Annotated in this window: 45 protein-coding genes (1 of these 45 running past the window's edge); 32 read left to right on the top strand and 13 right to left on the bottom strand. The window is 72.5% G+C overall.

Annotated features, from left to right (window positions below):
- Positions 1-327, bottom strand: the beginning of a protein-coding gene (coaA, locus tag AB0J04_RS24520) for a type I pantothenate kinase (RefSeq protein WP_363170686.1). Its footprint begins 663 nt before the window's first position; 327 of the gene's 990 nt are visible here — the first part of the coding sequence; its start codon is at positions 325-327; its stop codon lies off the left edge, out of view.
- Between the two features lie 131 nt (positions 328-458).
- On the opposite strand from coaA, the gene glmS reads away from it, so the two are divergent.
- Positions 459-2,306: a glutamine--fructose-6-phosphate transaminase (isomerizing) gene (gene glmS, locus AB0J04_RS24515; RefSeq protein ID WP_363170685.1), complete on the top strand. Its 1,848-nt coding sequence runs from the start codon at positions 459-461 to the stop codon at positions 2,304-2,306.
- A gap of 95 nt (positions 2,307-2,401) precedes the next feature.
- Here the strand turns inward: glmS and AB0J04_RS24510 are convergent, their stop codons facing one another.
- Positions 2,402-4,183 carry an insulinase family protein gene (locus AB0J04_RS24510; RefSeq protein ID WP_363170684.1) on the bottom strand — a complete coding sequence of 594 codons (1,782 nt, stop codon included), beginning with the start codon at positions 4,181-4,183 and terminating at the stop codon, positions 2,402-2,404.
- Positions 4,180-5,136: a hypothetical protein gene (locus AB0J04_RS24505; RefSeq protein ID WP_363170683.1), complete on the bottom strand. Its 957-nt coding sequence runs from the start codon at positions 5,134-5,136 to the stop codon at positions 4,180-4,182. The genes AB0J04_RS24510 and AB0J04_RS24505 overlap by 4 nt, the downstream gene beginning before the upstream one ends.
- A 132-nt stretch (positions 5,137-5,268) precedes the next feature.
- Between AB0J04_RS24505 and AB0J04_RS24500 the strand changes: the two genes are divergently transcribed.
- From AB0J04_RS24500 to tsaE, 5 genes are all read left to right on the top strand, one after another.
- On the top strand, positions 5,269-5,640 hold the full coding sequence (locus AB0J04_RS24500; protein ID WP_363170682.1) for a holo-ACP synthase: 372 nt from the start codon (positions 5,269-5,271) through the stop codon (positions 5,638-5,640).
- Between the two features lie 315 nt (positions 5,641-5,955).
- Positions 5,956-7,401 carry an NAD(P)H-hydrate dehydratase gene (locus tag AB0J04_RS24495; protein WP_363170681.1) on the top strand — a complete coding sequence of 482 codons (1,446 nt, stop codon included), beginning with the start codon at positions 5,956-5,958 and terminating at the stop codon, positions 7,399-7,401.
- A gap of 121 nt (positions 7,402-7,522) precedes the next feature.
- Positions 7,523-8,692, top strand: coding sequence for an alanine racemase (gene alr, locus AB0J04_RS24490; RefSeq protein ID WP_363170680.1), 1,170 nt, complete (start codon positions 7,523-7,525; stop codon positions 8,690-8,692).
- 80 nt (positions 8,693-8,772) lie between these two features.
- Entirely contained in the window at positions 8,773-10,026 is a 1,254-nt protein-coding gene (locus AB0J04_RS24485) for an alpha/beta hydrolase (protein WP_363170679.1), read from the top strand.
- Positions 9,992-10,504: a tRNA (adenosine(37)-N6)-threonylcarbamoyltransferase complex ATPase subunit type 1 TsaE gene (gene tsaE / locus AB0J04_RS24480; RefSeq protein ID WP_363170678.1), complete on the top strand. Its 513-nt coding sequence runs from the start codon at positions 9,992-9,994 to the stop codon at positions 10,502-10,504. Before AB0J04_RS24485 ends, tsaE begins: the two co-directional genes overlap by 35 nt.
- A 400-nt stretch (positions 10,505-10,904) precedes the next feature.
- On the opposite strand, the gene AB0J04_RS24475 is transcribed toward tsaE, so the two are convergent.
- A complete protein-coding gene (locus AB0J04_RS24475; RefSeq protein WP_363170677.1) occupies positions 10,905-11,450 on the bottom strand; it encodes a hypothetical protein in 546 nt (181 codons plus the stop codon).
- 112 nt (positions 11,451-11,562) lie between these two features.
- Here AB0J04_RS24475 and tsaB point away from each other — a divergent pair, with 112 nt between their 5' ends.
- Genes tsaB through AB0J04_RS24455 form a run of 4 tightly spaced genes read left to right on the top strand, consistent with a single transcriptional unit; the run spans position 11,563 to position 14,135 of the window.
- Entirely contained in the window at positions 11,563-12,216 is a 654-nt protein-coding gene (gene tsaB / locus AB0J04_RS24470) for a tRNA (adenosine(37)-N6)-threonylcarbamoyltransferase complex dimerization subunit type 1 TsaB (protein WP_363170676.1), read from the top strand.
- Positions 12,213-12,749, top strand: coding sequence for a ribosomal protein S18-alanine N-acetyltransferase (gene rimI, locus AB0J04_RS24465; RefSeq protein ID WP_363170675.1), 537 nt, complete (start codon positions 12,213-12,215; stop codon positions 12,747-12,749). The genes tsaB and rimI overlap by 4 nt, the downstream gene beginning before the upstream one ends.
- Positions 12,742-13,845 carry a tRNA (adenosine(37)-N6)-threonylcarbamoyltransferase complex transferase subunit TsaD gene (gene tsaD, locus AB0J04_RS24460; RefSeq protein ID WP_363170674.1) on the top strand — a complete coding sequence of 368 codons (1,104 nt, stop codon included), beginning with the start codon at positions 12,742-12,744 and terminating at the stop codon, positions 13,843-13,845. Before rimI ends, tsaD begins: the two co-directional genes overlap by 8 nt.
- On the top strand, positions 13,842-14,135 hold the full coding sequence (locus AB0J04_RS24455) for a hypothetical protein (RefSeq protein WP_363170673.1): 294 nt from the start codon (positions 13,842-13,844) through the stop codon (positions 14,133-14,135). Before tsaD ends, AB0J04_RS24455 begins: the two co-directional genes overlap by 4 nt.
- Here the strand turns inward: AB0J04_RS24455 and AB0J04_RS24450 are convergent.
- The 3 genes from AB0J04_RS24450 to AB0J04_RS24440 all read right to left on the bottom strand — a co-directional run bounded on the left by AB0J04_RS24450 (position 14,098) and on the right by AB0J04_RS24440 (position 18,922).
- Positions 14,098-15,048 carry a hypothetical protein gene (locus AB0J04_RS24450; protein ID WP_363170672.1) on the bottom strand — a complete coding sequence of 317 codons (951 nt, stop codon included), beginning with the start codon at positions 15,046-15,048 and terminating at the stop codon, positions 14,098-14,100. The genes AB0J04_RS24455 and AB0J04_RS24450 overlap by 38 nt on opposite strands.
- On the bottom strand, positions 15,045-16,523 hold the full coding sequence (locus tag AB0J04_RS24445; RefSeq protein WP_363170671.1) for a hypothetical protein: 1,479 nt from the start codon (positions 16,521-16,523) through the stop codon (positions 15,045-15,047). Before AB0J04_RS24445 ends, AB0J04_RS24450 begins: the two co-directional genes overlap by 4 nt.
- 65 nt (positions 16,524-16,588) lie before the next feature.
- Positions 16,589-18,922 (bottom strand): glycoside hydrolase family 3 N-terminal domain-containing protein, encoded by a 2,334-nt coding sequence (locus AB0J04_RS24440; protein ID WP_363170670.1) that lies wholly within the window; start codon positions 18,920-18,922, stop codon positions 16,589-16,591.
- Positions 18,923-19,064: 142 nt separating this feature from the next.
- Between AB0J04_RS24440 and AB0J04_RS24435 the strand changes: the two genes are divergently transcribed.
- The 5 genes from AB0J04_RS24435 (at position 19,065) to AB0J04_RS24415 (ending at position 24,665) form a co-directional block, all read left to right on the top strand.
- Positions 19,065-20,129, top strand: coding sequence for a LacI family DNA-binding transcriptional regulator (locus tag AB0J04_RS24435; RefSeq protein WP_363170669.1), 1,065 nt, complete (start codon positions 19,065-19,067; stop codon positions 20,127-20,129).
- Between the two features lie 82 nt (positions 20,130-20,211).
- Positions 20,212-21,567 (top strand): endo-1,4-beta-xylanase, encoded by a 1,356-nt coding sequence (locus AB0J04_RS24430; RefSeq protein ID WP_363170668.1) that lies wholly within the window; start codon positions 20,212-20,214, stop codon positions 21,565-21,567.
- Positions 21,568-21,680: 113 nt separating this feature from the next.
- Positions 21,681-22,736, top strand: coding sequence for an LCP family protein (locus AB0J04_RS24425; RefSeq protein WP_363170667.1), 1,056 nt, complete (start codon positions 21,681-21,683; stop codon positions 22,734-22,736).
- A gap of 111 nt (positions 22,737-22,847) precedes the next feature.
- A complete protein-coding gene (locus AB0J04_RS24420) occupies positions 22,848-23,204 on the top strand; it encodes a YciI family protein (RefSeq protein WP_363170666.1) in 357 nt (118 codons plus the stop codon).
- A 57-nt stretch (positions 23,205-23,261) separates the two neighbouring features.
- On the top strand, positions 23,262-24,665 hold the full coding sequence (locus AB0J04_RS24415; RefSeq protein ID WP_363170665.1) for a sigma-70 family RNA polymerase sigma factor: 1,404 nt from the start codon (positions 23,262-23,264) through the stop codon (positions 24,663-24,665).
- Positions 24,666-24,753: 88 nt separating this feature from the next.
- Here AB0J04_RS24415 and AB0J04_RS24410 read toward each other — a convergent pair whose 3' ends face one another.
- Complete coding sequence (locus AB0J04_RS24410; protein WP_363170664.1) at positions 24,754-25,935, bottom strand: methyltransferase domain-containing protein; 1,182 nt, start codon at positions 25,933-25,935, stop codon at positions 24,754-24,756.
- 290 nt (positions 25,936-26,225) lie between these two features.
- Between AB0J04_RS24410 and AB0J04_RS24405 the strand changes: the two genes are divergently transcribed.
- The 4 genes from AB0J04_RS24405 (at position 26,226) to groL (ending at position 30,226) form a co-directional block, all read left to right on the top strand.
- Positions 26,226-27,071, top strand: coding sequence for a polysaccharide deacetylase family protein (locus AB0J04_RS24405; protein ID WP_363170663.1), 846 nt, complete (start codon positions 26,226-26,228; stop codon positions 27,069-27,071).
- Entirely contained in the window at positions 27,068-27,907 is an 840-nt protein-coding gene (locus AB0J04_RS24400; protein WP_363170662.1) for a polysaccharide deacetylase family protein, read from the top strand. The genes AB0J04_RS24405 and AB0J04_RS24400 overlap by 4 nt, the downstream gene beginning before the upstream one ends.
- 272 nt (positions 27,908-28,179) lie before the next feature.
- A complete protein-coding gene (gene groES, locus AB0J04_RS24395) occupies positions 28,180-28,488 on the top strand; it encodes a co-chaperone GroES (RefSeq protein ID WP_020132158.1) in 309 nt (102 codons plus the stop codon).
- Between the two features lie 112 nt (positions 28,489-28,600).
- Entirely contained in the window at positions 28,601-30,226 is a 1,626-nt protein-coding gene (gene groL / locus AB0J04_RS24390; RefSeq protein WP_363170661.1) for a chaperonin GroEL, read from the top strand.
- 219 nt (positions 30,227-30,445) lie between these two features.
- Here the strand turns inward: groL and AB0J04_RS24385 are convergent, their stop codons facing one another.
- The 3 genes from AB0J04_RS24385 to AB0J04_RS24375 all read right to left on the bottom strand — a co-directional run bounded on the left by AB0J04_RS24385 (position 30,446) and on the right by AB0J04_RS24375 (position 32,797).
- Positions 30,446-31,153: an ester cyclase gene (locus AB0J04_RS24385; RefSeq protein ID WP_363170660.1), complete on the bottom strand. Its 708-nt coding sequence runs from the start codon at positions 31,151-31,153 to the stop codon at positions 30,446-30,448.
- Positions 31,154-31,244: 91 nt separating this feature from the next.
- Positions 31,245-32,018 (bottom strand): SDR family oxidoreductase, encoded by a 774-nt coding sequence (locus AB0J04_RS24380; protein WP_363170659.1) that lies wholly within the window; start codon positions 32,016-32,018, stop codon positions 31,245-31,247.
- 110 nt (positions 32,019-32,128) lie between these two features.
- On the bottom strand, positions 32,129-32,797 hold the full coding sequence (locus AB0J04_RS24375) for an MOSC domain-containing protein (RefSeq protein ID WP_363170658.1): 669 nt from the start codon (positions 32,795-32,797) through the stop codon (positions 32,129-32,131).
- A gap of 90 nt (positions 32,798-32,887) precedes the next feature.
- On the opposite strand from AB0J04_RS24375, the gene AB0J04_RS24370 reads away from it, so the two are divergent.
- Positions 32,888-33,835 (top strand): LysR family transcriptional regulator, encoded by a 948-nt coding sequence (locus tag AB0J04_RS24370; RefSeq protein ID WP_363170657.1) that lies wholly within the window; start codon positions 32,888-32,890, stop codon positions 33,833-33,835.
- A gap of 129 nt (positions 33,836-33,964) precedes the next feature.
- Here AB0J04_RS24370 and AB0J04_RS24365 read toward each other — a convergent pair whose 3' ends face one another.
- The gene (locus tag AB0J04_RS24365) at positions 33,965-34,294 is read right to left on the bottom strand and encodes a WhiB family transcriptional regulator (protein ID WP_109003076.1); all 330 of its coding nucleotides are present in this window, start codon (positions 34,292-34,294) and stop codon (positions 33,965-33,967) included.
- Between the two features lie 379 nt (positions 34,295-34,673).
- On the opposite strand from AB0J04_RS24365, the gene AB0J04_RS24360 reads away from it, so the two are divergent.
- The 4 genes from AB0J04_RS24360 (at position 34,674) to AB0J04_RS24345 (ending at position 39,223) form a co-directional block, all read left to right on the top strand.
- On the top strand, positions 34,674-35,285 hold the full coding sequence (locus AB0J04_RS24360) for a response regulator transcription factor (protein ID WP_003948568.1): 612 nt from the start codon (positions 34,674-34,676) through the stop codon (positions 35,283-35,285).
- A gap of 439 nt (positions 35,286-35,724) precedes the next feature.
- Positions 35,725-36,312, top strand: coding sequence for a sigma-70 family RNA polymerase sigma factor (locus tag AB0J04_RS24355; RefSeq protein ID WP_057584634.1), 588 nt, complete (start codon positions 35,725-35,727; stop codon positions 36,310-36,312).
- A 140-nt stretch (positions 36,313-36,452) separates the two neighbouring features.
- The gene (gene guaB, locus AB0J04_RS24350; RefSeq protein WP_363170656.1) at positions 36,453-37,955 is read left to right on the top strand and encodes an IMP dehydrogenase; all 1,503 of its coding nucleotides are present in this window, start codon (positions 36,453-36,455) and stop codon (positions 37,953-37,955) included.
- Between the two features lie 143 nt (positions 37,956-38,098).
- Positions 38,099-39,223: a GuaB3 family IMP dehydrogenase-related protein gene (locus AB0J04_RS24345; protein ID WP_329220292.1), complete on the top strand. Its 1,125-nt coding sequence runs from the start codon at positions 38,099-38,101 to the stop codon at positions 39,221-39,223.
- Positions 39,224-39,830: 607 nt separating this feature from the next.
- On the opposite strand, the gene AB0J04_RS24340 is transcribed toward AB0J04_RS24345, so the two are convergent.
- On the bottom strand, positions 39,831-41,039 hold the full coding sequence (locus AB0J04_RS24340; protein ID WP_363170655.1) for a nucleotide sugar dehydrogenase: 1,209 nt from the start codon (positions 41,037-41,039) through the stop codon (positions 39,831-39,833).
- Between the two features lie 267 nt (positions 41,040-41,306).
- Here AB0J04_RS24340 and AB0J04_RS24335 point away from each other — a divergent pair, with 267 nt between their 5' ends.
- From AB0J04_RS24335 to AB0J04_RS24300, 8 genes are all read left to right on the top strand, one after another.
- The gene (locus tag AB0J04_RS24335; protein ID WP_363170654.1) at positions 41,307-43,013 is read left to right on the top strand and encodes a glycerol-3-phosphate dehydrogenase/oxidase; all 1,707 of its coding nucleotides are present in this window, start codon (positions 41,307-41,309) and stop codon (positions 43,011-43,013) included.
- Between the two features lie 373 nt (positions 43,014-43,386).
- Complete coding sequence (locus AB0J04_RS24330) at positions 43,387-45,600, top strand: serine/threonine-protein kinase (protein WP_363170653.1); 2,214 nt, start codon at positions 43,387-43,389, stop codon at positions 45,598-45,600.
- A 199-nt stretch (positions 45,601-45,799) separates the two neighbouring features.
- Positions 45,800-48,316 (top strand): protein kinase, encoded by a 2,517-nt coding sequence (locus AB0J04_RS24325; protein ID WP_363170652.1) that lies wholly within the window; start codon positions 45,800-45,802, stop codon positions 48,314-48,316.
- 159 nt (positions 48,317-48,475) lie between these two features.
- A complete protein-coding gene (locus tag AB0J04_RS24320; protein WP_363170651.1) occupies positions 48,476-50,233 on the top strand; it encodes a serine/threonine-protein kinase in 1,758 nt (585 codons plus the stop codon).
- Between the two features lie 83 nt (positions 50,234-50,316).
- Positions 50,317-51,984, top strand: a complete 1,668-nt coding sequence (locus AB0J04_RS24315; protein WP_363170650.1) for a serine/threonine-protein kinase — start codon at positions 50,317-50,319, stop codon at positions 51,982-51,984.
- Positions 51,985-52,041: 57 nt separating this feature from the next.
- Positions 52,042-53,679, top strand: a complete 1,638-nt coding sequence (locus AB0J04_RS24310) for a serine/threonine-protein kinase (RefSeq protein WP_363170649.1) — start codon at positions 52,042-52,044, stop codon at positions 53,677-53,679.
- 471 nt (positions 53,680-54,150) lie between these two features.
- Positions 54,151-55,839, top strand: coding sequence for a serine/threonine-protein kinase (locus AB0J04_RS24305; protein ID WP_363170648.1), 1,689 nt, complete (start codon positions 54,151-54,153; stop codon positions 55,837-55,839).
- Between the two features lie 137 nt (positions 55,840-55,976).
- Positions 55,977-57,626: a succinic semialdehyde dehydrogenase gene (locus AB0J04_RS24300; protein ID WP_363170647.1), complete on the top strand. Its 1,650-nt coding sequence runs from the start codon at positions 55,977-55,979 to the stop codon at positions 57,624-57,626.
- Positions 57,627-57,671 lie beyond the last annotated feature (45 nt).

The following is a 57,671-nucleotide window of genomic DNA, read 5'->3' as shown; positions in this document are numbered from 1 at the left end:
GACGGAGCCGGCGACTCCTATGACGAACGGGGTGCCGGACTGGGAGCCCTGTTCGCCGAGGAAGGTGTTCAGAGCGCCGCGCAGGCCGTCGGTGGCGCCGATGTAGAGGTTGAGGAGACGGGACAGCGGGAGGTAGATGTCGCGCACCTCGTCGAGGTCGATGACGTCGCCCAGGCCGCGCAGCTTCTCGACCTCCTCGGCGCTCAGCGGCAGCGGCGTCTTCTCACGCAGCGCGCTCCACTCGGGGCGGGTGAGGTCGACGTAGGGAGTCGCCTCCGGCCTGTGCCGGTGGGCGCTCCGGGGCATCGAGGAGACCGGAGAGATCACAGTCCATTGTTAACGGAGTTTGAACTGGATGGCGGGTGGGGTCCGTCACGTCCGGGGAACTCCCGCAGAATTTCCGAAATCGGGCACGCGGAGGCTCTTTCGGGACGGGGTTCGGTCGTAGGCTGCCGCGCATGTGCGGAATCGTGGGATACGTGGGGTCTCAGTCGGCGCTAGAGGTCGTCATGGCCGGGCTGAAACGGCTGGAGTACCGGGGGTACGACTCGGCGGGTGTCGCCGTGCTGGCGGACGGCGGGCTCGCCGCCGCCAGGAAGGCGGGCAAGCTCGTCAATCTGGAGAAGGAGCTCGGGGCGCGGCCGCTGCCGACCGGGCCGACGGGCATCGGGCACACGCGGTGGGCCACGCACGGCGGGCCGACCGATGCGAACGCCCATCCGCATCTCGACAACGCCGGGCGGGTCGCCGTCGTGCACAACGGGATCATCGAGAACTTCGCCGCGCTGCGGGCCGAACTGGCCGAGCGGGGGCATGAGCTGGGCTCGGAGACCGACACCGAGGTCGTCGCGCATCTGCTCGCCGAGGAGTTCTCCGTGACCTCCGATCTGGCGGAGTCGATGCGTCTGGTGTGCCGGCGGCTGGAGGGGGCGTTCACGCTGGTCGCGGTGCATGCCGACGAGCCCGGTGTGGTGGTCGGCGCGCGGCGGAACTCGCCGCTGGTGGTGGGCGTTGGAGAGGACGAGGCCTTTCTCGCCTCGGACGTCGCCGCGTTCATCGCCCACACGCGGTCGGCGATCGAGCTGGGACAGGACCAGGTCGTCGAGCTGCGGCGGGACGGGGTGACGGTCACCGGGTTCGACGGACTGCCGGCACAGATCCGCGAGTACCACGTCGACTGGGACGCGTCGGCCGCGGAAAAGGGGGGTTATGACTACTTCATGCTCAAGGAGATCGCCGAGCAGCCCAAGGCGGTCGCCGACACCCTGCTGGGCCGGATCGACGGCTCGGGTGCGCTGACCCTCGACGAGGTGCGGATCCCGGCCTCCGAGCTGCGGGAGGTCGACAAGGTCGTCATCGTGGCCTGCGGTACGGCCTTCCACGCCGGGCTGATCGCCAAGTACGCCATCGAGCACTGGACGCGGATCCCGTGCGAGGTGGAGCTGGCCAGTGAGTTCCGATATCGGGATCCGATCCTGGGCCCCCGGTCGCTCGTCATCGCCATCTCGCAGTCCGGCGAGACCATGGACACCCTGATGGCGCTGCGGCACGCCCGCGAGCAGGGCTCCAAGGTGCTGGCGATCTGCAACACCAACGGCTCGACGATCCCTCGTGAGTCGGACGCGGTGCTGTACACGCACGCCGGGCCGGAGGTGGCCGTCGCGTCCACCAAGGCGTTCCTGACCCAGTTGGTCGCCTGCTATCTGGTCGCGCTGTATCTCGGTCAGGTGCGCGGCACCAAGTGGGCGGACGAGATCCGGACCGTCGTCCGGGACCTCGCGCGGATCTCCTGTGAGGTCGAGCGGGTGCTGGAGACGATGGAGCCGGTGCGGGAGCTGGCGCGGTCGCTCGCCGGGAAGGACACGGTGCTGTTCCTGGGGCGGCACGTGGGGTATCCGGTCGCGCTGGAGGGTGCGCTCAAGCTGAAGGAGCTCGCCTACATGCACGCGGAGGGGTTCGCCGCCGGTGAGCTGAAGCACGGGCCGATCGCGCTCATCGAGGAGGATCTGCCGGTCGTCGTGGTGGTGCCGTCGCCTCGGGGGCGGTCCGTCCTGCACGACAAGATCGTGTCCAACATCCAGGAGATCCGGGCGCGGGGTGCGCGCACGATCGTCATCGCGGAGGAGGGGGACGAGGCGGTGGTGCCGTACGCCGATCATCTGATCCGGATTCCGGCGACTCCTACGCTGCTCCAGCCGCTGGTGGCGACGGTGCCGTTGCAGGTGTTCGCGTGCGAGCTCGCCACCGCGCGGGGCAACGAGGTGGATCAGCCCCGGAACCTGGCGAAGTCGGTGACGGTGGAGTAGTCGGGTCCCTGGCAGTCGGGTCTCCGGCAGTCGGGTCTCCGGCAGTCGGGTCTCCGGCAGGCGGGGCGCTCTTTGAGAGGCGCCCCGCCCGTTCGTCAGGAGCGGCGGCGTTGCCTGCGGGCCGTGTACAGCTTCCAGGTGGCGAAGGCCAGCGGGATCTCCATGATCCAGACGCCCACGATCACGTCCCACTCCGGGTTCGCGGCCGAGGCCTCCTCGGAGGTGATCACCGCGCAGAGCAGTCCCCAGGCCACCGCGAGCAGGCCCACGAGCCAGAGGGCGGTGGTCCAGGCCCAGGTGGAGCGGGCGCCGCCGGTCCGGCCGGAGGCGGGCGTCCGCTTGCGGGGCTGGGGGATCTGCTCCGGGGGCCGGGCCGGCATCCGCACGACCGCCGGCGCGGGGACGGCCGCGTCGAGGGCCGCGATGCGCTCCGGGGTCACCCCTTGGTACAGGGTCGGCTCCACCGTGATGGAGAAGGCGTCGTGGCCGGTGAGGCCGCGGGCGCCGTCGGGGCGGACGGTCATCGCCGAGCAGGCGTCGTAGCGGACGGTGATCGGGCCCCTCGGGGTCAGCAGGCTCACCCCCTCCGTGCCGATGACCAGGGTGACGTCCTCGTCCTCCAGGGACGGGTGGCGGGTGCCGGTGACGGAGTCCGTCGAGATCTGCGGGGCGACGGTGCAGCCCGCCCAGTCGACGCCCCGGCCCGGCACCTGGAGCAGGGCGTCGGCCCATGCCTCCCGGGCGACGTCGCGCAGGTCGTCCACCGTCACCGCCTCCAGCTCGGCCCGGTGCTGCTCGGGGGTCAGGACGCGGTGCCCGAGCAGCAGGCTCAGCGCGTACGAGGGGAGCGCGGCCGCGGCGAGGTCGGGAGTGTCGTACATCTTGAGGATCTTGCCGCGGGCGGAGTCCAGCTCGGCCTGCTCGATGCGGCCCGCGCGCAGCCGGGCGAGGGTGTCGACGAACCCGCCGACGACCGCGTCCTGCTTCTGCGGGAGGGCGTCGGCGTACGCGGTGAGGGTGGCGAAGTCGGCGTCGCGCGGGGAGTAGTCGGCCTCCGCGGAGTAGGAGTAGCCGCCTTCCTGGCGCAGGTCCTGGAAGAGGGCCCGGCCGAGGACGTCCGCGAAGACGCTGGCCGCGGTGGAGCGGCGGAGCACCGAGGTGAGGACCACGTGGCCGTCGTCGCCGCAGATGAAGGCGGGGGTGACCGGCAGGGCGCTGGTCGCGGCCGGCGCGGGGCGGCGGGAGCCCCGTGGGAGGGTGAGGTCCAGGCCCTCGGGGACGTGGTCGCTGGTGATCCGCAGGACCGCGTTGTCCCTGGTGAAGCGGGTTTGGGCCCAGTCGCGCACCTGGTCCGGGGTCAGGCTCCAGGTGCCGAGCTCGTTGTAGCTGGTCAGGCCGTAGCCCTGGGCGCCGTACCGCCACAGCGGCAGCTGCTGTTGCGGGCCGCCGCCGCGGCCGGCCGCCTCGGTGCGCAGGATCTCCTTCTCGGTCTCCAGCCGCTCCATCGGCAGGTCCCGCAGCCCGGCGCACACGCTGTTGAGGTACTCGACGACCTCCGCCTCGCTGCCGTGGACGTGGAAGAGGGTGTACGCGTTCGCCGTCGCGCCGTTGTAGTGCAGGTCGGACAGGCCGAGGCGGTGCAGGGCGAGGTGTTCGACGAGGTGGGTGAGGCCGGCGGTGGCCAGGGTCTCGTCGGCGCGGCCCACCCGGAAGAAGAGGCCGGCGGTGATCTCGTTGCCGCCGGACGCGGTGGCCGGGGCGTAGAGGGTGGGGATGCCGTCGGTGGTGGTGTGCGAGACCAGGCCGGTGAGGGCGGCGAGGGCGTCCGCGGTGCCGAGGGCGTCCGCGACGGTGTCGTCGTGCGGGTCGGTGGTCACGGCTGTCTGCCTTCCTGGCTCGCCAGCGCGAACGTGCGGAACTTGAGGAACGCCGACTTCTGGTCGGGCAGGTACTGCCACGGGAACTCGGACGCCCGGTCGCCGAGGAAGGCGAAGTGCGGGGCCGCGTCCGCGAAGTGGCCGCCGAGCGAGAAGGCGAACGCGAACGCGCTGTGCGCGCCGATCGAGTTCCAGTCGGGCCGGTGATCCGGGTGCAGCACGGAGACCTGGGCGGCGAAGCGCAGGTCGTCGCGGACCGGCACACCGCGCAGGTAGGCGGTGCGCTCGGTGCTCTTCAGGTCCACCCAGTGCTCGATGTGGGCGAGGGCGACCAGCGCGCCGGAGGCGGAGCCGTCGGGGGCCCCGGTGGCGCACTCGCGGGCGAAACCGTGCGCCGCCTCCCAGGAGCCGCCCCACTTCGGGCACAGCTGCTGGAGCAGCTGCGACTGGGCGCGGTAGTGGTGCGGGTGGTGGGCGGCGAGCCGGTCGTAGCGGCGGCGGGCCTCGGTCAGGCCCAGCTCCAGACCGCGCGCGGTCAGCAGACGGGCCGTCCAGGCGGGGGCGTACGCGGGCTGCTCGGCGCACACCTCGATCAGGATCTGCTCGGCCCGCCGCAGCCAGTCGTGGAACTGGCCGAACTGGTCCTGCGAGACGTGCTTGGCGAGGGCGCCGCTGCGGATGTCCCAGCCGATGTAGACGTACCGCTCGGCGAGGAGGGCGCGCGGCAGCGGGTCGCCGGGCAGTTCGGCGGCCGCCCGCTCCAGGAAGTTCTCGACGCCGGGGATGTCGGCGAGGAGGCCGGAGGCCGAGGTGAGCCGGTCGACCGACCTGAGGCCCGCGAAGAAGGCCCGGACGGCGGGCCAGTCCCCGGCCTGCGCGGCGGTGCGCAATGGGATCAGCTCGGGTGTGTTGTCGTACGGGTCGAACGTCGGCCCCGACGAAGTGCTGGTCATTCCTCCGCCCCCTGGCGTTGCGTCCGCGGCGCGCGGGCTGGCCCCCCAGGGCGCGCGGCGGTGAAAGCCTGCTTGATCAAGTCGCCGCAGGCTAGCAGCAGGCTGTGACAGGGCGGCCTTAGGGTGCTCGGCATGAGCATCATCGGGGTCGGTATCGACGTGGCCGAGATCGAGCGGTTCGCGGCGTCGCTGGAGCGGACGCCCGCGCTGGCCGGGCGGCTGTTCCTGGAGAGCGAGTTGCTGCTGGCGAACGGGGAGCGGCGCGGGGTCGCCTCGCTGGCCGCGCGGTTCGCGGCGAAGGAGGCCCTGGCCAAGGCGCTGGGGGCGCCGCCCGGGTTGCTGTGGACGGACGCCGAGGTCTTTGTCGAGGACAGCGGGCGGCCTCGGCTGCGGGTGCGGGGGAGTGTCGCCGCGCGGGCGGCCGAACTGGGCGTGCGGAGCTGGCATGTGTCGTTGAGTCATGACGCCGGGGTCGCCTCGGCGGTCGTGATCGCGGAGGGCTGAGACGGGACGGCCGAGACGGGACGGCTGGGACCGGATGGTGCTGGGACCGGGCGGCTGGGACCGAGCGGCTGGGACCGGATGGTGCTGGGACCGGACGGCTGAGACCGAGGGGCTGGGAGCGGGCGGCTGGGACCGGATGGTGCTGGGACCGGGCGGCCGAGACTGAGCGGCTGGGACCGGATGGCGCTGAGACCGGACGGCTGGGACCGGATGGCGCTGGGACCGGACGGCTGGGACCGGATGGCGCTGAGGCCCGACGGCTGGGACCGAGCGGGCCGTGTGCGGAGGCGGGGGAGGCCGGGGGAGACTCGCCGTATGCGTACTGCCTACTGCGTCGAGACCGTCCGCCGTGCCGAGCGGGAGTTGATGGCCAGGGTGCCCGAAGGGGCCCTCATGCAGCGGGCCGCCGCGGGGCTCGCCGCCGCCTGCGCGGATCTGCTGGGGCGGGTGTACGGGCGGCGGGTCGTGCTGCTGGTCGGCAGCGGGGACAACGGGGGCGACGCGCTGTACGCCGGGGCCCGGCTCGTCCGGCGCGGGGCGGGGGTGACCGCGGTGCTGCTCGCGCCCGAACGGACGCACGCCGGCGGGCTTGCCGCCTTGCGGCGGGCCGGTGGGAGCACGGTCGCCCCGGGCGGCGCCGGGGACGTCGTGCGGCGCGCCGACCTCGTGCTCGACGGGATCGTCGGGATCGGGGGCCGGGGCGGGCTGCGGCCGGACGCGGCCGCGCTGGCCGGGGTGGTCGCCGAGTCACGGGCCGTCGTCGTCGCCGTCGATCTGCCCAGCGGCGTCGACGCCGATACGGGCGAGGTGCACGGGAGTGCGATCCGCGCCGACCTCACCGTCACCTTCGGCACGCACAAGCCGGGGCTGCTGATCGATCCCGCGCGGGAGTACGCCGGGTCGGTGCGGCTCGTCGACATCGGGCTGGGGGACGCGCTGCCCGGCCGGCCCGAGTTGGCGGCCCTGCAGCACGCGGACGTGGCCGGCCTGCTGCCGGTGCCGGGCGGGAAGAGCGACAAGTACCGGCGGGGGGTCGTCGGGATCGCCGCCGGGTCCGCCCGGTATCCCGGGGCCGCCGTGCTGGCCGTCGCGGGCGCGCTGCGGGGCGGTGCGGGGGCCGTGCGGTACGTCGGGCCGGCCGGGGACGCGGTCGTCGCGCGGTTCCCCGAGACGCTCGTCTCCGACCAGGGACCGAAGCAGGCCGGGCGGGTGCAGGCGTGGGTCGTCGGACCGGGAGCCGGGGACGACGCTGCCGCGGTGGCGCAGGTGCTGGCGGCTGCCGCCGAGGTGCCGGTGCTGATCGACGCGGACGGGCTGCGGCTGGCGGACGTGGACGCGGTGCGGGGGCGTGGCGCGCCGACGCTGCTGACGCCGCACGCGGGGGAGGCGGCCGCGCTGTTGGGGGTGGCGCGGGAGGAGGTGGAGGGGGCTCGGTTGCGGTACGCGCGGGAGTTGGCGGCGCGGTATCGGGCGACCGTGCTGCTGAAGGGGTCCACGACGCTGGTCGCGGAGGCGGGGGACGGCGGGGTGGTGCGGGTGAACGCGACGGGGACGCCGTGGCTGGCCACGGCCGGGAGCGGGGACGTGCTGTCCGGGCTCGCGGGGTCGTTGCTGGCGGCGGGGTTGAGCGCGTTGGACGCGGGGAGCGTGGGGGCGTATCTGCACGGGCTGGCGGGGCGGTTCGCGGCGGTGGGCGCGCCGGTGGGGGCGCACGACGTTGCGGAGGCGGTGCCGGCCGCTTGGCGGGACGTGCGGGGATAGGGGCGGCTGGTTTCTTCGCCGCCGCCCCGTCCCTCCCCCACTCTCGGCCTCGCTCGAGCGGGGGCACCTCCGGACGGGCTGAATACGGGGGCTGTCCGGGGCCTCTGAGACACTGGGCGCGATGAGTGAGAACGCCGAGTTGTCCGCTGCCCCGATGCGTGCCCGTGCCGAGATCGACCTGGGCGCGCTGCGGGCCAACGTGCGCGTGCTGCGCGCCAAGGCGCCGGGTGCGGCGTTCATGGCCGTGGTGAAGGCGGACGGCTACGGGCACGGCGCCGCCGCCTGCGCCCGCGCGGCCGTCGAGGCCGGTGCGACCTGGGTGGGCACCGCCACGCCCGAGGAGGCGCTGGCGCTGCGGGCCGACGGCGGACTGCCGGCGGACGTCCGGATCATGTGCTGGCTGTGGACGCCGGGCGGGCCCTGGCGGGAGGCGGTCGAGGCGGATCTCGACGTCTCCGTCAGTGGACTGTGGGCCCTGCGGGAGGCCGTTGAGGGGGCACGGGCCGCCGGGCGGGCCGCCCGTGTGCAGCTCAAGGCCGACACCGGGCTCGGGCGGGGCGGGTGCCAGCCCGCCGACTGGGCCGAGCTCGTCGCGCAGGCGCTGCTCGCCGAGGCGGAGGGGACCGTTCGGATCACCGGACTCTGGTCGCACCTCGCCTGCGCCGACGAGCCCGGGCATCCTTCCGTCGCCGTCCAACTCGGCCGCTTCCGGGAGATGACAGCGCACGCCGAGCGGCTGGGCGCCCGGCCCGAGGTGCGGCACATCGCCAACTCCCCGGCCACGCTCACGCTCCCGGAGACCCACTTCGACCTCGTCCGCCCGGGCATCGCCATGTACGGCGTCTCGCCCAGCCCCGAGCTGGGCTCCTCGGCCGACTTCGGGCTGCGTCCGGTGATGACCCTCGCGGCCTCGCTCGCCCTGGTGAAGCACGTCCCGGGCGGGCACGGCGTCAGCTACGGCCATCACTACGTCACCCCGGGCGAGACCACCCTCGGCCTGATCCCCCTGGGCTATGCGGACGGCGTTCCCCGGCATGCCTCCGGCACCGGCCCGGTGCTGGTCGGCGGCAAGTGGCGGACGGCCGCCGGGCGCATCGCGATGGACCAGTTCGTCGTCGACCTCGGCGGCGACGAGCCCGAGCCGGGCGCGGAGGCGATCCTCTTCGGCCCCGGCGACCACGGCGAGCCCACGGCGGAGGACTGGGCGCAGGCGGCCGGAACCATCGGGTACGAGATCGTCACCCGCATCGGAGTGCGGGTTCCCCGCGTCTACGTAAATACATCAGCATGAACCGTCCAGGACAGGTCCCAGGGGAATGCGGTCATGTGAATGTGTGAGAAGACGTGGCGTCGGGCGGAGAGGAGCGGTACGTGAGTGAGAGCGGTGCGGAGGCGATGGCGAGCGCCGCTTCGGCGGTCGCCGCCGCCTCCGCCACGGGGGCGGGCGGGGGCTGGCGCCGGGCGACCGGCATCGCCGGCGCCGCGATAGGCGTGATCGCCGCGGGCGCCGCGGCCGGCGTCGCCCTGGAGCGGATGACCGTGGGGCGCGGCATGCGGGCCAAGGCCCGACTCGCCCTCGACTCGACGGGCCCGTACGGCGGGCTGCGCGGCACTCCGGGCAAGGCCTACGCCGACGACGGCACCGAGCTGTACTACGAGGTGGACGACGTCGAGCCGCAGGGCGGGCCGGCGGGCCGGCGGCGCCGGCTGTTCGGGCGCAAGGCGCCGCTGCCCGTCACCGTGGTCTTCAGCCACGGCTACTGCCTCAACCAGGACTCCTGGCACTTCCAGCGGGCGGCCCTGCGGGGCGTCGTGCGGACCGTGTACTGGGATCAGCGCAGCCACGGCCGTTCCGGGCGCGGCGTCGCCCAGGTGCAGGAGGGTGTGCCGGTCAGCATCGACCAGCTCGGCCGCGACCTGAAGGCCGTCGTCGACGCGGCCGTTCCGGAGGGCCCGATCGTGCTGGTCGGGCACTCCATGGGCGGTATGACGGTGATGGCGCTGGCCGCGCTGTACCCCGAGCTGATCAGCGAGCGGGTCGTCGCGACCGCGTTCGTCGGCACCTCGTCCGGGCGGATGGGCGAGGTCAACTTCGGGCTGCCGGTCGCGGGCGTGAACGCGGTGCGGCGGGTGCTGCCGGGGGTGCTGAGGGCGCTCGGGCAGCAGGCGGCCCTGGTGGAGAAGGGGCGGCGGGCCACCGCCGATCTCTTCGCCGGGATCATCAAGCGGTACTCGTTCGCGTCCCGGGACGTGGATCCGGCCGTGGCTCGGTTCGCCGAGCGGATGATCGAGAGCACGCCGATCGACGTGGTCGCCGAGTTCTACCCGGCCTTCACCGAGCACGACAAGACCGAGGCGCTCGCCTGTTTCACGGACCTGCCGGTACTGGTGTTGGCCGGGATCGGGGACCTGGTCACGCCGAGCGAGCACAGCGAGGCCATCTCCGACCTGCTGCCGGACGCGGAACTGGTGCTGGTGCCGGACGCGGGCCACCTCGTGATGCTGGAACACCCGGAAGTGGTCACCGACCGCCTCGCCGACCTGCTCACCCGCGCGGGCGCCGTGCCCGCAGGGGCTACCGTGAAGGGCTATGGAAGCACCAGCAGCACCGCGCAACCCGGCTGACGTCGAGCTCACCGTCACCTCCCCCGGCCAGATGCGGGAGCTGGGCCGTCGCCTGGCCAAGCTGCTCCGCGCCGGGGATCTCGTGATGCTCAGCGGGGAGCTCGGCGCGGGCAAGACGACGCTCACTCGGGGGCTCGGCGAGGGCCTCGGGGTCCGCGGCGCGGTCACCTCGCCCACCTTCGTGATCGCCCGGGTGCACCCCTCCCTCGGGGGCGGCCCGCCGCTCGTCCATGTCGACGCGTACCGCCTGGGCGGCGGGCTCGACGAGATGGAGGATCTCGACCTCGATGTGTCGCTGACCGACTCGGTGATCGTCGTGGAGTGGGGCGAGGGCAAGGTCGAGGAGCTGACCGAGGAGCGGCTCCAGGTCCGTATCCACCGGGCCGTCGGCGACACGACGGACGAGGTGCGGCATGTGACGGTGACCGGGCTCGGGGAGCGGTGGGCCGCGGTGGACCTCAGCGTGCTGTCGGCCTGAGGCCGTCGCTGTTCGGCGTGATCCGGCGTGATCCGACTTCGTGAATGTTCCGACAACCTGTCGGCAAAATGTTGCGCTCGGCGTCCGGCGCGTGGTCACATGGTATCAAGTTCTTACTTAGGTCTACCTAAGTACGCCCGCCCCCGAACTTCAGGAGGCGTCCATGTCGGCCACAGAGCCCCAGTCCCAGTCCCAGTCCCAGTCTCCGTCTCCGTCTCCGTCTCCGTCTCGGCCCCAGTGCCGGCCCCAGCCGTCTCGGCCGTTCATGCTCGCCGGTGCGTCGATGCGTGACCTGCTGGCCTCGTGCGCGGCCGCCGAGGCCGTCTCGACGCCGCCGAGACTGCCCGACCCCGGGCTCGCGGAAGAACCGGTCAGGCGCCCCGAGGCGGCGTGAGGGGGCTCAGGGGATCACGATGATCCGCTGTCCGATCGTGGCGAAGTCCCACATCGCGTTGCCGTCCGCGACGGTCTCCCGGATGCCGCCCGTCTTCACCGTCGGGTCGGCCTCCGGCAGTGAGCCGTCCAGTGCCGCGCTGAAGCCGATCGTCACGCCGTCCACGGCGGTGAAGCGCACGACGTGCTCGATGGGGGTGCCGTCGGTGCCCGTGACGGCGCCCGAGCGCGAGGACACGTCGTAACTCCCCGGGAGCGGGTCCACACTGCCGGGAGCGACCTTGAACGTGCGCTTGACCTCGTCGTTCGAGCCGACCAGCCACACCCGGTCGCCGCCCAGCGCGTACACGACCCGCTCGCCCACGCCGGAGTCGTCCGGCAACGCGGCCGAGCGCTCGCGCTGCGCGCTCGCCGCCTTCGCGGGGGCGCCGCTGCGCTGCGGCTTCGCGAGGTCGGCGGGTGCGCTCGCCGACGCCTGGAAGGCGAGGAACCCGACCGTCGTCAGGGCCGCCGCGGTCAGCCCGGCCACGAAAGTCGCGCTGTTGCTCGGCATCGGCGAACCGTCCCATCCGTCCCGTTGATCACGTTTCGCGGCGACGTTAGCAGTGTTCACGCCTCCGGCCGGGACGGCCGTGTCCGAGGCACGGGAGCCGTAGGCTGTTTGCGTGCTCTTGCTCGCTCTGGATACCGCCACCCCCGCCATCACCGTCGCGCTGCACGACGGCGACGGCGTCATCGCCTCCTCGAGTCAGGTGGACGCGCGCCGGCACGGCGAGCTGCTGCTGCCCGCCGTCGACCGGCTGCTCGCCGGGGCCGGGCTCCGGCTCGACGCCGTCAGCGGGATCGTCGTCGGCGTCGGCCCCGGCCCGTACACGGGGCTGAGAGTGGGGCTGATGACCGCCGACACCTTCGGGCTCGCGCTGGGCGTCCCCGTGCACGGGCTGTGCACGCTCGACGGCCTCGCGTACGCGTCCGACCTCGAAGGCCCCTTCGTCGTGGCGACCGACGCCCGGCGCAAGGAGGTCTACTGGGCGCGCTACGCCGACTCCCGGACCCGCCTCTCGGGCCCGGCCGTCGACCGGCCCGCCGACATCGCCGACCAGGTGGCCGGGCTGCCGGCCGTCGGCGCGGGCGCGCTGCTCTACCCGGAGACGTTCCCGCACGCGCACGAGCCCGAGCACGTCTCGGCGGCGGCGCTCGCGAGTCTGGCCGCGGAGAAGCTGGCCGCGGGCGAGGAGCTGCCGGCCCCGCGGCCGCTGTACCTGCGCCGGCCGGACGCCCAGGTGCCCAAGAACTACAAGGTGGTCACCCCCAAGTGACCGAACCCGTCAACCCCGTGCTGTGCGAGATGCGCTGGTGGCACATCGAGCCGGTGCTGGAACTGGAGAAGGACCTCTTCCCCGAGGACGCCTGGTCGCGGGGCATGTTCTGGTCCGACCTGGCCCACGCCCGCGGCCCCGCGGCGACCCGGCGGTACCTGATCGCCGTCGACACGGCCAAGGACGACCGGATCGTCGGATACGCGGGCCTGGCCGCAGCGGGTGACCTCGCCGACGTCCAGACCATCGCGGTCGCCCGCGACCACTGGGGCACAGGACTCGGCGGCCGGCTGCTGACCGAGCTGCTGCGGGCGGCGACCGCCTTCGAGTGCGCCGAGGTCATGCTGGAGTGCCGGATCGACAACGTCCGCGCCCAGAAGCTCTACGAGCGCTTCGGCTTCGAGGCCATCGGCTTCCGCCGCGGCTACTACCAGCCGGGGAACGTGGACGCCCTGGTCATGCGCCTCACCGACCCATCGAGACAGGTACCGACCTCGGTACAAGGGACACAGGAAACCGAGAACAATGGCTGACGAACCCCTGGTTCTGGGGATCGAGACCTCCTGCGACGAGACCGGCGTGGGCGTCGTGCGCGGCACGACCCTGCTGGCGGACGCGATCGCCTCCAGCGTCGACGAGCACGCCCGCTTCGGCGGGGTCGTGCCGGAGGTGGCCTCCCGGGCCCATCTGGAGGCCATGGTCCCGACCATCGACCGGGCGCTGAAGGAAGCGGGGGTGAGCGCGAAGGACCTCGACGGCATCGCGGTCACGGCCGGTCCGGGTCTGGCGGGCGCGCTCCTGGTCGGCGTCTCGGCGGCGAAGGCGTACGCCTACGCCCTGGGCAAGCCCCTCTACGGCGTCAACCACCTCGCCTCCCACATCTGCGTGGACCAGCTGGAGCACGGCGCGCTGCCGGAGCCGACGATGGCCCTGCTGGTGTCCGGCGGCCACTCGTCCCTCCTGCTGTCCACCGACATCACCGCCGACGTCCGTCCGCTGGGCGCGACCATCGACGACGCGGCGGGCGAGGCCTTCGACAAGATCGCCCGGGTGCTGAACCTGGGCTTCCCGGGCGGCCCGGTCATCGACCGCTACGCGCGCGAGGGCGACCCGAAGGCGATCGCGTTCCCGCGCGGCCTGACCGGCTCGCGCGACCCGGCGTACGACTTCTCCTTCTCCGGTCTGAAGACGTCGGTCGCCCGCTGGATCGAGGCGAAGCGGGCCGCGGGCGAGGAGGTGCCGGTCCGGGACGTGGCGGCCTCCTTCCAGGAGGCGGTCGTGGACGTCCTGACCCGCAAGGCCGTCCGGGCCTGCAAGGACGAAGGCGTCGACCACCTGATGATCGGCGGCGGCGTGGCCGCCAACACCCGGCTGCGGGCGCTGGCCCAGGAGCGCTGCGAGGCGGCCGGCATCCGGCTGCGGGTGCCGCGCCCCAAGCTCTGCACGGACAACGGCGCGATGGTGGCGGCCCTGGGCGCGGAGATGGTGGCCCGGGGGCGGGCCGCGTCGAGCTGGGACCTGTCGGCGGACTCGTCGCTCCCGGTGACGGACCCCCACGTCCCCGGCCGCACCCACGAACACCACCACGATCATGTGCACGAGGTCGCCAAGGACAACCTGTACTCATGACCGTCGCGCTGATGTGGGAGGCCCGCGCGGTCGCCGGGCGGGGCGCGGAGCTGCTGGCGTGGGCGCGGGCGCAGGAACTCGCCGGGCAGCCGCTGCGCCGGGAGACCTTCCGGGCCCCGCAGGACCGGGTGCTGGTCATCACGTGGTGGGACGCCGAGTACGACGCCGTCCTGCCCGAACTCCCGGAGCCGGGCGGGGAGTTGGTGACCCGGGCGGTGCACCGCTGGCGGTTCGAGGCGGTGGCGGAGCCTCCTACGGCTGGGGCGCCGACAGGGCCCACGTCGAGGTGAGCAGGGTGGTCGCGCACAGGGCGAAGGCCACTGTCGTGACCAGGCTTCCGCCGCTCACGGCGAGACCCGCGACGACGCCGACGGCGGTGCCGGCGGCGGCGGTCACGGCGCCCCGCCACCAAGCGGCGCGGGTGGGGCGTACGACGGTGTCGGCGGGCAGGACGAAAGCGTCCCGCAGGTCGGCGCGGACGGCCTCGTCGTCGAAGAGGGCAGTGAGCGCGGTCGCGGGTCGCAGTCGGCCCAGGGGGACCAGTCGGGTGCCGTCGAGGAGGGCGACGACGGCGGGGCCGCGGGGCGGGCCGTGCACGGTCACCGGGGAGTCGGCGGGGGTGTCGTCCAGGATCGGGTGCCACATGACCCGTTGCCGGTGCCGGGCGCCGTCGGGTGCCGTCAGTTCCAGCCAGGTCGTCCTCGTCGCCCGCCGTAGGCCGTAGCGGACGCGCGCCGTCATCGGGCGGCCCGGGCGGCGGGCCGTGCGGCAGAAGCGCAGCCCCCGCCAGGCCCAGACGCCGAGGAGGGGGAGGGCCGCCGCCGTGCCCAGGGCGATCGGCATGATCAGGTCGTCCTCGGTCGCCGTCTCGTCCGGGTCGGCCGGGAAACCCTCGGGCGTCGGGTCGCCGGCGTCGTAGGCCACCGGGAAGCGGCCGCCCTTGCGGTAGCGGTCGGTGTCGTAGACGGCGAAGCGCTGCACGTGGGTGCGGTTCTGGGCGTCCGTCCAGCGCACCCGGATGTCGTCCTCGTCGCCGATGCCGTCCTCGACGACGACGCCCACGGTCCGTTCCGTGGCCCGGTCCCGGGCGGCGGTGTAGCGCTGGGCGTGCAGGCCGAGCCAACCGGCGAAGAGGGCGTAGCCGGTGAGCGTGACGGCCACGCCCAGGAGGCCCACGCGCAGGGCGGGTCCGGGGCGTCTCATACGGCCCACTCCTTCGGTTCGGCGGACGCCCAGAGGGTCAGCACCGGTTGCGGGTCCCCGCTGCGCAGGGCCTCGCCGATCAGTTCGTGCAGGTCGACGACGCGGCCGTCGTCCGGCGCGGTGACGACCGTGGAGAGCCAGCGGCTGGTGTACGTCCAGCCCGTCGTGCACAGCACCTCGGCGAACGGCGAGCTCAGGGCGCCGGCCAGGACGGTCCGGGAGAGCGTCGGACGGACGGCCGCGGGCGCCCGGCGCAGGGCGGGTTCGAGACGGCGGGCCAGCCGCGGCCAGCTGCCGTCGGCGAGGGCGTCCAGGGCCGCCGCCACCGCCTCGGTCGAGCTGTCCCGGCCGGTCGCGTCGAGGAGGGCGAGGCGGGTGTCGAAGCCGAGCCCGCGGAGCCGGTCGGCGGGCAGGTCGAGGACGCGCACCCGGTCCGGCTCGTCGCCCGGCTCCGGCTCGGGCTCCCAGTCCAGACCCGCGAGCTGCCGGTGACACCAGGCCTCGACGGCCGGCCCGGTCCGCAGGACGAGCGGGGCGGCGCCGTACGGGGTCGTGGGGTGGGCCGGCAGCGCGGCCACCCGGACGGTCAGCGGCGGATGGTCGGCCGCGGCGTACGGGTCCACGGCGTCCTCCTCGGCGGCGGCGCGCGCTGCCCGGCGGGCGACGTACGGGTCGCTCACGGCGGCGTCGAAGCCGTCGTAGAGGTCCACGGGCCAGGCGTCCTCCTCGGCCAGCGCCGCCGTCCAGCGCTCGGCGAACGCCGCGAAGGCCGCGTCCAGCAGCCCCGCCCGGCGCAGCGCCTCGGCGGTGGCCTCGGTGCCCGCGATCCGGGCCGCGTCGACGTCGGCGGCCCTCTCGTCGGCCCAGATCCGGGGCCGGGTGGCGCGCAGCAGCGGCGTGGCCAGGGGCGCGAAGGGGAGGAAGCGGCCCTCCAGCCGCTCCGCGAGCACGGCGCGGCCGAACCGCAGCAGACGGTGACGCCGGTCGCCCAGGTGTTTCTCGTGCGCCAGCTCGTGCGCGATGACGGAGGCCAGCTGAGCCTCGGTCAGATTGCGCAGCAGGGGCAGGCCGAGGAGGAGGACGTGGGTGCGCACGCCGCTCACCTCGGTGCGGCCCAGGGACGCCTGGACGACCGGCACGATCCGCACGAGGAGCGGCTCGCGGAAGCCGAGCCGCTCGGCGACGTCCCGCACCAGCGCGGCCAACTCCGGTTCGTCCTCGGGGCGGACAGCGCGGCCGGGCAGCGGGCCGCGGGTCTCCAGGACGCTCCTGGAGACCCCGACGACGAGCAGGAACAGCACCGCGGCCGCGGGCCAGCGCAGACCCCAGAGGTACAGCGCGAGGATCAGGGCCGATCCGATGACCGCCCTCGGCAGCCAGGCCAGCACCGGCATGGCGATGCCGAGCAGCCACTCACGGCCACGGCCGTGCTCGGACGCGGCTGTGCCCTCGGTTGTGGATCTGGGGGTGTCCATGGCGGTCCCGTCATGTGCCTGGAGTGTCGGCGGATTGTGCCACGCGGACACCCCCCGGCCGCACCTCAGTTACGCAAAACCTCCGTCTCGCAGCGCAGCCGCCGCTCCGCCCCCACCTCGCGCACCGGCCCGGTCAGCCGTACCCGGGCCACCTCCCGCACCTCGGCGCTGGACGTGCCCAACCGCAGTTCCAGCGCGCCGGGTTCGACCACCCGCCGGCCCTCGCGGTCGGTGAACGCGGACAGGTCGGCATGGAAGCGGAAGGTGACCCGCGCCGATTCGCCCGCCGCCAGCTCCAGCCGCCGGTAGCCGATCAGGCGGACGTCGGGGCGGGTCACCGAGGCGACCGGGTCGTGCAGGTACAGCTGCACGACCTCCGCGCCCGCCCGGTCCCCGGCGTTGCGGACGGTGACGGACAGGTCGTGGTCGCCGTCCGTGCCGATCTCCGTCGCGGGGCCGTCTGCCGTGGCCGGGCCGCCGGTGAAGTCCTCCCAGGCGAACTCCGTGTAGGAGCGACCGTGGCCGAAGGGGTACAGCGGGGTCGGGTCCAGGTTGCTGACCTCGCCGGCCAGGCCCAGGGGCGGCTGGAGGTAGGTCCAGGGCTGGCCGCCCGGCACGCGCGGCACGCTCACCGGGAGGCGGCCGCAGGGGTTGACGCGGCCCGACAGCACTCCCGCGACCGCCGGACCGCCCTCCTCGCCCGGGAAGAACGCCTGGACGACCGCCCCCAGCCGTCCGTGCCACCGCCCGAGCGCGTACGGGCGGCCGGTGAGCAGGACGAGGACGACCGGGACGCCCGTCGCCACCAGCGCGTCCAGCAGCTCGCCCTGGACGCCCGGCAGGTTCAGGTCGGTCACATCGCAGCCCTCGCCCGAGGTGCCCCGGCCGAACAGGCCCGCCCGGTCGCCGAGGACGGCCACGCAGACGTCCGCCTCAGCGGTGCGCGCGACGGCCTCCGGGAAGCCGGACGGGTCCGGGTCCGAGACCCCGCAGCCTTCGGTGAACGTCACCTTGGCGTCCGGGAGCTCGGCCCGCAGGGACTCCAGCAGGGTCGGGATCTCGATGCCCGTCTCCACCCCGGGGTGATGGGGCAGGACGTGCGAGGGGAAGGAGTAGCAGCCGAGCATCGCCAGCGCGTCCGCCGCCCGCGGCCCGACCACGGCCACCCGGGTGTCGGGGGCGAGCGGGAGCAGGCCGTCGGGGTTGTCCAGCAGGACCACCGACTCCTCCGCGAGCCGGCGGGCCAGGGCGCGGTTGGCCGCCGGGTCGAGGTCGATCGACTCGATCGACTCGGGGCTCGGCGGCCGCCAGTCCTCGTCCAGCAGGCCCAGTTCGCACTTCTGGAGCAGGACGCGCCGGGCGGCCCGGTCGACCAGTTCCTCGGCGACCTCGCCCGCCCGCACGGCCGCCACGAGCGCCTCGCCGTAGTACTTCACCGTGGGCAGCTCGACATCGATGCCGGCCGCCAGGGCGACGTGGGCCGTCTCCGCGGCGGTGCCGGCGACCCGGTGCAGGGTCTGGAGGAAGCCGATGCCGAAGTAGTCGGCGACGACCGTCCCGGTGAAGCCCCACTCCTCGCGCAGGAGGCGGGTCAGCAGCTCGGGGTCGGCGGAGGCGGGGACGCCGTCGCGTTCGGTGTAGGCGGCCATCACCGAGCGCGCCCCGCCTTCGCGCAGCGCCATCTCGAACGGCGGCAGCGTCACGTCCGCGAACTCCCGGGTGCCGGCGCGCACCGGGGCCAGGTTGCGGGCGCCCGCCGAGGAGGCGTACCCGGCGAAGTGCTTGAGCGTGGCGACGACCCCGGCCGACTCCAGACCGCGGACGTAGGCCGTGCCGACGGTGCCCACCAGGTACGGGTCCTCGCCGATCGTCTCCTCGACCCGTCCCCAGCGCGGGTCCCGGACGACGTCCAGGACGGGGGCCAGGCCCTGGTGGACGCCGACCGCGCGCAGGTCGCGGCCGATCGCCCGGCCGACCTCCTCCACCAGGGGCGGGTCGAAGGCGGCGCCCCAGGCCAGCGGGACCGGGTAGGCGGTGGCCCGCCAGGCGGTGAAGCCGGCCAGGCACTCCTCGTGGGCGACCGCCGGGATGCCGAAGCGGCCCGCGGCGACGATCCGCCGCTGGGCGAGGGCCAGGGCGCGGGCGCCGAGCGCCGGGTCCACGGGGGCGGTGCCGAAGGACCGGGTCAGCTGGCCGAGCCCCCGGGTGATCAGCTCGTTCCAGTCGTAGTCGGCGGTCATGTCGTGCTGGTGCGGGGCGACTCCGTCGCCGTCCGTCGCGGCGCCGACCCACACGCCGTACAGCTGGGCGGTCTTCTCCTCCAGGGTCATCCGGGGGAGGAGGTCGTCGACGCGGGCGGCGGCGGGCAGGGCGGGGTCACGCCAGGGGGCGGTGGTCATGAAACTCCTGTCAGAGGTCGGTGAGCCACCAGAGGGACACGTCGTTCTGTGCGAATGTTTCGAACTGTACTTCGAATGTTCCGGGAACCTATGGCGTCGTACTGGGTTCGTCAAGAGGTCACGTGACGATACGATCGCCGCCATGACACCTTCGGAGCCCACAGAAACGCGGACAGAAGCGCGGCCGACGCAGACCGCGACCCTCGCGGAGATCGCCCGCGAGGCCGGCGTATCGGCACCGACTGTTTCGAAGGTCCTCAACGGCCGCGCCGACGTCGCCCCCGCGACCCGCACCCGCGTCGAGGAACTGCTGCGCGCCCACGGCTACCGGCGCCGGCGCGCCGAGGCGACCCGCTCCCCGCTGATCGACCTGGTCTTCCACGAGCTGGACAGCGCCTGGGCGATGGAGGTCATCCGGGGTGTGGAGAACGTGGCGCGGGACGCCGGGCTGAGCGTGGTGCTGAGCGAGAGCGCGGGCCGGCTCACGCCCGGCCGGACCTGGGCCGACCAGGTCGCCGCCCGCCGCCCGCACGGTGTCGTCCTGGTGCTGTCCGGGCTCGACGAGTCCCAGCGGGCGCTGCTGACCAGCCGTTCCATCCCGTTCGTGGTGATGGACCCGGCCGGCGACCCGGGCGCCGACGTGCCGTCCATCGGGGCGACCAACTGGCAGGGCGGCCTCGCCGCGACCCGGCACCTGGTGGAGCTGGGGCACCGGCGGATCGGGGCGATCAGCGGGCCGCCGCAGATGATGTGCAGCCGCGCCCGGATCGACGGCTACCGGGCCGCGCTGGAGACGGCCGGGCTGCCGGTCGAGCAGGGGCTGGTCAAGACCGGCGACTTCCACCACGAGACCGGCTACCGCCTCGGCCGTGAGCTCCTCGACCGCCCCGACCGGCCCACCGCCGTCTTCGCGGGCAACGACCTCCAGGCGCTCGGCTGCTACGAGGCCGCCCGTGAACTGGGCCTGCGCATCCCGGAGGACGTGAGCGTGGTCGGCTTCGACGACCTCCCGGTGGCCCGCTGGGTGGGCCCGCCGCTGACCTCCGTACGCCAGCCGCTCACCGAGATGGCGGAGGCGGCGGCCCGGCTGGTGCTGGAGCTGGGGCGGTCGACGTCGCGGGAGGCGCCGACGGCCACGCGGGTGGAGCTGGCGACCAGCCTGGTGGTGCGGGCGAGCACCGGGGCGCCGCCGGTGGCCGGAAGCTGACGTATTGACGAGTGCGAGAGCCGCCTCCACACTCCTCCGAAGTCAATCGGTTGCACGACCGAAACTTTCGGAGGCACCCGCAATGAGATCCTCCAGTTCATCGATACGTGCACGTCTCACCGCCCTGCTCGCCGGGGCGGCCACGGTCGGCGCTCTGCTGTCCGGAGTGGCGCACGCCGCCGACACCCCGTTGCGCGACCTCGGCGCGGCCAAGGGCAAGGTCGTCGGCACGGCGGTGACCGGCTCCAAGCTCACCGGGACCTACGGCGACATCGCCGGGGCGCAGTTCGGCTCGCTGACCCCCGGCAACGCCATGAAGTGGGGCTCGGTCGAGCCGACCCAAGGCACGTTCAACTGGGCGGAGGCCGACCGGATCGTGGCCTTCGCGCAGGCCCACAACCAACAGGTGCGCGGCCACACCCTGGTCTGGCACAGCCAGAACCCGAGCTGGCTGACGAACGGCAGCTGGACGTCCGCCCAGCTCAGCAGCCTGCTGCAGAACCACATCAACACCGAGGTCGGCCGCTACAAGGGGCAGATCGCCGCCTGGGACGTCGTCAACGAGCCCTTCAACGAGGACGGCACCTACCGCTCGACCCTCTGGTACAACGGCCTCGGCGTCGACTACATCGCCAATGCGCTGACCTGGGCGCGGGCCGCCGACCCGGCCGCCGAGCTCTACATCAACGACTACAACGTCGAGGGCGTCAACGCGAAGAGCACCGCCCTGTACAACCTGGTCAAGTCGCTGAAGGAGCGGGGCGTCCCCGTGGACGGCGTCGGGCTCCAGGCGCACCTGATCCTCGGCCAGGTCCCCGCCACCTTCCAGCAGAACATCCAGCGCTTCGCCGACCTCGGCGTCGACGTGGCGATCACCGAGCTGGACATCCGGATGACGCTGCCCTCCGACAGCGCCAAGCTCGCTCAGCAGAAGGCCGACTACAAGGCGGTCACCGCCGCCTGCGTGGCGGTCGCGCGCTGCGTGAACCTCACCGTCTGGGGCTTCACCGACTCCGACTCCTGGGTGGAGAGCACCTTCCCGGGGCAGGGCGCGGCGACCCCGTACGACGCGAACTACGCGCCGAAACCCGCGTACTACGGCATCGCGGAGGCGCTCGGCGGCACGACCACGCCCCCGCCCACCGGCGCCTGCACGGCCGTCTACAGCGTGGGCAGTCAGTGGAACACCGGGTTCACCGGGAACGTGACGATCTCCTGCTCGGGAGCCTCGCTGTCGTCCTGGAAGGTGACCTGGACGTACGGCGCCGGGCAGCAGATCACCCAGGCCTGGAACGCGACCTGCACGCAGTCGGGGGCGGCCGTGTCGTGCGTGAACGCCTCGTACAACGGGACGGTCCCGGACGGCGGTTCGGTGAGCTTCGGCTTCAACGCGAACTGGAGCGGCAGCAACCCGGTGCCGACCGTGACACTGGGCTGATGCCGGCTGACCCGTCTGATGCCGGACTGAGGATCATGAGATTTTCACAAGAAATCTGCCTTGCCTTCGCCGTCCTAACAGTCCGCTCATAATTCGGACCTACGTTCCTCCCCGTGACGGGACACGAGGAACGCGGCGAGGACGGCAGAAGAGCGGGCCGGCGGTCGAGAGTGCTGAAGGCCGCCGGCGTCACCCTGGCCGCCGTCCTGGTGCTCGGCATCGGGTCGGCGGGCTGGGTCTACTGGCACCTCGACGACAACATCCGAAGCGTCGACATCGACCAGGCGCTCGGCGACAACCGCCCCGCCAAGGCGGTCGCCACCCCGACCCCGTCCGGTTCGGCCTCCGCCGCCGCGCTGCCCACCGAGGCGGTGAACATCCTCGTCCTGGGCTCGGACTCGCGCAGCGGCGCCGAGAACCAGGAACTCGGCGGCGGCGACAGCGAGGGCGCCCGCTCCGACACGGCGATGGTCGTGCACATCGACGCCGGCCGCACGACGGCCACGGTCGTCAGCATCCCGCGCGACACCCTCGTCACCCGCCCCTCCTGCCCACTGGCCGACGGCGGCTCGACGGCGGTGGCGTACGGCGTCATGTTCAACACCGCCTACTCGGTGGGCGGTCCGGTGTGCGCCGTCAAGACGGTCGAGTCGATCACGGACGTCCGTATGGACCACTACATCGAGGTCGACTTCTCGGGCTTCGCCGAACTGGTGGACGCCCTCGGGGGCGTCACGGTGACGACGGACCAAGACATCGACGACGACGACAGCCACCTGAAGCTCGCGGCCGGCACCCATCACCTCGACGGCGCCCAGGCTCTCGCCCTGGCCCGCACCCGGCACGGCATAGGCGACGGCAGCGACCTCGGCCGGATAGGACTCCAGCAGAAGCTGGTGAAGGCCCTGCTGGAGCAGATCGCCTCGACGAACCTGCTGACCAGCCCGGCCAAGCTCTACGAGGTCGCCGACGCGATCACCGGCAGCCTGACCACCGACACCGGCCTGAACTCCCTCTCCGAACTGATGGAACTCGGCCAGAGCCTCAAGAGCCTGACGGCCGACCGGGTCGAGACGGTCACCGTGCCGGTGGTGACGGCCCCGTCCGACCCCAACCGGGTGGTGGCGCAGGAACCGGCGGCGAGCGAGCTGTGGGAGTCGCTCCGGTAGCGGGAAATCTCCTCGGAAATTTCCGGCGAGGGTGTCGATCCGGCCGTCTCCCGTTCGACGCAGGGGTGAGAGGCCGGGAAGGACCCGGCCCGCCGGACCCGAGGAGTCACCATGCCCCGCTACCTGTCGCTTGTGAAGATCGACGAGGCCGACGCCCCCGCGGAGGGCCCCAGCCCCGAGCTGATGCAGCGGATGGGCGAGCTGATCGAGGAGATCACCAAGGCGGGCGTCATGCTCGACACCGCCGGGCTCACCCCCTCCGCGCAGGGCGCCCGTGTGCACTGGGAGGGCGGGAAGATCTCCGTCACCGACGGACCCTTCACCGAGTCCAAGGAGGTCGTCGGCGGTTACGCGCTCATGCAGTGCAAGGACATGGCCGAGGCCCTCGAGTGGACGAAGCGCTTCCTGAAGGTCCACGAGGAGTTCTGGACGGTGACCTGCGAGGTGCGGGAGATCGCCGAGGGCTGAGCCCTCCGGTCGAGCCTTTCTTGGTCTGAACGCGCTCCGGGTGTTCGATGGTGGGCTGTGGAACGACAGCCTGCCTCGGACCCCCGTACCGCCACCGATTCCCGTACCGCCACCGATTCCCGTACCGCCACCGATTCCCGTACCGTCGTCGAGACCGTTTTCCGGCTCGAGTCGCCCCGTGTCATCGCGGCCGTCGCCCGCACGGTCCGCGACGTCGGCATCGCCGAGGAACTCGCGCAGGACGCGCTGGTCGCCGCGCTGGAGCAGTGGCCGCGGGACGGCGTGCCCGACAATCCGGGCGCCTGGCTGACGGCCACCGCCCGGCACCGCGCCGTCGACCTGATCCGGCGCCGGGAGAACTACGCCCGCAAGCTCGCCGAGATCGGCCGGGACCTGTCGGACACGCCCCCGCCGGAGGAGCCCGCCGACCCCGACGACATCGACGACGACCTCCTCCGGCTCGTCTTCACCGCCTGCCACCCGGTCCTGTCCGCCGAGGCCCGCACCGCCCTGACCCTCCGCCTCCTCGGCGGCCTGACCACCGCCGAGATCGCCCGCGCCTGCCTGGTCCCCGAACCGACGGTCGCCCAGCGCATCGTCCGCGCCAAACGCACCCTGGCCACCAGGAACGTCGCCTTCGAGGTCCCCTACGGCCCCGACCGCGGGGCCCGGCTCGGCTCCGTCCTCGACGTCATCTACCTCATCTTCAACGAGGGGTACGCGGCGACGGGGGGCGACGACTGGCTGCGCCCGAGCCTCTGCGAGGACGCCCTGCGCCTGGCGCGCCTCCTGAGCGGGCTGATGCCGAAGGAACCCGAAGTGCACGCCCTGGCCTCCCTGCTGGAGTTCCAGGCGTCCCGCTCGGCCGCCCGTACCGGCCCGGACGGCGACCCCGTCCTCCTCAAGGACCAGAACCGCCGCCGCTGGAACCGCCTGCTCATCGCCCGCGGCATCACCGCCCTGAACCGCGCCGACGCCACAGCCACCGGCGCCCCCGGCCCGTACGCCCTCCAGGCAGCCATCGCCGCCTGCCACGCACACGCCTACACCTACGACGAGACCGACTGGCCGACGATCGCCACCCTGTACGGGCTCCTCGCCGCCCGATCCCCGTCCCCTGTCGTGGAGTTGAACCGCGCGGTGGCGATCTCGATGACGGAGGGCCCGGCCCCGGCCCTGGCCGTCGTCGACGCCCTCGCCGCCGAACCCGCCCTGCGCGACTACCACTTGCTGCCAAGCGTCCGCGGCGACCTGCTGCTGCGCCTCGGCCGGGCGACGGAGGCGAAGGCGGAGTTCACCCGGGCGGCGTCGCTGGCCCGCAACGAACGGGAACGGCAACTCCTGCTGCGCCGGGCCGAAGAGGCCGACCAGGGCCGGACAGGCCCTAGGGGGCTTCTGATGGATCTCCGCGGCGTCGCGACGCCCGGCACGCACTCTCGCCGCACCGGGCGAAAGCCCTAGTAGCTCCGCTACGAGGACTCTCGCCCGGCACACCGAGAGCACGCACCGAACGCCGCTCCTTCTCCCACGGAGATCCATCAGAAGCCCCCTAGACCGGCCGTCCGATCAACATCGTCGGCGCCCCCGCGACCCGGGTCATGAACACGGTCGCCGAGTTCCGCCCGTGCGCCTTGGGCAGCGCCTTCCTGCGCAGTTCCTCCGGTTCCACCGCCGACCCCCGCTTCTTCACGGTCAGGATCCCCACCTCCCGCTCCCGCAACAGCGCCTTCAACTTCTTGACGTTGAACGGGAGTTGATCGGTGATCTCATAGGCGGAGGCGTACGGGGTCACGTGCAGCTCGTCCGCGGTGACGTAGGCGATGGTGGGGTCGATCAGCCCGCCCTCCAGGCCCGCGGCCACCTCGGCGACGAGGTGAGCCCGGATGACGGCGCCGTCGGGTTCGTACAAGTACCGTCCGACGGGGCGGACCCGGGGGTCGGGCAGCATGGTGGCGGGCGAGGCCCACACCCCGGCCTGCGAGGGCAACAGCATCGCCCGCCGGGCACCGGGCGTCACTCGCGCGCCGAACCACAGCATGGCTTCCTTGACGTCGCCCCTGTCCGAGACCCACTCGGCCTCGGCATCCGCGGGGATCGCCTCGTGGGGGATGCCCGGCGCGATCTTCAGTACGCCGCACGGCGCCTTGCGGGCGGCCTCGACGGCCCACGACAACGGCGGCGAGTAGCTCTCCGGATCGAAGACGCGCCCGCGTCCGCCCCTGCGCGCCGGATCGACGAAGACGGCGTCGTAGCCGCCGGTGTCCACCTCGGTGACGTCCGCTTCCCGCACCTCGATGAGGTCATCGAGCCCGAGTGCCTCGGCGTTGGCCCGGGCCGCCGCCGCCGTCAGCGGATCCCGGTCCACGGCCAGCACCCGGATCCCGGCCCGGGCGAGCGCGATGGCGTCCCCGCCGATCCCGCAGCACAGGTCGGCGACGGAGCGGATGCCCACCGCATGGAAACACTCGGCCCGGTATGCGGCGACGCTCGCCCGCGTCGACTGCTCCACCCCGTTGGGCGTGAAGAACATCCGCTCCGCGTCCTCGGCCCCGAACTTCACCGCCGCCCGCTGCCGCAGCCGCGCCTGACCGAGCGCCGCGGACACCAGTTCGGCGGGATGCTCGCGCCGCAACCGCGTGGCGACGCCGAGCTCGTCGGCGGGGGCGGTGCCGCGCACCAGGTCGAGGAGGGCGCGGCCCTCGGGGGTGAGGAGGGGAGCGAGGTCGTTCACCAGGCCATTGTCGGCCACCCCGGCAGCCGCTGTGGGCCAGTCGGTGGACGGTGGACGCTTCGGCGGCGGTGTCGGGCGGGCTTCCGGGTCGGTGGCTGCGAGGATCCGGCGCCATGGGATCTGTCGTACAAGATGATGACAAGTGCGGACGTTTTCAGGGCCTCCGCGCTCGGACGCGCATCCGGAGTACCGGTCTCAGGCCTGCCGGTCTCAGGACTGTCGTCGGCCTCCTCGCCCTGGCCTCGATCGCGACGGGCTGCGCGGGGGCCGGGGGAGGGGCCGGCGGCGGGGTGGGCAGCGGCGGGGTGGGCAAGGGAGCCAGCCCCGCGCCGGGCCAGCCGCCCGAGCAGGCGGAGTCCGCCGCGCCGCCCGCCCGCGCCCTGCACTCGTACGCCGCCCGGCTCCGCGCCGCCCAGCAGGCCCGGGTGGCCGCCGCGCGGCGCTGGGGCCTGAAGAAGGTCCCGCTGACACCTCCCGCGCCGCCCGCGCACAAGCCGGAGATCACGACCCGCAAGGGCTTCGAGGTCGCCGACCACGAGGAACTCGGTCTCCCGCCGGTCTTCACGACGATCCCGACCAAGGACAGGATCGTGTTCCTCACCATCGACGACGGCGCCGAGAAGGACCCCGCGTTCCTGCGCATGATGAGCGAGCTGAAGATCCCGTACACCGCGTTCCTCAGCGACTACCTGGTCAAGGACGACTACGGCTACTTCAAGAAGATGCGGGATCTGGGCGTGGGCCTGAACAACCACACCCTCCACCACCCCTACCTGCCCGCCCTCTCCTACGCCCGCCAGAAGCGCGAGATCTGCGGCATGCAGGACGTGATCGAGAAGCGCTACGGCGAGCGCCCCGCCCTCTTCCGGCCGCCGTACGGCAACTACGACCAGGACAGCCTGCGCGCCGCGAAGACCTGCGGCGTGCGCTACGCCCCGCTCTGGGCGGAGGAGGTCTTCGTCGACCACTGGGAGTACCGCGAGTGGGACCAGGACCTCCACCCCGGCGACATCGTCCTGAGCCACTTCCGCGGCCGCAAGGACTGGAAGGGCTCGATGCCCGACATGGTCCGCCGCTTCCTGAACAAGGTCACGGACAAGGGGTACGCGGTGGCCCGGCTGGAGGACTACCTGTGAGGACGCGGCGGGGCCCGACGACCGTACGGCTGATCCTGGCGACGGCTCTGGCGACGGTTCTGGCGACGACGACCCTGACCGGCTGCGCCCAGTCCGTCGACCCCATCGAACGGCTGGGCAAGAAGGCCGCCGCCCGGGTGCATCCGCCCGGCCCGGCCGAGCCCGCCCCCTACCGCCGCTGGGGCCTGACGGCCCCGCTCGCCCCGGCCCCGAAGGACCCGTCCCGTTCGCAGGCGGGCAGCCCGGGCGCGGCCCTCCCCCCGGTCGTCGACCGCATCCCGACCGCCGACAAGGTCGTCTTCCTCACCTACGACGACGGCGCCGAGCGCGACCCCCGCTTCATCGACATGGTCCGCGAACTGCGCCTCCCGGTGAGCATGTTCCTCACGGACAGCGTGGTGGGCCCGGGCTACGCGCACTTCGCCCGGCTGCAGTCGGTCGGCGCGAACATCCAGAACCACACCCTGGACCACCCGGCCCTGCGCGGCCTGCCCTACGCCGGCCAGCGCGCCGAGATCTGCGGCCAGCAGGACAAACTCCGCGCCCGCTTCGGCCTGCGCCCCCGCCTCTTCCGCCCGCCGTACGGCGTCTACGACACCACCACCCGCCGCGCCGCCGCCGACTGCGGCATCACGGCGATCGTCCTGTGGCGCGTCTCGATGGGCCCCGCCGACCTCGCCTACACCCACGGCCCGCACCACCTCCACCCCGGCGACATCATCGCCGTGGCCCCGGACGAGTCGCCGGGCCCCGGCCTGAGAGAACGCACGACCCGACTCCTGCGACGGGTACAGGAGCAGGGCCTGACGGTGGGGCGGTTGGAGGACTACGTCTGAGAGCACTTTCCGGCGCGAGGCGGGTGTCTGTCTTTCAGCCCGTCCGGAGCTTGAGGACAAGGCCCCTCCAGGGCCGATTTCCCGCCGACGCGCCGCGGGCATTGGCACTCCGCTTGACCGAGTGCTAACCGCGGTCATAGTCTCGCTTCTGGCACTCACCCCTGGAGAGTGCCAATAGCGACGGGCAGGTCCGGCACCCGCGACGACGGATCCACCTGGTCGCCACCTCAGACAGTTAGCCCCGTGAGATCTCCGAAGGGGGAGGTCGGATCGTGACGACCACCAGCTCCAAGGTTGCCATCAAGCCGCTCGAGGACCGCATTGTGGTCCAGCCGCTCGACGCCGAGCAGACCACCGCCTCTGGCCTGGTCATCCCGGACACCGCGAAGGAGAAGCCCCAGGAGGGCGCCGTCCTCGCCGTTGGTCCGGGTCGCTTCGAGAACGGCGAGCGCCTGCCGCTCGACGTCAAGGTCGGCGACGTCGTCCTGTACAGCAAGTACGGCGGTACCGAGGTGAAGTACAACGGCGAGGAGTACCTCGTCCTCTCGGCTCGCGACGTGCTCGCGATCATCGAGAAGTAATTCACCCGGTTTTGCAGTGAACTGCGCCCCCGGCCCCCGCGACTCAGTGAAGCCGGGTGCTGGGGGCGCAGTTCGTTTCACCCACGTTTTCCGAGAGGGCTGAACCGCTCCCATGGCGAAGATCCTGAAGTTCGACGAGGACGCCCGTCGCGCCCTCGAGCGCGGCGTCAACAAGCTTGCCGACACGGTCAAGGTGACGATCGGCCCCAAGGGCCGCAACGTCGTCATCGACAAGAAGTTCGGCGCTCCCACCATCACCAACGACGGTGTCACGATCGCCCGTGAGGTCGAGCTCGACGACCCGTACGAGAACCTCGGCGCCCAGCTGGTGAAGGAGGTGGCGACCAAGACCAACGACATCGCGGGCGACGGCACCACCACCGCCACCGTGCTCGCGCAGGCGCTGGTCCGCGAGGGCCTGAAGAACGTCGCCGCCGGTGCCTCCCCGGCCTCCCTGAAGAAGGGCATCGACGCCGCCGTCAAGGCCGTCTCCGAGGAGCTGCTCGCCTCGGCCCGCCCGATCGAGGACAAGGCCGACATCGCCGCCGTCGCCGCGCTGTCCGCCCAGGACACGCAGGTCGGCGAGCTCATCGCCGAGGCGATGGACAAGGTCGGCAAGGACGGTGTCATCACCGTCGAGGAGTCCAACACCTTCGGTCTGGAGCTGGACTTCACCGAGGGCATGGCCTTCGACAAGGGCTACCTGTCGCCGTACTTCGTGACGGACCAGGAGCGCATGGAGGCCGTCCTCGAGGACCCCTACATCCTCATCAACCAGGGCAAGATCTCCTCGATCTCCGACCTGCTGCCGCTGCTGGAGAAGGTCATCCAGACCAACTCCTCCCGGCCGCTGCTGATCATCGCCGAGGACCTCGAGGGCGAGGCGCTCTCCACCCTCGTCGTCAACAAGATCCGCGGCACCTTCAACGCGGTCGCCGTCAAGGCCCCGGGCTTCGGTGACCGTCGCAAGGCGATGCTCCAGGACTTGGCCGTCCTCACCGGCGCCACCGTCATCTCCGAGGAGGTCGGCCTCAAGCTCGACCAGGTCGGCGTCGACGTGCTGGGCTCCGCCCGCCGCGTCACCGTCACCAAGGACGACACCACGGTCGTCGACGGCGCCGGCGACTCCTCCGAGGTCACGGGCCGCGTCGCGCAGATCAAGGCCGAGATCGAGAACACGGACTCCGACTGGGACCGCGAGAAGCTCCAGGAGCGCCTCGCGAAGCTGGCCGGCGGCGTGTGCGTGATCAAGGTCGGCGCCGCCACCGAGGTGGAGCTGAAGGAGAAGAAGCACCGTCTCGAGGACGCCATCTCCGCGACCCGCGCCGCGGTCGAGGAGGGCATCGTCTCCGGTGGCGGCTCCGCGCTCGTCCACGCCGTGAAGGTCCTCGAGGGCAACCTCGGCAAGACCGGCGACGAGGCCACCGGTGTCGCCGTGGTCCGCAAGGCCGCCGTCGAGCCGCTGCGCTGGATCGCCGAGAACGCCGGCCTGGAGGGTTACGTCATCACCTCCAAGGTCGCCGAGCTCGACAAGGGCCAGGGCTTCAACGCCGCCACCGGCGAGTACGGCGACCTGGTCAAGGCCGGCGTCATCGACCCGGTCAAGGTCACCCGCTCCGCCCTGGAGAACGCCGCCTCCATCGCCTCCCTGCTCCTCACGACCGAGACCCTGGTCGTCGAGAAGAAGGAAGAGGAAGAGCCGGCCGCCGGCGGTCACAGCCACGGCCACTCCCACTGACGCACCGCGTCGGTACACCCGGCAGTATCGAGGCCCGAAGTCCCGAAAGGGACCTCGGGCCTTCGCCGTGGTCCGACACGCGTCGACCGCCGTGTCGGACCGGCACAGCGGGAACTCCAGCCGCCCACCACCAGCAGCCGTCGATCGCCGCCCATGCCCACTGAGGCCCGGCACCCTGCAGACAAGGGGCGTCGGGCCTCAGCGTCTTCCATGGTCGCGCTACTGCTCCAGCGCGTCCAGCACGCCCAGCTGCCCCATCAGCCCGAGCCGGTCGTACTGCCACCAGCCCTCGACGATCTTTCCGTCCTCCCGGCACCGGAAGACAGTCGTCCCGGTCATGGTGACCTTCCGCCCGGTCGCCGGGATCCCGACGAAGTCGCCCGTGTGGGTCGCGCTCCAGCTCCACCGGTTGCACACGCGGTCGCCCTCGCCGAACTGGTCGTCCAGGGAGAAGGCGAAGTCGAAGCCGCCCCGCCACCGCTCGATCTCCCGCCGCATCGCGTCCATCCCCATGGTGTCCTGCTCATTGGCGGGATCATGATCGTGATAGTCCTCGGCGACCAGCCCGTCGAGCGGCGGCAGCTCACCCCGGGCGCCGATGGTCTCGAAGAACCGCCGAGCCGTGTCCGCGTACAACTGCTCGTCCCGTACGACGTCGAGATCCGTGAACGTCGGCATCTCGTCGCACAGCGCCACCAGCTCCCGGAAGACCTTGTCGGTCTCCGGAAGGTTCGAGTTCCGCATCGCTTCCTCGTACGACGGGAACTCCACGATCTCGATGAAGTGCGACGCGTCGGAGCGGTCCTTGCCGACCACCGCGTGCGTCGCCGTCCGCTTCCCCTTGGTCTGTTCGACCCATGTGTCCATCAGCCGATCCATCTCGTCGAACCGGCTGGTCCTACAGTCGATGAGCTGCACGAACGTCATGACACCGCCTCCGGCCCCCCTGGGTCCGGTTCCCTCGAGTCCTATTTACCCACCGGAGCGCCGATGTCACCCGACCACTGCCCACGGGCTGTCACTGAGGCCCGTACTTCCGCCCCGTCTTCGAGCTGATCCCGCCCAGCAGCGACCGCGGCGTGACCTTCACCAGCCCCATCAGCGCCTTGTAGCGCGGGTCCGGGATCGACAGCGACTTCCCGCGCGCCAGATCGTGCAGCGCCGCAGCGACCAGCTTGTCCGCGTCCAGCCACATCCAGCCCGGGATGTTGTCCGTGCCCATCCCGGCCCGCTCGTGGAACTCCGTGCGCACGAACCCGGGGCACAGCGCCATCAGCCGGACGCCCGTACCGGCCAGATCCTTCGCCGCGCCCTGCGTGAACTGCACGACCCACGCCTTGGACGCCCCGTACGTCCCGCGCGGCACGAAGGCCGCCACCGAGGCCACGTTGACGACGCCCCCGCGCCCGCGCTCCCGCATCCCCGCCGTCGCCGCGGACGTCAGCCGCAGCACCGCCTCGCAGTGCACCTTGAGCATCTTCAGCTCGTCGGCCATGGAGACGTCGAGGTAGCGGCCCTTGTTGCCGAAGCCGGCGTTGTTGACCAGCAGGTCGACGGGGTTCTTGCGGTCGCCGAGCCGGGCGGCGACCTTCTCGATGCCGTCGTCCGTCGCCAGGTCGGCCGTCAGCACCTCCGCCTCGATGCCGTGCCGGTCGTGCAACTCGGTCGCCTGCTCGCGCAGCCGCTTGGTGTCCCGTGCCACGAGGACGAGATCGTGCCCGTCCGCCGCCAGTCTGCGCGCGAACGCGGCGCCGATCCCCGCGGTCGAACCCGTAATGAGAGCCGTTGTCATGCCGCAAGGTTAGTGACCCGGAGTGTCCGCGTCCGTTCTCTGCACGCGGCCTCCCGAACGTGAAGGCGGCGTGTGCGCCGCTCCCGTGCGGCCCCTCCGGTGAGGTCCTTTCAACCCCCGTACTTCTCGACGTGCTTGCGGGCGTTCGCCAGCGCCTCCGGATGCAGTGCCTCGCCCGCCGCGAGCAGCCGGGGCAGCAGTTCCCGGTTCGTGGTGACGGCCCGGAACTGCATCCGCGCCGTCACGTCGTGCTCCGGCACATGGACGATCTCCACCGCGTCCCCCGCGCGGATCTCACCGGGCACGATCACCCGCAGGTACGCGCCCGTCGCCGCCTTCTGCGTGAACCGCTTGACCCACCGCTCCTCGCCCAGGTGGCCCTGGAAGGTGCGGCACGGGATCCGCCCGGCGCTCACCTCCAGCACCACCTCGGCGCCGATCCGCCAGCGCTCGCCGATCCGCGCGTCGGAGACATCGAGCCCTTCGGTGGTGAGGTTCTCGCCGAACGCGCCGTTGGCCAGCGTGCGCCCCAGCTCGCGCCCCCAGTCGTCGAGGTCCTCGCGCGCGACGGCGTACACCGCCTGGTCGTCCCCGCCGTGATGGCGCAGGTCGCACACCGTGTCCCCGGCCAGACCGCTGCCGCCTTCCCCCTTCGGCCCGGGCGCGAAGACCCGCACCGCCCCCTCGACCGGCTGCTTGTCGATCCCGGTCAGCCCCTGCGGCTGATCGGTGTACGGCACGGCCTTCGGGCGGCCCAGATTGACAGACAGAAGCCTCATACCGGCAACGGTAGGCGATGTGGATCAAAGTGTCGACGCGTTATTCGCGCCGTGACCCAAGACTTGCTTATGGTCGGCTATCCTCGACGGATGATCGAGGCCCGTCATCTCCGCGTCCTGCGTGCCGTGGCCGCCACCGGCTCCTTCTCGGCGGCCGGGCGCGAACTGGGCTGCACGCAGCCGGCCGTCAGCCAGCAGATGAAGGCCCTGGAGGCCTCCGTGGGCACGCCCCTGCTGGTCCGCAGCGGCCGCGAGATGCGGCTGACCCAGGCGGGCGAGGCCCTCGTCCGGCATGCGGTCGGCATCCTGTCCGGGCTGACCGCCGCCGAGGAGGAGGTCGCCGCGATCGCGGGACTGCGGGCGGGCCGGGTCCGCCTGGTCTCCTTCCCCAGCGGCAGCTCGACGCTGGTCCCGACCGCCCTCGCCGCCCTGCGCGCCGCCCACCCCGGCACCCGCGTCTCCCTGGAGGAGGCCGAGCCGCCGCGGTCGGTCGAGCTGCTCCGCGAGGGGGACTGCGACATCGCCCTCGCCTTCCGCTACGAACGCGCGACGGGCGGCCGCGACACCGAGGCCGGCGCGGCCGCCGGGTCCGCCGGGGCCGTCGACGGAGAATGGGACGACCTGGTCGTACGGCCGTTGCTGAAGGACCGGTTGGTCGCCCTCGTACCCGAGCGGCACCCCCTCGCGCGCGGGGAGTCCGTCGCCATCGGCGATCTCGCCGCCGAGCCGTGGATCGCCGGCTGTCCGCGCTGTCGTGGCCAGCTGGTCCAGGTGTGCGAGAGCGCGGGCTTCACCCCCCGCATCGACTTCGCGACCGACGACTACCCGGCGGTGGTCGGTCTGGTGGGCGCGGGTCTCGGGGTCGCCGTCCTGCCCCAGCTCGCGATCGAGTCCGTACGCCCGCGTGGCGCTCGCGCGCTCACGCTGGAACCGGCGGTGCGGCGGGAGATCGTCGCGCTCACCCTGCCGGACCTGGCCCAGGTCCCGGCGGTGGCGGCCACCCTGGAGCAGCTGGGGTGGGCGGCGGCGCGGCAGTGAGGCGTCGGTGAGACGCGAGTGAGGCGCCAGTGAGGCGCCAGTGAGACGTCAGTGAGACGTCAGTGAAAGGCGGAGGGTACGCGCGCGTGCCCTCCGTCTATGTGCCCTCCGTCCAGGAGAAACGTTCCTTCATGTGTTCGAAGCGGCGTCTCTCGCGCCCGACGACGCCGACACCAGGCGGTTGCGCGCCCGCCCCATGAGCTCTTCGCGCTCGTCCTCGGTCAACCCGCCCCACACGCCGTACGGCTCGCGTACCGCCAGCGCGTGCGCCGCGCACTGCGCTCGGACCGGGCACCTCATGCAGACCTCCTTGGCCGAGTTCTCTCGAGCGCTCCGAGCCGCCCCGCGCTCACCCTCCGGATGGAAGAAGAGCGAACTGTCCACCCCGCGGCAGGCGGCCAGGAGCTGCCAGTCCCACAGGTCCGCGTTCGGTCCGGGAAGGCGGGAGAAATCTGCCATTGCGTGACCCCTTGTAGCCGTGTTGAGCGGATACGGTGCCCACGAGCGTACAACTACGATCTAAGGAGATGAAAATATGACTCATTGCGAATCTAGCCTCAGACACCAGTAAAAGGGAAGAAATAGGGCCGAACGGGGCATGGGTTGTGATGAAAGCTTGAGGGTCCGTGTGGCTGCCTCCACTGTGTCCGCACCCTCACGTAGAGTGCCGAAGAATGCACGCAGCCCCGTAACTCTTTCGAGTGACCGTCGTTGAGAGTGCGGTGGCGGTTGAAAACACAAACGCTCGGGCAGGCGTCCGAGACGGTCGACCGCACAGGTGACGATTCGTACCAGCCTGGAGGCACAAGGTGACGCGCATCAGCTGCGGAGGGCGGCCATGACATCCGTCCTCGTCTGCGACGACTCCCCGCTTGCCCGAGAGGCGCTCCGCCGCGCGGTCGCGACCGTGCCCGGCGTCGAGCGCGTGACGACGGCGGCCAACGGCGAGGAAGTCCTCCGCCGCTGGGGTGCCGACCGCTCGGACCTGATTCTGATGGACGTACGCATGCCCGGACTGGGCGGCGTCGAGACCGTACGGCGGCTGCTGTCCGCCGACCCCGGGGCGCGCATCATCATGCTGACCGTCGCCGAGGACCTCGACGGCGTCGCCCTCGCGGTCGCCGCCGGCGCCCGCGGCTACCTGCACAAGGACGCCTCGCGCGCGGAACTGCGCGCGACCGTCACCCAGGCGCTCGCCGATCCGACCTGGCGGCTCGCCCCGCGCCGGCTGCGCTCGGCCGAGATGGGTGCGGCGCCCACGCTCACCGCGCGTGAGATCCAGGTGCTCGAAGGCATGAGCCACGGCCGCTCCAACGCGGAGATCGGCCGTGAGCTGTTCCTCTCCGAGGACACCGTCAAGACGCACGCCCGACGGCTGTTCAAGAAACTCGGCGCCTCGGACCGCGCGCACGCCGTGGCGCTCGGCTTCCGCTGGGGGCTGGTCCGCTAGGGATCGTCCCTCCGGGGATCCCGGGGATCGTCCCTCCGGGGATCGTCCCCGTCCGCCCGGCCCCGCGGTCCCGGACCCGTCCGACGCAGGACGGTCCTGGGCCGTCCGGCGGATCGGGTCGGCTTCGGGGTGACATCGGTCATTCAGTGAGGGAGCGGGCTCATGCGCGAACTTCCCTGCTCAGACGTGGTGCGGAGGCCCCGCGAGGCCTCCTTGCGCCGCGCCGCGGGCGGGTCCGGGGCACGGTCTCGGCGGGTGCCCGCTGCTCGTTTCGCCGCCGATGCCGCATCCTTGAGGTGTGGAGTTCCTCGGGGACGAGTCGGTCGAGCGGAAGGGGAGGGCGCAGGGGATGAGTTCCGGCGCACCTGCTCATAACGCTTCGGTGCACAACGATGGGCACGGTGCCGCGGCCGGTCCGGCCGCAGTGCACCATGGACCGATGCGCGATGACGAGGCGGTCACTGCCGTGGGGACGATCGGGGCACTCGTCCATCGCGCAGTGGACGGCGACGAACAGGCCACCCATGACCTGCTGGCCCATGTCCACCCGCTGGCGCTGCGCTACTGCCGCACCCGGCTCTCCCGTCTGCCCGGCGACGCGCGCCACTTCGTCGAGGACCTCGCCCAGGAGGTCTGTGTGGCGGTCCTGCTCGCACTGCCCCGCTACCGGGACACCGGCAGGCCCTTCGAGGCCTTCGTCTTCGCCATCGCCGCCCACAAGGTCGCGGACCTCCAGCGCGCCGCCATGCGCCACCCGGGCTCGACGGCGGTCCCGTCCGACGAGATGCCCGAGCGGCCGGACGACTCCCTCGGCCCCGAGGAGCGCGCCCTCCTCAGCAGCGATGCCGAATGGGCCAAGAAACTCATGGCCAACCTGCCCGAGAACCAGCGGGAACTGCTTCTGTTGCGCATCGCGGTCGGCCTCACCGCCGAGGAAACCGGCCAGATGTTGGGAATGTCACCCGGAGCGGTCCGGGTGGCCCAGCACCGCGCGCTGAGCAGACTGCGGGCGCTCGCCGAGCAGTAGGCCCCTCCGCTGAACAGGGTTCGCCCCGTTTCCGTACGAACATACGAAGCCCGGAGTCACACTCGACCGTGGAATTCGGGAGGTGCGCTTCCCGTTAGCATGGACATCCGCACCGATCAAGGCCATTTGGGGAAGGTGTCATGACTGCGAACGTCGACGGAGTGCCCGGAAAATTCGCGACACTCGGGCTGACCTACGACGACGTGCTGCTGCTACCGGGGGCATCCGAGGTGCTCCCCAACGCGGTCGACACCTCGTCCCGCATCTCCCGCAACGTCCGGGTCAACATCCCGCTGCTGTCCGCGGCGATGGACAAGGTGACCGAGTCCCGCATGGCGATCGCGATGGCCCGCCAGGGCGGCGTCGGCGTGCTCCACCGCAACCTCTCCATCGAGGACCAGGTCAACCAGGTCGACCTCGTGAAGCGCTCCGAGTCCGGCATGGTCACCGACCCGATCACCGTGCACCCGGACGCCACGCTGGCCGAGGCCGACGCCCTGTGCGCCAAGTTCCGCATCAGCGGTGTGCCGGTCACCGACCCGGCCGGCAAGCTGCTCGGCATCGTCACCAACCGTGACATGGCCTTCGAGTCCGACCGCAGCCGTCAGGTGCGCGAGGTCATGACCCCGATGCCGTTGGTCACCGGCCAGGTCGGCATCTCCGGCACGGACGCCATGGAGCTCCTGCGCCGCCACAAGATCGAGAAGCTTCCGCTGGTCGACGGGTCGGGCGTCCTCATGGGCCTCATCACCGTCAAGGACTTCGTCAAGGCCGAGAAGTACCCCCATGCCGCCAAGGACACCGAGGGCCGCCTGCTCGTCGGCGCCGCCGTCGGGGCCAGCCCGGAGGCGCTGGAGCGCGCCCAGGCCCTCGCCGAGGCCGGCGTGGACTTCCTGGTCGTCGACACCTCGCACGGCCACAACAGCAACGCCCTCAGCTGGATGTCGAAGATCAAGTCGAGCGTGCGGGTCGACGTGATCGGCGGCAACGTCGCCACCCGCGACGGCGCGCAGGCCCTGATCGACGCCGGTGTCGACGGCATCAAGGTCGGCGTCGGACCCGGCTCGATCTGCACCACCCGCGTGGTCGCCGGTATCGGCGTCCCGCAGGTCACGGCCATCTACGAGGCGTCCCTCGCGGCCCGTCCGGCGGGCATTCCGCTGATCGGCGACGGCGGCCTGCAGTACTCCGGCGACATCGGCAAGGCGCTCGCCGCCGGCGCCGACACCGTGATGCTGGGCAGCCTCCTCGCGGGCTGCGAGGAGTCCCCGGGCGAGCTGCAGTTCATCAACGGCAAGCAGTTCAAGTCCTACCGGGGCATGGGCTCGCTCGGCGCGATGCAGTCCCGCGGCCAGGGCAAGTCGTACTCCAAGGACCGCTATTTCCAGGCGGAGGTCGCGGCCGACGACAAGCTCGTGCCCGAGGGCATCGAGGGCCAGGTGCCCTATCGCGGCCCGCTGGGCAACGTGCTGCACCAGCTGGTCGGCGGTCTGCGCCAGACCATGGGCTATGTGGGCGCCGCCACCATCGAGGAGATGGAGTCCAAGGGCCGCTTCGTCCGCATCACGTCCGCGGGCCTCAAGGAGAGCCACCCGCACGACATCCAGATGACGGTCGAGGCACCGAACTACAGCAACAAGTGACGGCAGCGGTCGCACGGTCGCATGTGACCCGCACGCGCGCGTGAGGCATCCCAAGGGCGGCCCCGGAGACTCCGGGGCCGCCCTTGTCGTACCCGTCGGCGATACTGGTAGACGCTGCAACGCATCAGGGAAAGGCCACACACGTGACTGAGATCGAGATCGGGCGCGGCAAGCGCGGCCGCCGGGCGTACGCATTCGACGACATCGCCGTCGTCCCCAGCCGCCGTACGCGGGACCCGAAGGAGGTCTCGATCGCCTGGCAGATCGACGCCTACCGCTTCGAGCTGCCGTTCCTGGCCGCCCCCATGGACTCGGTCGTCTCCCCGGCCACCGCGATCCGCATCGGCGAGCTCGGCGGCCTCGGCGTCCTCAACCTCGAGGGCCTGTGGACCCGGCACGAGGACCCGCAGCCGCTGCTCGACGAGATCGTCGAGCTGGACGCGGACACCGCGACCCGCCGCCTCCAGGAGATCTACGCGGCCCCTATCAAAGAGGAGCTGATCGGGCAGCGCATCAAGGAGGTGCGCGACTCGGGCGTGGTCACCGCGGCCGCGCTCTCCCCGCAGCGCACCGCCCAGTTCTCCAAGGCCGTGGTCGACGCGGGCGTGGACATCTTCGTCATCCGCGGCACCACGGTCTCGGCGGAGCACGTGTCCGGCTCGCACGAGCCGCTGAACCTGAAGCAGTTCATCTACGAGCTCGACGTCCCGGTGATCGTCGGCGGCTGCGCCACATACACGGCGGCCCTGCACCTGATGCGCACCGGCGCGGCGGGCGTCCTGGTCGGCTTCGGCGGCGGCGCGGCGCACACCACGCGCAACGTGCTGGGCATCCAGGTCCCGATGGCGACGGCCGTGGCGGACGTGGCGGCGGCCCGCCGCGACTACATGGACGAGTCCGGCGGCCGGTACGTGCACGTCATCGCGGACGGCGGCGTCGGCTGGTCCGGTGACCTGGCCAAGGCGATCGCCTGCGGCGCCGACTCGGTGATGATGGGCTCCCCGCTCGCGCGCGCGACCGACGCGCCGGGCCGCGGCCACCACTGGGGCATGGAGGCCGTCAACGAGGAGCTGCCGCGCGGCAAGAAGGTCGACCTCGGCACGGTCGGCACCATCGAGGAGGTCCTGACGGGTCCCTCGCACACGCCCGACGGCTCGATGAACCTCTTCGGCGCCCTGCGCCGCGCGATGGCCACCACCGGCTACAGCGAGCTCAAGGAGTTCCAGCGCGTCGAGGTGACGGTCGCGGACTCGGTGCACCGCCGCTAGCAGCCGCGTAGCGCGACGGCAGGGGCCGGTCGACTCACTCGGGTGAGACGACCGGCCCCTTTCGCATGCCCGGACCGACCGCCGGGCCCGCGGACACGAGGGCGCGTGGTGCGGGATGGGGGCGCACGGTTGCCTTCGAGGCGAATTTCCAAGGACATCGTTCCGGACCCCGGCCCTCGGGGCCCGGCCCGAGTTCCTGAACGAGCCGTCTCCCGGGCCTATGGGCGGCGTCGTGGAAGGGGGCGCCCATGGGACGCCACCGCAAGCCCACCCGCTGGGACCGACTCCGTCTTCGGATGGTGAAGTACCGGAGGAGGTGGATCTTGCGTCTTTTCGGATGGTGAGCGGCCGCTCCCACACACACTGGGGGCGGACACTCCGTGAACCATCAGGAGCCTGCCGCAGTGCCTTCTGCGGTGGGCTCCACCTTGTTGGCGTGATGGTGAGTGGCCGTCCCCAAACACACTGGGGGCGGACGCTCCATGACCCATCCGCGAGCCTGCCGCAGTGCCTGCTGCGATAAGCCCCACCTGTTTCGTACGTTACCGGCGGGCCGGGTCGTGCGCCACCAGCCTTCGGAGCCCGTGGCGGACGTGTGCGCACCGGTTCACAACCGGTGCGCCGCCCCCGTAGGAGTGGCCCCGCGCGTGTCCAGCAGCAGCTGGGCCTTCACCGACAGGCCCTGGAGGTCGTAGGTGCGGTGCTGCTGGAGGAGGATCGTGAGGTCGGCGTCGGCGGCGGCCTCGTAGAGGGAGTCGGCGCGGGGGACCGGGCGGTCCAGGACGCTCCAGGACGGCACGTGCGGGTCGTGGTAGCTGACGGCGGCGCCGAGTTCCATCAGGCGGAGCGCGATCTCGCGCGCGGGGGTGTTCTGCTGGTCGGCGAGGTCGGCCTTGTAGGTGACGCCGAGCAGCAGCACGCGCGCGCCCCGCGCCGACTTGCCGTGCTCGTTGAGGAGGGCGGCGGCGCGCTGGACGACGTAGCGGGGCATGCGGTTGTTGACCTGCTGGGCCAGTTCGACCATGCGCAGAGGGTTGCCGGGCCGGCCGGTGCGGTCGAGGGGGACGGAGTGGCCGCCGACGCCGGGGCCGGGGCGGAAGGCCTCGAAGCCGAACGGCTTGGTCTCCGCGCAGCGGACGACGTCCCAGAGGTCGACGCCCAGGTCGTGGCAGAGGACGGCCATCTCGTTGACGAGCGCGATGTTGACGTGCCGGAAGTTGGTCTCCAGGAGCTGCACGGTCTCGGCTTCCCGCAAGCCACGCGCGCGTACCACCTTGTCCGTGAGCCGGCCGTAGAACGCGGCGGCGGACTCGGTGCAGGCAGGGGTGAGCCCCCCGATGACCTTCGGCGTGTTGGCCGGGGTGAAGGCACGGCTGCCGGGGTCGACGCGGCTGGGGGAGTAGGCGAGGTGGAAGTCGCGGCCCGCGCGGAGGCCGGACGTCTCCTCCAGGAGCGGCAGCAGGAACTCCTCCGTCGCCCCCGGGTACACGGGCGACTCCAGGATGACGGTGGTGTGCGGGCGCAGATGCCCCGCGAGGGTGCGGGCGGCCGACTCCAGCTGGCTCAGGTCGAGGCCGCCGTCCGCGTCGCGCGGGGTCGGGGCGCAGAGGACGGCGGTGCGCACCCGGCCCAGTTCGGCGGGGTTGGTGGCGGGCCGGAAGCCCCCCGAGAGCATCCGGCGCAGTTCGGCGGGGCTGAGGGAGCCGGCCTCGGGGCCGGTGCGGTAGCCGACGGTGGGGATGCCGGCGGCCACGGCGGCCTGGGCCAGGGGCAGGCCGAGCGGGCCGAGTCCGATGACGGCGAGATCTGCGGGCATGGCGTGAGCCGTCCTTCCCAGTAACCGAGGTGGGACAGGTGCGCAAGCCCGGTGGACAGGATGGACGAGCGCAATGTCAGACTAGGAGTAAATATGACCGTTATGCGGGATTGATCGACTGTGTTGGGCGGCTGTGTTGGGCGGCCGGTTTCCCGGCAGGTCGGTTCCGGTTCCGTGAGAGTTGTCCACAGGCTGGGGGCGCGTGGTGGCTGAAGTCGGGCGACGCGGTCAGAATCTGGGCAGGGGCGACCGACAGCGGGAGGCACCGTGAGGACAGCGACACTGGGACCGGCGCAGCGGGCCGAGTCACTGGCGGCCATGGCCGAGCGCGAACTGGACGTGCTGGTGGTGGGAAGCGGCGTGGTCGGAGCGGGCGTCGCCCTGGACGCTGTGACACGCGGCCTGTCCACCGGTCTGGTCGAGGCGCGGGACTGGGCGTCGGGCACGTCCAGCAGGTCCAGCAAGCTGATCCACGGCGGCCTGCGCTACCTGGAGATGCTCGACTTCGCCCTGGTGCGCGAAGCGCTGAAGGAACGCGGGCTGCTGCTCGAACGGCTCGCTCCGCATCTCGTGAAGCCGGTGCCGATCCTCTATCCGTTCGAACACAAGGTCTGGGAGCGGATGTACGCCGGGTTGGGCGTCGCGCTCTACGACGTGATGTCCATGGCCCGCGGGCACGGCCGCGGCCTGCCGGCCCACCGCCATCTGACCCGCCGTCAAGCCCTGCGCGTCGCCCCCGCCTTGAAGAAGGACGCGCTGGTCGGCGCGTTGCAGTACTACGACGCGCAGATGGACGACGCCCGCTTCGTCGCCACGTTGGTGCGCACGGCCGTGTCCTACGGGGCGAAGGCGGCCAACCGCGCGCGGGTGACGGGGTTCCTGCGCGAGGGCGAACGCGTCGTGGGCGCGCGCGTGCAGGACGTCGAGGGGGGCGGGGAGTACGAGATCCGGGCCCGGCAGATCGTCAACGCCACGGGCGTGTGGACCGACGACACCCAGGCGATGGTGGGGGAGCGGGGACAGTTCCACGTCCGGGCGTCCAAGGGCATCCACCTCGTCGTGCCCAGGGACCGGATCAGCTCCTCCAGCGGACTCATCCTGCGCACCGAGAAGTCCGTGCTGTTCGTCATCCCCTGGGGCCGGCACTGGATCATCGGCACGACCGACACCGACTGGGACCTCGACAAGGCCCACCCGGCCGCGTCCAGCGCCGACATCGACTACCTGCTGGAGCGGGTGAACTCGGTGCTCGCGGTGCCGCTGAGCAGGGACGACGTCGAGGGTGTGTACGCGGGACTGCGGCCCCTGCTGGCCGGTGAGTCCGAGGCCACCAGCAAGCTGTCGCGCGAGCACACCGTCGCGCATCCGGCGCCGGGGCTGGTCGTCGTGGCGGGCGGCAAGTACACGACGTACCGGGTGATGGCCAAGGACGCGGTCGACGAGGCCGTGCGCGGGCTCGACCAGCGGGTCGCCGACTGCGTCACGGAGGACGTGCCGCTGCTGGGCGCGGAGGGCTATCGGGCGCTGTGGAACGCGCGGGCGCGGATCGCCGCGCGGACGGGCCTGCACGTGGTGCGGGTCGAGCATCTGCTGAACCGCTTCGGGGCGATGGCGGAGGAGGTGCTGGACCTGATCACCGCGGACCCGTCGCTGGGCGAGCCGCTCCACGCCGCCGACGACTATCTGCGCGCCGAGATCGTCTACGCCGCCTCCCACGAGGGGGCCCGGCACCTGGACGACGTGCTGACGCGCCGCACGCGCATCTCCATCGAGACGTTCGACCGCGGCACGCGCAGCGCCCGCGAGGCCGCCGAACTGATGGCTCCGGTCCTCGGCTGGGACAAGGGCCACATCGAGCGCGAGGTCGAGCACTACGAGAAGCGGGTGGAGGCCGAGCGCGAGTCGCAGCGCCAGCCCGACGACCTGACGGCGGACGCGGCCCGGCTGGGAGCGCCGGACATCGTGCCGCTGTAGGCAGCCGGGCGAATGGGTCCGGGCGAGTGGCACCGCGAGAGAGTGGCACCGCGAGAGAGTGGCACCGCGAGAGAGTGGCACCGCGAGAGTGGCCGGCTCGGCTTCACTCGAACGGGTGTGGTGAATCGGGATCTCTGTTCGGAACCGGCTCGTTGTACGGATTGCGAGGGCAGAACTCGGACAGGTCCGGGGCGGTGAGCGGGCCGAGGGGCGCTCCCGCGCGCACTCTGGCCTGAGCGTGCTGCACCTTCTGGCCGGAATGCTCCACTCCTGGGGTGCGGTCGGGATGCGCTGAGAGGCACCCTGGGCGTTGGGCACTTGTCGGGTGAGGGACAATGGAGGCTCTGTCAGGGCGGGTTGCATGAGGGGACGCATGTCGGAGGCGGAGCGGGCGGGAGCATCCCGTCAGGACAAGAGCGCACGTCTCCTCGCCGGGCGGTACCGGCTGGGAGACGTACTCGGCCGCGGCGGCATGGGGACGGTGTGGCGCGCGGAGGACGAGACCCTCGGGCGCACGGTCGCCGTCAAGGAGCTGCGGTTCCCGGGGAACATCGACGAGGACGAGAAGCGTCGGCTGATCACACGGACGTTGCGCGAGGCCAAGGCCATCGCGCGGATCCGCAACAACAGCGCGGTGACGGTCTTCGACGTGGTCGAGGAGGACGACCGGCCGTGGATCGTCATGGAGCTCGTCGAGGGCAAGTCCCTCGCCGAGGTCATCCGTGAGGACGGCGTGCTGGAGCCGAAGCGCGCCGCGGAGGTCGGGCTGGCGATCCTCGACGTGCTGCGGTCGGCACACCGAGAGGGCATCCTGCACCGCGACGTGAAGCCGTCGAACGTGCTGATCTCCGAAGAAGGCCGGGTCGTGCTCACCGACTTCGGCATCGCCCAGGTCGAGGGCGACCCGTCCATCACCTCCACCGGCATGCTCGTCGGCGCGCCCTCCTACATCTCCCCGGAGCGGGCCCGCGGTCACAAGCCCGGGCCTGCGGCCGACCTTTGGTCGCTCGGCGGTCTGCTGTACGCGTCGGTCGAGGGCTCGCCGCCCTACGACAAGGGCTCGGCGATCGCCACGCTCACCGCGGTGATGACCGAGCAGTTGGAGGAGCCGAAGAACGCGGGGCCGCTGAAGGACGTCATCTACGGCCTGCTCACCAAGGATCCGATGCGGCGGCTCGACGACGCCGGTGCGCGGGCCATGCTCGACGCGGTGCTGCACGCACCCGATCCGAGCCACGCCGAACCGGCGGACGCCACGAAGCTGGTGCCGCTGCCGCCACAGCCGGACGGTCGCGAGGGCAAGGGGAGTTCGGCGGGCGCGGATGCGGGCGAGAAGCTGCGCGGCGCGTTCCGGTCGGTGCGCAAGGCCGCTGTCGCGGCGGGGGCGGCGACCTCGGCGGCCGCCTCCCGCGCCAAGTCGGCGAGCGGGACGGGCGCTTCCGGTGCGGTGAGCACGGGTACGGCACGGAAGGACGAGGCGGAGAAGGGCGGTGCGGCTCGGGGGACCGGGGCGACCGCTTCCGCCGCCGCGCCGACCGCTGCCCCGTCGGCGGCAGCCGCGCCCGCCGCGCCTGCGGTGTCGGCCTCCGCCTCCAAGACCACGGCGACTTCGGCGTCTTCAGCGGCCGCGGCCGCGGCTTCCGGTTCGGCTTCGGTGAGCGGTTCGGCGTCGGCGTCCCCCTCCGTTCCGGCGTCCCCTTCCGTTCCGGCGGCCCGGTCCGGGTCCGGATCCGGTTCGGGCGCCGGTTCCGGGGCCGCTTCCGGCGCCGGTGGGCGGAGTTCGGGGTGGCCCGTGATGACGCCGCCGGACCTGCCGCCGCGGCATGTGCCGAGGGCGCCGCTGACCGACGTGGTGCCCAAGCGGACGCTGGTGATCATCGCCGTCGTGGTGGTGCTCGCGGTGCTCGGCACCGTGCTGGCCCTCACGCTCGGCGGTGGCGACGACAGCGCGAGCGGCTCGCCGAGCGGCGGGGCCTCCCGGCCGGTGGCCGGTGGGAGCGCGAGCGCCAGCGCCGAGACCAAGGAGGACGAGGCCGACGGGACCCGTTCGGACGGGTCGCAGTCGCAGTCCACCGGGGCCGGGTCCGGCTCCTCGCCGAGCAACACGGCTGCGGCCGGGGGCGCCGGGTCCGGTGTCACCGCCCCCGCGGGGACCAAGGTGGCGACGACGTACAAGGGCGGGCAGGGCTACTCGATCGGGCTGCCCACGGGGTGGAAGTACCAGACCTCGGACCGGGCGGGGGACCGTTTCACCGGTCCCGACGGACAGAGGCTGCTCGTCGCCTGGACGACCACGCCCAAGGACGACCCCGTCGCCGACTGGAACAACCAGGAGCGCTCGATGAAGCGCTCGCAGTACCAGAAGATCCGAATAGAGAAGGTGAACTACCGGGGCTGGAACACCGCCGACTGGGAGTTCACCTACACGGACGGCGGGACCGCTTACCACACCATCGACCGCGGATTCGTCGTGAACGACAGCCTCGGGTACGCGCTGATGTACACGGCGAAGTCCGCCGCGTGGGACACCGAGCTGCGGACGACCACCTGGACGACGCTGGCCGACACCTTCACGCCGAAGAAGTAGCGGCCAAGTCGGGCGTCGCGTGGCCGTGTTCGGGGCGTGAGATCTGGGGGTGAGATCTGGCATCCCCTCTTTGCGGGTTGCCTCCGGCACGTATCGTGAGTGGCTGCGGACCGTACGCATCCAGCTATCCGGCCGGATACGGCTGTAACGGCACGCAAGACGAACGGAATTGACCGACCGAGCGGCCGGGGGAGGCATCGTGGACGACTATGCGGGTCGGGTACTCGTCGACCGCTACCGCCTGCCGTTGCCGCCCTCCGACGAGTACGAACTCACCGAGAGCCGGGCCTTCGACACCTACAGCGGGCAGGAAGTCCTGGTCCGCCAGGTGCCGTTGCCGGAGGTCGTCGAGGCCGAGGTGCTCGACGCGGAAGGGCTGCCCGCGGGGTTCACGGCGCGTGAGCGCGGGGCACGGCCGCCGGGACCACGAGGCGCGGGCGCGGCCGCGGGGACGCGTCGGCCCGCCGATCCCGTCGTACGGCGTGCGATGGAGGCGGCGCAGGCCACGGCGAGCATTCCCGACCATCCGCGGCTCGACCAGGTCTTCGATGTGTTCGCCGAGGGCGGCTCGCTGTGGATAGTGAGTGAACTGGTCGCCGCCCGGCCGCTCGCGGCGCTGCTCGCCGAGAAGCCGCTGACGCCGTACCGGGCCGCCGAGGTCGCCTCCGACGTGCTGATGGCGCTGAGCGTGCTGCACGGGCATGGCTGGGTGCACCGGAACATCACCGCCCGCACGGTCCTCGTCTGCGACGACGGGCGGGTCATGCTGACCGGTCTGGCGGTCGGCGCGGCGGAAGAGGCGCTGTGCGGGTACGACCCGGTGCCGCCGCAGGAGGCGGCACGGGGCGCGGCGGAGAGTGAGCAGAGCCGGGGGAACGGCGGGCCCGGGCCCGCCGCGGCCCCGGTTCGACAAGGCGGCCAGGGGGCCCCGGGCGGCCCGGGTGCGCAGGGCGGCTCGCGTGGCCCGGTCGGACCGGCAGCCGGGCTGGACGCCGGGGCGGGCGATCCCGAGGCCGCGCGGCGGGCTGCCATAGAGGCGCGGGGGCCGGGTGCGTTTCCGGCGGCGGCGGGTGAGCCGTCCGGCGGGGGCGGGGCGTCCGGGGCGGTGGCCCGGAGAGCGGCGCCCTTGGAGACCGGCGGGGACATTCGCGCCGCGCGGGCCGGGGCGATCGCCGCGTACCGGGCCGGAGCGCGGGCCGCGGCCCGGGTGCAGGAGGCCCAGGAGGCCCAGCAGAACGGGCGCGCGGCCCTGCCCGGCACCCGTACCCCGGCCGACGGCGGCCCCGGCGCCATGGGCGGCAACCCCCCTGGCCAGATCGCCGACCCCTACGGCGTCACCCCTTACCGCGGCCAGGGCGCGCCCGCGCCCCTTCCCGCGTCCGCACCCCTTCCCGCAGCCGAGCCTGCGACCGCGGTGCCCGAGGCGGTCGTCCGGCGGGGGCCCGCCAGTGCGCTGGCCGCCGAGCGGGCGCGGCAGGCGCGGATGGCAGTCGTCGGACCGGTCACCGAGCGGTGGGCGCCCGAGCAGGCCGGACCGGTGCACGAGAACTGGCAGTTGGCCGCGCCGATCGGCCCCGCGACCGACCTGTGGGCGCTCGGCGCGCTGCTCTTCCGGGCCGTCCAGGGGCATGCGCCGTACCCGGAGGAGTCGACGGCCGAGCTGGTGCAGATGGTGTGCGCCGAGCCGCCCGCCTTCGCCGAGGAGTGCGGACCGCTCAGGCCGGTCGTGGAGTCGCTGCTGCGTCAGGACCCCACCGAGCGTCTCGACTTCGAGGAACTGCGGGGCTGGCTGCGCTCGCTGGTCCGCTCCGCGCCGGAGCCGGAGGCGGGCACGTACGTCGTCGCCGCGCCGCCGACCGATCCGCGGCGGCTGCCGATCGTCCGCCGCAAGGGCGAGCTGGTGCGCAGACGGCGTGCCGGGCTGCCCGCGACGCACGGCCGGCACAAGCGGTCCCGGCAGGAGCCGGGCGGTTCGCCCCGCAGTCTGGGCCGCACCCTGCTGGTGCTGATACTGCTGTTGATGGCCGCGGCGGTCGCCTACGCCGTGCTGTTCCTGCCCAAGGCCGGCGAGGACGGGGAGGCCGGCACGGACGGCTCCCAGCGGACCGGCGCCACCGGCACGGCGGCCGGTCAGCCGCCCGAGGCGAGCAGCGAGCCCCGGCCCGACCAGACCTCGCCGGGCACCGGCGCCTCCGCCTCGCCCTCCGGGGGATCGGGAGCGGAGGCCACCCAGACGCAGACGGGCGGATCCGGCGCGCAGGTCGCCGACGGATTCACCCTGCGCACGGACGACGTCGGCTTCCAGGTCGCCGTGGCCAACGGCTGGGACCGCACGCCGAAGAACGGGCGCGGCCAGGTCGTCTACTCGCACGGAGACTTCGAGTTGATCGTCGTGGCGGGGCGGGACAGCGCGTCCGCGAACGGCAGCGACCCGATGGTCTACCAGCGGGAGAAGGAGAGCGAACTCCAGCCGTACCGCGACTCCAGCTGGGCGACGGCCTCGGGACTGCGCACGACGACGGTGGGCACCCGCACCATGGCCGAGGGGCAGTTCACCTGGACCGACGCCGACGGACGGGCGCTGTACGTGCGCAACCTGGCGATCCTCATCGCCGGGCGGTACCACATCGTGCAGGTCAGAGGGCCGGAAGCCGAGCGGGACGAAGTGACGCGGCTGTACGACCAGGCGTCGGCTACCTACCAGTACACCGGCTGAGCGGGCCCCGAGAGCTTCCCGGGCCCCCTCCGGTTCCCTTGCGGCGCGGGAAGCGACAACCGTCACAGTGCTGTCTCCATGGCACCCCCGTGGTTCCCCGGACGAGGTCCGGTCTTTACGCTGAGCTTGTCAAGACCATTGCGGGGCAACGTGAATCAGATGCAGGGCCTGCTCCTCGCGGGCCGCTACCGGCTTGCCGATGCCATCGGTAGCGGGGGCATGGGCCGGGTGTGGCGCGCCCACGACGAGGTGCTGCACCGGGCCGTCGCGATCAAGGAACTGACCGCCGCGCTCTATGTCGCCGAGGGCGATCAGGCCATCCTGCTCGCGCGCACCCGCGCCGAGGCTCGCGCGGCCGCGCGGATCAACCACTCCGCCGTCGTCACCGTCCATGACGTGCTGGAACACGACGGCCGGCCGTGGATCGTGATGGAACTGGTCGAGGGCCGCTCGCTGGCCGACGCCGTAAAGGAGGACGGGCGGATCGAGCCCGCCGAGGCCGCCCGGATCGGTCTGTGGGTGCTGCGTGCGCTGCGCGCCGCGCACTCCGCCGGGGTGCTGCACCGTGACGTCAAGCCGGGCAACGTGCTCCTCTCCCATGACGGCCGCGTCCTCCTCACCGACTTCGGCATCGCCCAGATCGAGGGCGACAGCACGATCACGCGGACCGGCGAGGTCGTCGGCTCCGTCGACTATCTGGCCCCGGAGCGGGTGCGCGGCCAGGACCCCGGTCCGTCCTCCGATCTGTGGGCGCTGGGCGCGACGCTGTACACGGCGGTGGAGGGACGGTCGCCGTTCCGGCGCACCTCGCCGCTGACCACGCTGCAGGCCGTCGTCGAGGAGGAGGCCGCCGACCCGCAGTACGCCGGGCCGCTCGGCCCCGTCATCACCGCCCTGCTGCGCAAGGACCCGGCCACCCGTCCCGGCACCGCGGAGGCCGAGCAACTCCTCGCCGAAGCCGCCGAAGGACGGCGTCCCGGCGGGGCCCAGGCGTATGTGCCGACGCAGTTCGGCGGGCTCGACCGGGCCACCGGCGGTCACCCCACCGGCGGTCACGACTCCATGGGTCGTTCAACGGGCCATTCCGGGACCCACGCCACGGCTCATCCCACGGGTCACCCCACGGCCGGGACCGCGTACGTTCCCCTGCCGCCCGAGGCGTCGACGCCCGTGCCGGGGGACGCCGGGCACCCCATGACCAACCCGACCGCCGTGGGACCGACGCACATCGGCCCGGAGGCGGGCCCGTCCGGGCAGCCGCCCCGGCGGCGTCGGCGGCGCACGCTCGCGCTCGTGGTCGTCCTCGCCGCGCTGGTCGGCGGGGTCGCGGCGGTGTCGCTGCAGAAGTGGGACGAGGACCGGCAGCAGGAGTCCGGCGGGTCGACGTCGGCGTCCGCCTCGGCGAGCCCCACGCCGACCGGCACCCCCGTCGAACAGGGCTCCGACCCCGCCTCCTGGCAGGAGGTCAACGACCCGGTGGGCTTCGGGCTCGCCCTCCCCAAGGGGTGGGAGCGGCAGGTGTACCAGGACGACGGCGACCTCCAGCAGATCGACTACACGCCCGACGACGGCGAGCACTTCATCCGCATCGCGCTCGACAAGTCCCCCGACTTCAGCGACCCGTACGCCCATCAGATCGACCTCGAACTACAGCTCGAGCGGCTCGTCGACTACAAGCGGGTCACCCTGGAGAAGAACGTCTACCGCGACCGCGAGGGCTCCGAGTGGGAGTACACGTGGACCGCGCAGGCGAAGGACACGAAGTTCCCCGGACCGCGCCGCGCCATCGAGGAGACGTACGTCTCCCGGGACGGCACCGAGTACGCGATCTACATGTCCTCGCCCGCCGCGGACTGGGCCACGACGGCCGAGCAGTTCAAGTCAGTACTGCAGAGCTGGCGGGAACCGGCCTCCTAGGTTCCGACGACAGCGCGGCGGCGTCCAGCAGTTGGCCGGACGGAGCCCCGGAGGCGCGCCGTCCGGTGGGGCATGATGGGCTCATGGGGACCCAGGGGGGCGGGAACGACGTACGGGTCATCGCGGGCCGTTACCGGCTGGAGGCGAGGCTCGGGCGCGGGGGCATGGGAGTCGTGTGGCGGGCCACGGACCAGCTGCTGGGACGGCGTGTCGCCGTCAAGGAGCTGACCCAGGACGACACGCTCTCCGCCGACGAGGCGCGCGGCCGCCGCGACCGGACCCTGCGCGAGGCCCGTGCGGTCGCGCAGTTGAGCCACCCGCACATCATCGTCGTGCACGACGTCGTCGAGGACGGCGAACGCCCGTACATCGTCATGGAGTTGATCGACGGCGGCTCGCTCGCCGACCGGATCGCCGCGCAGGGCTCGATCGATCCGGCGGAGGCGGCCCGGATCGGCATCGCGCTGCTCGGCGCGCTGCGCGCCGCGCATACGGCCGGGGTCCTGCACCGGGACATCAAGCCCGCGAACGTCCTGCTGGAACGGGACAGCGGCCGGGTCGTCCTCACCGACTTCGGGATCGCGCAGGTCGCGGGCGCCACCACGCTCACCGAGACCGGTTCGTTCGTCGGCTCGCCCGAGTACACCGCGCCGGAGCGGATGTCCGGGGCGCGGACCGGCGCGGAGTCCGACCTGTGGTCGCTCGGCGCGCTGCTCTGCACGGCACTGAGCGGCGAATCCCCGTTCCGGCGCGACTCGTTGGGCGGCATCCTGCACGCCGTCGTCTTCGCCGAGATCCGTACGCCCCCGCAGGCCGCGCCGCTGCTGCCCGTCGTACGGGGGCTGTTGGAGCGCGATCCCGACCGGAGGCTGGGTGCGGCGGAGGCGGAGCGGCTGCTGCGCGCCTATCTGGACACCGGGCGTACGCCGGCGCCGGTGTCGTCCGGCTACACCCCGACCCAGGCAGACCTGCCCCAGCCCCGCTGGGAGCCTCCCGCCCGGGAGCGCTCCACGCAGGGCGTGCTGGTGGCCGCGCTGCTGGTCGCCGCGATGGCGGGGGCCGGCGTGTCGGCGGCGGCGCTGCTCCTGAACGGGGACGGCGACGGCGACGGCGACGGCAGGCATACGCCCGCGAGCTCGGCGCCGCCGACGGCCGGTCCGGCGTCGGGGGCCGCCCCGACGGGCGGGACAACGAGCCCGAGCACTACGGGGAGTTCCGGCCCGTCCCCTACGGCGACACCCACCTCGTCCCCCAGCACGTCCCCTACCTCGTCCCCCGGCCCGTCCCTGACGGCTACCCGTACGCCGTCCGTTCCCTCCGGCTATCGCGTGGCCGACGACCCGGCCGGGTTCGCGCTCGCCGTGCCGGACGGCTTCACGCGCGTGCCGCAGGGCGAGCGGGTCTTCTACATGTCGTCGGGGCAGGTCTTCCGGCTCGGCGTCAAGATCTCCGATCCGCCCGCGGACGGCCCGCTCGGCGTGATGCGGCGGGCCGCGGCCAAGGGCCCGGACACCAACCCGGGGTACCACGACGGCCGGGTCACCGAGACCACCCACGGCGGCCGCCCCGCCGCCCTCTGGCAGTTCACCTGGAACGGCTTCAGCGCGGCGGAGGGCCCCCGGCACACCTACGACCTGTGCTGGGAGGAGGGCGGGCGGCTGTACGACGTATGGGTGTCGGCGCCCGTCGCGAAGGCGGCGGAGGCGCGGGAGTACTTCGACGTCGCCGTCGACACGTTCGTAACCGGGTAGTCGCAACTCTCCACGACCAGTGGATACCGGCCTGCCTGGCGCGATAGGGATGGAGCCATGAATCAAGACGGGGGAATCGGCCAAGGGCCCGACGACACGACGAGTTTCGTTCTGCAACCGCCGAACCCATACGCGGCCGGTCCGTCCGTGGCGGTGCCCCCGCAGTCCCGGGAACAGCCGGGGGACCGACCGCAGGAGCCCGGCGTCGGGCGGCTCATCGCGGGCCGCTACCGGTTGCTGGCCAAGCTCGGGCACGGCGGCATGGGCACGGTCTGGCGCGCCAAGGACGAGACGGTGGACCGCGAGGTAGCCGTCAAGGAACCCCGGGTGCCGGACCATCTTCCCGAGCGCGAACGAGCCAACGCGTTCGAACGGATGCGCCGCGAGGCGCGGGCCGCTGCCCGGCTCGACCACCCTGCCGTGGTCAACGTGCACGACGTCGCGGTCGTCGACGGCCGCCCGTGGATCGTGATGGAGCTGGTCCGCGGACGCTCGCTCGGCGACGTCCTCCAGGAGGGCACGCTCAGCGCGCGCGAGGCGGCCCGGGTCGGCCTGGAACTGCTCGGCGCGCTGGAGGCCGCGCACGCGGCGGGCATCCTGCACCGGGACGTCAAGCCGGACAACGTGCTGCTCGGCCGGCACGAGCGGGTCGTTCTCACCGACTTCGGCATCGCCCAGATCGAGGGTGAGACGAACCTGACCGACACCGGCGGATTCGTCGGCTCGCCCGAGTACATCGCGCCCGAGCGGGTGCTGGGCCAGCGTCCGGGCCCGGCCTCCGACCTGTGGTCGCTGGGCGTGGTGCTCTACGCGGCGACCGAGGGCGTGTCGCCGTTCCGCCGCAGCAACACGCCGGCCACCCTGCAGTCCGTCCTCAACGCGGTGCCCGCGCCGCCCGCCGCCGCGCAGGGCCCGCTCGCCCAGGCCGTCAACGGGCTGCTGGACAAGGACCCGGCGCGCCGCCCGGCCGCCGCACAGGTGCGGGCCCTGCTGGAGGCCGCCGCGAACCCGCCCGAGCCGCAGCCCACGCAGGCCGGGTCGGTGTCGGCGCAGGGAGAAGTCCCGCGCGCCCGGCGCCGGTTCGGCCGCACGGCGTGGGTCGGGCTCGGGGCCGTCTTCGTCGCGGCGGCGGTGGCGGCGTATCTGGTGGTCGCCGATCCGTTCGCGGGGCCGCTGCCGGACGGCTGGAAGACGAAGCACGAGCAGGACGTCACCGCGACGCTGGCGGTGCCCGACAGCTATGTGCGCGGCGAGCCCGAGAAGGACGCCGCCGACGAACACTGGGTGAGCTACACCGACCCGAGCGGCGCGATCTCGGTCGTCCTGCTGGTGGACCGCAAGGCGGCGGACACCGGCCGCGACATCAAGGACTCCGCGGCCGCCGAGATGTACGCCGACAACGGGGATTTCAAGGAGTCCGGCAGTTACGAGTTGGACATGCCGAAGAACCCGAAGACCACGACGGACGACAACGCGACCTTCCACGGCAGGAAAGCCGCCGGGAACACGGTCGTCTACACCACCGACGACAGCCAGGCGCCGGCCCCGCGCGAACTCAGGATCCTCTACTACAAGTCCACCGGCGGCGACATGTACAAGCTCATGATCGGCTACCCGGGCAAGGGCGACTTCACCGCGCGCGGCCGAGAGGTGGCGAGCGCGGCGATCGCCAACCTGAAGATCGACAGGCTCTAGGCCCGTACTTCGCAGGTCACCCGATCGTGAAGATCAAGTGGTCGTGGCTGATCGCTCGCCGATCGGAACCGCTACGGCAATAGCGGTCCCGGACCGACCCAGTCGAGATCGGACGCTGAGAGGCCGCTGAGGCGAACCTTTTCGGCGACCTGCGAAGTACGGGTCTAGGGGGCTTCTGATGGATCTCCGTGGGAGAAGGAGCGGCGTTCGGTGCTCGCCCGGTGCGGCGAGAGTGCGTGCCGGGCGTCGCGACGCCGCGGAGATCCATCAGAAGCCCCCTAGCCGTATCGCCCTGCGACGGCAGTGGCGGTGCCCGCTGTGGTTCCGGCGGCCCGGTATCGCCCCGGTATCGCCCCGGTGTCGTTGCGAACTCCCTGTTGAAGGCGTGGGAGAGGGCGTACGGGCTGCTGGAGACAGGACGGTTCGCCCCGGCCCGGTGAGGGCGACGGCGATCGTGGTAGTCATGGGGACATGAGCAACGACGGGGACCCCGGAGGCGCCAAAAGCCGGATGGTGGACGGACGTTACCGGCTGCTCGAACGCCTCGGCTCCGGCGGCACGGGCACCGTCTGGCGGGCCCGGGACGAGCTCATGGGGCGCGATGTCGCCGTCAGACAGCCCCGGTTGTCCGGCGACCCCGAGGACGACTCCTACCGCCGGGCCGCCCACCGTCTGTACCGCGAGGCCCGCGCCGCCGCGCGCGTCGATCATCCCTCCGCCGTCTCCATCCACGACGTGGTGGTGGAGGAGGGGTCCGACGCCGACGGCGGACTCCCCTGGATCGTCATGGAGTTGATCCGCGGCGAGTCCCTGCACGAGGTGTTGCGGCGCGGCCCCCTCGACCCGGCCGAGGCCGCCCGCATCGGCCTCGACGTCCTGGGCGCCCTGCGCGCCGCGCACGCCGTCGGCATCGTCCACCGGGACGTGAAGCCCGCCAACGTGCTGCTCGGCCCCCATGGCCGCGTCGTCCTCACCGACTTCGGCATCGCGCACATCCAGGGCGAGGAATCCCTGGCCGTCAGCGGCGAGTTCGTCGGCTCGCTGGAGTTCATCGCCCCCGAGCGGATGTCCGGGCGCGGCGCGGGACCGGCGTCCGACCTGTGGTCCCTCGGCGTCCTGCTGTACGCGGCCGTCGAGGGCTGGTCCCCGTTCCGCCGGACGACCCTGGAGTCCACGCTCGCCGCGATCCTCGCCGCGGACCCGCCCGAGCCGAAACAGGCCGGCCCGCTCGGCTCTCTTCTCGTACGGCTCCTGCAACGCGACCCGGAAGGGCGCCCGGACCCGGCGGAGGCGGCCGCGGCGCTGGAGGCGGTGGCGGAAGGGGCCGAGGGGGCGAAGGAGGCCGAGGGGGCGAGGGAGATCGAGGGGGCGAAGGAGATCGAGAGGGCTGAGGCGGCCGAGCCCCGGGGCGTGCGGGTCCTTCGAGAGTTCGGCGACGACGTCGGGACGGTGCGAGTGGGCGGAGCGCCGCCCGCAGACCACCCCGAACCGGAGACCCGCCCCACCTCCGATACCCGCCCCACCTCCGACACCCGCCCCACCTCCGACACCCGCCCCACCTCCGACACCCGCACCCGCACCCGCATCCGTACGCGTCGCCCCTTCCGCCGCCGTCCCGTGGCCCTGACCCTGGCGCTGGTCGTCGGGCTGCTCGTCGGCGGCGTCTGGCTGGGGGCGTCCTGGTTCGAGGCAGGGGCGCAGCCGTCGCCGTGGGTCGTGCACCGTGAGGCCGGCATGGACGCGTCCCTCTCGCTCCCGAGCCGGTACGAGGAGTCCGCGCGCCGGGGCGGCGCGGCCGAGCAGCCCCGGCTGGTGGTCTACTCGGCGGGCTCCGTCGACGTCCGCCTCACCCTCTGGGACCGGGCGCCCGGCGCCCCGCTGGCCCGCGCGGCCGCGGCGCACAAGACCTGGGACGGCTACGCCCGGGACGCGCGCACCCAGACCACCCGCACCACCTTCCACGGCTACGAGGCCGCCCTCGCCGACACCGCCTACGACCTGGACGTCACCCCGACCCGTGTCATGCAACTGTTCGTCCTGACTGCCGACAGCCGCATGTACGAGCTGCGCGTCGACATGCCCAAGGGGACGCCGGACGAGCAACAGGGCTCTGCGGTGTTCAAGGAGGCGCGCGACCGCCTGGAGATCGCGGTCGGCTGAATCGCGCGGTCGGCGCCAGGCCCGAGGTCCTGATCAGCAGGTTTGTTGCCAGTGAACGCTGGCGTCGTGTGTGCGGTCGGTGAATCCCTATTACCGGCGGGTACCCAAAGTCTTGCTCACGTCATACCCTGCGCCTCATGACGGACTCGCAGGCCCCGGAAAAGACGCAGGAAACGACGTCGGAGACGACGCCGGCCAAGACGGGGACGAACCCCCTCGCCCCCACCCCGACCGGCGTCCGCACCGCCGCCGACGTGGTGACGCCGGAGCTGGTCGCCCAGCTCACCAAGGGTGTGACGGGCTCCGGCCGGACGGCCAACCACACGCCGTTCACCGGGGAGAAGCTCGCCGACCTGCCCGAGTCCACGCCCGAGGACGTGCTCAAGGCCTTCGAGGCGGCCCGCGCCGCCCAGGCGGTGTGGGAGAAGACGCCCGTCCGGGAGCGTGCCGCCGTCCTGCTCCGCTTCCACGATCTGGTGCTGGCCCGCCAGGCCGAGGTGCTCGACCTCATCCAGCTGGAGACCGGCAAGGCGCGCCTGCACGCCCACGAGGAGGTGCAGGCCGTCGCGGTCGCCGCCCGCCACTACGGCCGCAAGGCCCCCTCCTATCTGCGCCCCAAGCGGCACGCGGGTGCCATGCCGACCCTGACCAAGGTCACCGAACTGCGCCACGCGCGCGGTGTCGTGGGCCAGATCGCCCCCTGGAACTACCCGCTGGAGCTGTCGGTCGGCGACGCGCTCCCGGCGTTCGTCGCGGGCAACGCGGTCGTGATGAAGCCGGACACGGAGACCTGCCTGACCGCCCTGTGGGCCCGTGACCTGCTCGTCGAGGCGGGGCTGCCCGCCGACGTCTTCCAGGTCGTCCTCGGCGAGGGTCCGGTCGTCGGCCCGGAGGTCGTCCGGCACGCCGACTACGTCTCCTTCACCGGCTCCACCCGCACCGGTCGCGAGGTCGCCCAGGGGGCCGCCGCCCGACTCGTCGGCGTCTCCCTCGAACTCGGCGGCAAGAACGCCATGCTGGTCCTCGAGGACGCCGACATCGAGCGGGCGGCCGAGGGCGCGGTCCGCGCCTGTTTCTCCTCCGCCGGTCAACTGTGCATCTCCATCGAGCGGTTGTACGTCCACGAGTCGATCGCGGACGCCTTTGTCGAGCGCTTCGCCGCCCGCACCAAGGCCATGCGACTCGGCACCTCCCTGGCCTACGGCGCCGACATGGGCTCCCTGGTCGGCGAGCGCCAGCTGGAGACGGTGAGCCGGCATGTGGAGGAGGCCGTCGCCAAGGGCGCGAAGGTCGTCGCCGGCGGCGTCGCCCGCCCGGACGTCGGCCCGTACTTCTTCGAGCCCACCATCCTCGACGGCGTGACGGAGCCGATGTCCGTCTGCACCGAGGAGACCTTCGGCCCAGTCGTCTCGATCTACCGCTTCAAGACGGACGACGAGGCGGTCGAGCACGCCAACTCCACGCCGTACGGCCTGAACTCGTCGGTCTGGACGAAGGACGGCCGGCGCGGCCGGGACATCGCCGCCCGCCTGCGCACCGGCACCGTGAACGTCAACGAGGGCTACGCCCCGGCCTACGGCAGCGTCCAGTCCCCGATGGGCGGCATGAAGGACTCCGGCCTCGGCCGCCGCCACGGCTCCGAGGGCATCCTCAAGTACACGGAGGCCCAGACGGTCGCCCAGCAGCGCCTGCTGCCGATGGCCCCGTCCCTGGGGATGACGGACGAGAAGTACGCCCAGTTCATGAGCACGAGCCTGAGGGTCATGAAGGCACTCCGCCTGCGCTAGTGCCGCGGCAGGCAACGTTTGCCCGACGGGGCGAACGTTGCCTGC

This window comes from Streptomyces sp. NPDC050263 (assembly GCF_040655955.1).
In the GTDB taxonomy this organism is placed as follows: Bacteria; Actinomycetota; Actinomycetes; order Streptomycetales; family Streptomycetaceae; genus Streptomyces.
The sequence above is the reverse complement of the archived record's forward strand: the minus strand, read 5'-3'. Positions and strand labels throughout refer to the sequence as shown.

Excerpts from the sequence above, each read along its gene's own strand:
- glmS (WP_363170685.1), top strand. The coding sequence starts at position 459 with ATGTGCGGAATCGTGGGATACGTGGGGTCTCAGTCGGCGCTAGAGGTC.
- AB0J04_RS24505 (WP_363170683.1), bottom strand. The coding sequence starts at position 5,136 with ATGACCAGCACTTCGTCGGGGCCGACGTTCGACCCGTACGACAACACA.
- AB0J04_RS24500 (WP_363170682.1), top strand. The coding sequence starts at position 5,269 with ATGAGCATCATCGGGGTCGGTATCGACGTGGCCGAGATCGAGCGGTTC.
- AB0J04_RS24495 (WP_363170681.1), top strand. The coding sequence starts at position 5,956 with ATGCGTACTGCCTACTGCGTCGAGACCGTCCGCCGTGCCGAGCGGGAG.
- alr (WP_363170680.1), top strand. The coding sequence starts at position 7,523 with ATGAGTGAGAACGCCGAGTTGTCCGCTGCCCCGATGCGTGCCCGTGCC.
- tsaE (WP_363170678.1), top strand. The coding sequence starts at position 9,992 with ATGGAAGCACCAGCAGCACCGCGCAACCCGGCTGACGTCGAGCTCACC.
- AB0J04_RS24475 (WP_363170677.1), bottom strand. The coding sequence starts at position 11,450 with ATGCCGAGCAACAGCGCGACTTTCGTGGCCGGGCTGACCGCGGCGGCC.
- tsaD (WP_363170674.1), top strand. The coding sequence starts at position 12,742 with ATGGCTGACGAACCCCTGGTTCTGGGGATCGAGACCTCCTGCGACGAG.
- AB0J04_RS24455 (WP_363170673.1), top strand. The coding sequence starts at position 13,842 with ATGACCGTCGCGCTGATGTGGGAGGCCCGCGCGGTCGCCGGGCGGGGC.
- AB0J04_RS24450 (WP_363170672.1), bottom strand. The coding sequence starts at position 15,048 with ATGAGACGCCCCGGACCCGCCCTGCGCGTGGGCCTCCTGGGCGTGGCC.
- AB0J04_RS24445 (WP_363170671.1), bottom strand. The coding sequence starts at position 16,523 with ATGGACACCCCCAGATCCACAACCGAGGGCACAGCCGCGTCCGAGCAC.
- AB0J04_RS24440 (WP_363170670.1), bottom strand. The coding sequence starts at position 18,922 with ATGACCACCGCCCCCTGGCGTGACCCCGCCCTGCCCGCCGCCGCCCGC.
- AB0J04_RS24435 (WP_363170669.1), top strand. The coding sequence starts at position 19,065 with ATGACACCTTCGGAGCCCACAGAAACGCGGACAGAAGCGCGGCCGACG.
- AB0J04_RS24430 (WP_363170668.1), top strand. The coding sequence starts at position 20,212 with ATGAGATCCTCCAGTTCATCGATACGTGCACGTCTCACCGCCCTGCTC.
- AB0J04_RS24420 (WP_363170666.1), top strand. The coding sequence starts at position 22,848 with ATGCCCCGCTACCTGTCGCTTGTGAAGATCGACGAGGCCGACGCCCCC.
- groL (WP_363170661.1), top strand. The coding sequence starts at position 28,601 with ATGGCGAAGATCCTGAAGTTCGACGAGGACGCCCGTCGCGCCCTCGAG.
- AB0J04_RS24385 (WP_363170660.1), bottom strand. The coding sequence starts at position 31,153 with ATGACGTTCGTGCAGCTCATCGACTGTAGGACCAGCCGGTTCGACGAG.
- AB0J04_RS24380 (WP_363170659.1), bottom strand. The coding sequence starts at position 32,018 with ATGACAACGGCTCTCATTACGGGTTCGACCGCGGGGATCGGCGCCGCG.
- AB0J04_RS24375 (WP_363170658.1), bottom strand. The coding sequence starts at position 32,797 with ATGAGGCTTCTGTCTGTCAATCTGGGCCGCCCGAAGGCCGTGCCGTAC.
- AB0J04_RS24370 (WP_363170657.1), top strand. The coding sequence starts at position 32,888 with ATGATCGAGGCCCGTCATCTCCGCGTCCTGCGTGCCGTGGCCGCCACC.
- AB0J04_RS24365 (WP_109003076.1), bottom strand. The coding sequence starts at position 34,294 with ATGGCAGATTTCTCCCGCCTTCCCGGACCGAACGCGGACCTGTGGGAC.
- AB0J04_RS24360 (WP_003948568.1), top strand. The coding sequence starts at position 34,674 with ATGACATCCGTCCTCGTCTGCGACGACTCCCCGCTTGCCCGAGAGGCG.
- AB0J04_RS24355 (WP_057584634.1), top strand. The coding sequence starts at position 35,725 with ATGCGCGATGACGAGGCGGTCACTGCCGTGGGGACGATCGGGGCACTC.
- guaB (WP_363170656.1), top strand. The coding sequence starts at position 36,453 with ATGACTGCGAACGTCGACGGAGTGCCCGGAAAATTCGCGACACTCGGG.
- AB0J04_RS24340 (WP_363170655.1), bottom strand. The coding sequence starts at position 41,039 with ATGCCCGCAGATCTCGCCGTCATCGGACTCGGCCCGCTCGGCCTGCCC.
- AB0J04_RS24330 (WP_363170653.1), top strand. The coding sequence starts at position 43,387 with ATGTCGGAGGCGGAGCGGGCGGGAGCATCCCGTCAGGACAAGAGCGCA.
- AB0J04_RS24320 (WP_363170651.1), top strand. The coding sequence starts at position 48,476 with ATGCAGGGCCTGCTCCTCGCGGGCCGCTACCGGCTTGCCGATGCCATC.
- AB0J04_RS24315 (WP_363170650.1), top strand. The coding sequence starts at position 50,317 with ATGGGGACCCAGGGGGGCGGGAACGACGTACGGGTCATCGCGGGCCGT.
- AB0J04_RS24310 (WP_363170649.1), top strand. The coding sequence starts at position 52,042 with ATGAATCAAGACGGGGGAATCGGCCAAGGGCCCGACGACACGACGAGT.
- AB0J04_RS24305 (WP_363170648.1), top strand. The coding sequence starts at position 54,151 with ATGAGCAACGACGGGGACCCCGGAGGCGCCAAAAGCCGGATGGTGGAC.
- AB0J04_RS24300 (WP_363170647.1), top strand. The coding sequence starts at position 55,977 with ATGACGGACTCGCAGGCCCCGGAAAAGACGCAGGAAACGACGTCGGAG.